The organism is Prevotella sp. TF12-30, assembly GCF_003436715.1.
Classification (GTDB): Bacteria; Bacteroidota; Bacteroidia; order Bacteroidales; family Bacteroidaceae; genus Prevotella; species Prevotella copri_A.
This window is the reverse complement of sequence record NZ_QSQJ01000006.1, coordinates 56653-114323: the sequence shown is the minus strand read 5'-3', so window position 1 is coordinate 114323 and position 57671 is coordinate 56653. Positions and strand designations below refer to the sequence as shown.

Sequence of the window (57671 nt, the reverse complement as noted above, 5' to 3'; positions counted from 1 at the left end):
GGCCGATGAACCGCCGCCATGCATGCCCAGCATCTGATCTACATCCGATGCTTCCAGACCCATATGGAGGGCTATTTCCTTCAGCGCCTGAATCTCCTCAGGAGAAACCACATTGTCTGCCTGGGCTATCATCACGAGGAAGTTGAGCAACTGCAGGCGCTGCTCGTACATCATGTTGGCACGTATCTGATGACAGCTGTCCTGTATTACCGTGCGATACTGCTGCATGCCCATACGCTTCTGCTGCTCGAAGAGCTTGAGGAGGATTTCCTCGCCCTGCTGCTTCGCTGCCATACCGAAGTTCTGGAGTAGGAACCGGCGCACCAGCTCCATCTCTGAATGCATGATCCTGCCATCTGCATTGATAATGTATGAGGCGAGAACCAGGAGCGAGAACATAAAACTATTTCGCTCTCCCTCGTAGGCGTGCTGCTGACCGTAGCCGCCGTAACTTCCGTTTCCATATCCTCCGCTGCCATATCCGCTGTAAGCTTCGTAGGCGTTGGAGTATTCTCTGTTGTTATGTCCCTCACTGCCAGGCTTGTTGACCTCGTCTAGCCCATGGTCGAAGAGCGATCCGAGGGCGAATCCTGCAAGGGCGCCAAGAGGTCCTGCGGTGATGAATCCCAGAAAACCTCCTATCCATTTTCCTGCTGCCATATATACTGATTTTTCTGAATGATAATCAAGTTGAAAAAAGCCCCCGACTTCTGCTGTATGCTAAGAAAAGAAGCATGCAACTTCGGAAGGGGGCAAGTGCTGACTATTTAGAGGTATCTTTTTTATTTCTCGAAATAGTAGAGGAACTGGGCAATACCAGAAAGTGCTGGCTTGCGCTGGCCTTCTATCTCGATGGTAAACTTGATGCTGGTCTTGCAGATACCACGGAGATTCTGAATATCATGGAGTGTTGCCACGAGGCGAACACGTGAACCGGTGATGACCGGCTGACCGAAACGCATCTCATCCATACCATAGTTTACGAGCATCTTGATGTTGTTTACCTCGATGATCTGCTGCCAGAGATAAGGCAGTACAGAGAGGGTGAGGTAGCCGTGAGCGATGGTGCTGTGGTAAGGGCTTTCTACCTTTGCGCGCTCTACATCTACGTGAATCCACTGTGGATCGAGGGTTGCGTCTGCAAACTTGTTGATACGGTCCTGGTCGATCTGCAACCAGTCTGATTCACCTAACTTCTCACCGAGGTGAGATGCAAAATCCTCATAGGAATTGATTACTAACTTTGCCATTTTTATCTTTTTTTTTAATTGTTATTTGCGATATTCTTAAAGCTTTTGCCCTTTTAAGGGCGTTAGTCTCTTCGGAAGATATCCCGGGTATAGACTTTTTCCTTCACATCGTCGAGGCATTTATCGTATCTGTTGGCGATGATCGCCTGACTCTGCTTCTTGAAATCCTCCAGGTCGTTTACCACGCGGCTGCCGAAGAAGGTGGTTCCGCTCTTCAGCGTAGGTTCGTAGATGATAACCTGGGCGCCCTTTGCCTTGATGCGCTTCATTACGCCCTGGATGCTGCTCTGGCGGAAATTGTCGCTGTTGCTCTTCATCGTGAGGCGATACACGCCGATGGTGCAAGGCTTCTCTTCCTCCTCGCGGTAGTTGTTCTGGTTGGCGTAATCGTAGTAGCCTGCCATGTGGAGTACCCGGTCGGCGATGAAATCCTTGCGGGTGCGGTTGCTCTCTACGATGGCCTGGATCAGATTCTCGGGCACGTCGGCATAGTTTGCCAGCAGCTGCTTAGTATCCTTCGGCAGACAGTAGCCGCCATATCCGAACGACGGATTATTGTAGAAGGTGCCAATGCGAGGGTCCAGTCCCACACCCGATATGATGGCCTGGGTGTCGAGTCCCTTCATTTCGGCGTATGTGTCCAGCTCGTTGAAGTAGCTTACCCGGAGCGCCAGGTAGGTGTTGGCGAAGAGTTTCACAGCCTCTGCCTCTGTGAGTCCCATGAAGAGGGTGTCGATGTTCTCCTTGATGGCTCCCTCCTGCAGGAGTTCTGCGAAGAGATGCGCCGCCTGGTCGAGTCGCTCATCTCCTGCCGGTCTGCCCACGATGATGCGGCTAGGGTAGAGATTGTCGTAGAGCGCCTTGCTCTCGCGCAGGAATTCCGGGGCGAAGATGATGTTTTCGCTGCCCATCTTCCGGCGTATGTTCTCGGTGTAGCCCACTGGGATGGTGCTCTTGATGACCATGATGGCATCGGGGTTCACCTCCTTGACCAGCTGGATGACCTCTTCTACATGCGATGTGTCGAAGTAGTTCTTCACGGGGTCGTAGTTGGTTGGCGTGGCGATTACCACGAAGTCGGCATCCCTGTAGGCTGCGGCTGCATCGGTAGTAGCCTTGAGGTTGAGCTTTTTCTCTGCCAGGTATTTCTCGATGTATTCGTCCTGGATAGGCGAGCGGCGGTGGTTGATGAGTTCCACCTTTTCGGGAACCACATCCACAGCCACCACCTCGTGATGCTGGCTCAGCAGCGTGGCGATGCTCAATCCTACATAGCCTGTTCCGGCTACGGCTATCTTTATATTTTCTTTTGCCATTACCTTTTTTATGTTTAAATTGCTGCAAAGGTAATAATAAATAGGTAGAATGCAAAATGTTGCGCCGATTTTTATTAAAAAATAACTGAAATGGCGGCTAAAAAAGCCCTTCAAAATTTGCGTATTTCTGAGCATCTGTACAATTGGCCGGAAATACGCAAATTTTGGAGGGGGATAAATGGGGCGTTTTGGGGGTGATGATGCAGTGATGGGAGAGAAGCTGGGTGTCTGCCTTTCTGTCTGATTTTCCTATATTGTCAATAAATCAGAATAGTCGGGAATCTCTTCGAGAAATAAATATTTTTTATCGTCGTAATCCATCCGGCAGATATAGTGCTCCAGTCCGTTGCTCACCACCAGATAATCTACGTGGAGCAGGAGATTATATACCGAAATCTGATCGAATACCTTCTGCGTGATGGGGATATGCGGTGCCTTGTATTCGATAATCATCCTGGGGCGGAGCTCGCGGCTGTAGAGCACGCTGTCGGCACGCAGCACCTTGTCGCCGCATTTCAGCTGAATCTCGTTGGCGAGCAGCGAGGCAGGGTAGCCCTTGTGTTCGATGAGATAGTGTACGAAGTGCTGGCGCACCCATTCTTCGGGCGTGATGGCTACGTATTTCCTGCGCAGCACATCCAGTATCTTGGGCTGCTGTTTCGTGCCCGAAACCTTCATTTCGAAGGTTGGTAAGTTCAAGCGAATCATTTTTTATACCTTATTATATATATAGTTCGATTTATTTTTGTACCTTTGCAAATGGATTGCAGGCTGTATTCTCTGTGCAGACAGATGAATGGCAGGCTGGAATCACAGTGCAAAGATACAAAAAATAAATCAATGGCAGAAAAGAAAAATGCAATAAGTTACGAGTCGATCATGAAAGATCTCAAGGCTCGGAAGTTTGCGCCCGTGTATGTTCTGATGGGCGACGAACCTTTCTATATAGACAAGATCTGCGATTATATCGCCGAAAACGTGCTCCAGCCGGAAGAGCGGGACTTCAACCAGACCGTGCTTTTCGGGGCGGATACCACGGCGGTGCAGGTGGTGGATCAGTGTAAGGGATATCCGATGATGGCGGAATTCAGGGTGGTGATTGTAAAAGAAGCACAGAATCTGAAGAGCCTGGATGCCCTGGAAAAGTATCTCGAGAAACCGGTGAAATCCACCGTTCTCGTCATCTGTAACAAAAACGGCAGTATCGACCGCAGAAAGAAGTTCATCCCGAGAGCCGAACAGGTGGGAGTGGTGTTCGAGAGCAAGAAGCTCTACGACCGTCAGCTTCCGGGTTTCATTGAAACCTATCTCAAGGCTCGCAAGGCAACCATCGAACCGAAGGCGGTGCAGATGGTGGCAGATCATATCGGTGCTGATCTTCATCGCCTCACCTCCGAACTCGACAAGCTGCTCATCTCTCTTCCTGACTCCGACCGACGGGTGACTCCGGATGTGGTGGAACGTGAAATAGGAGTGAGCAAGGACTTCAATGCTTTCGAACTTCGCAGCGCCATCATCCAGCGTGATGTTTTCAAGGCAAATCAGATAATAAACTATTTTGACAGCAACCCGAAGTCGGGTTCGCTCTATGCGCTCCTCCCGTTGCTCTTCAGTTATTTCCAGAATCTGATGATAGCCTATTATGCTCCGAATAAGCAGAACGAAAATGAGCTTGCAAAATTCCTGGATTTGCGCGGAACCTGGGCGGTGCGCGATTATACGATGGGAATGAGAAACTATTCCGGAGTGAAAGTGATGCAGATTATCGAGAAGCTGAAAGAGGTGGATGCGAAGAGCAAGGGCATCGATAATCCGTTTACTTCGGCAGGCGAATTGATGAGAGAACTCATCTTTTTCATCCTCCATTAGGCTGCTTTCCGGCTCCAAAAATCCGTCGATGGGCGAGGGTGGGAGAGAGGCTGATTTTTACTCCTCCTTCGTCTTGTCGGAGAAATGAAATGATCTGGAATCGGGGAGGGCGTTTAGCTTCCTGAAAGTGGTGAAAATAGCGTTCGTTATCGGGAAAACGGGCGCTATTTTTTTTGTTTTTCTCGTGGGGAATCTCTCGTTTGGATGGATTTCTCATCTAGATGGTCATTTTTCAGTTTTCGCTGAAATCGTAGTTAACTATAATGAATATCAGCTAGTTAACGAAAATAACCCCCTTCAATACTCGCATTTTTGAGCAAAACCCGACCAACAGGCTTGAAAACGCTCAAAATGGAAAAATTTGCCATCCTCAGCCCCTCTTTTTTTAGTGTTTGCATTTATTAAGGTTTACGTTTCTGTAATTTAGTGATGTAAATGTGTGTTTTGTAAATCGTTCTTTATATTTATGAATCTAAACTAAAGAAAACTAAATCGGAGAAAAAAGAGAGTGAATTTATAAATGTAAATGTAAATCGGGCGGTTTTGAAATATGAATGTATAAATATACAAACGAGTTATCGAAGTGAAAACATATTGAAACCCAGTGTTTTATAGATTTCTGTTGTTTTGAGTAAGGTTGCGATTTTGCATTTGTCACAAGAAAGATGCATAAAAGTGGCTGAAATGCCTATTTATAGGGAATAAAGGCTTTGAAACTCAGTGAAATAAGAGTTTTAAGTAAAGCATATCATTGTAAAAGCTTTAGATTACTAAAGTTAGATTTGTAAATCTAAACCATAAAACTAAGAAAGTAAAGATTGGAAGTTTAAATTTGTAAATACAAACCTAAAGTTTAAAAAACAAAATTTTTCCCGAAAAGTTTGGTAAAACCAAATTTTTGCTTTATCTTTGTAAAATCTAAGAAAAATGGGCCAAAAACGGCCCTGTTCGGAAATAAAACATCGTAAAAAATCAAATTCAAACATAGTGATGAAAGACAGAATCAGACAGATCATGGAGGACCAACACCTCAACCAACAGAACTTCGCGCAGCTCATCGGAAAGTCGACAGCGACCCTGAGCAGCATCTTCAATGATCGCACAAAACCATCGCTCGACATCGTGGATGCAATCAAGAAAAAGTTGCCTCAGGTGAACCTTGAGTGGTTGCTTTATGGTACTCCTCCTATGTATATTAATAAGGTGGAAGGTGCCCAGGCGGGTGCTTCAGCCAGAGGTGAAAACGGAGCGGATGAGGATTCGCTCGATATGTATGGAGACGCTGTAGGTGTGGCTGGTACAGGTGCTTCGGCAGCAGGCATGGGCGGAAGCCATGGGGGCATAGGTGGCGTTGGCGGCGTGGTGGAGCCTACCCTGGATTTCGGGGGCAGCGAGGGATCCGACTCCCCTACTTCTCCATCGCTCTTTGACCAGCCTCAAACACACGGTGTAAAAAGGACACCTAAAAATATCGCCAATGCTGCGGTTAAATATGTGGACAAACCGCAGCGTAAGATTACCGAGATCCGCATCTTCTACGATGACCAGACCTGGGAGACTTTCGTTCCGAAGAAATAGGCCGGTGCTCTGCTGTCGGGAATAAAGTAGGAATAAAGAAGGAGGGGGAGCTGAAAAAATCGCTCTTTCTCTTTGTGAAGTTCGAATTTTGTTGTACCTTTGCACTGCCTATATATAAATAGGTATAACAACAAGCATTAACAACAAGCATTAAAATAGCAATAAGATGAAAAAATATGTTCTAGACCTTAAGGTGGTTTCTGTAGAAGCACTCAGCGATAAGCACGTCTTGATTAAGCTTACCGACGAGAAACCTCTGCCGGAAATCCTGCCTGGACAATTCGTAGAAGTAAAGGTAGATCATTCGCCTGCCACCATGCTTCGCCGTCCTATCTCCATCAATTTCGTGGATAGAGAAACCAACCAGCTCTGGCTGCTCGTTGCCATGGTGGGCGACGGAACCCGCCAGCTCGGAAAGCTTCAGGCTGGCGATACGCTCAACTGTATGCTGCCTCTGGGCAATGGTTTCACCATGCCTGCAGAGAAGAGTCAGAAGTATCTCCTCGTGGGTGGTGGCGTAGGTGTGGCTCCTCTGCTCTACTTCGGAAAACTCATCAAGGAGTTTGGTGCTGATGTAACCTTCCTGCTGGGTGCCCGCAAGGCTTCCGACCTGCTGGAGCTGGATGAGTTTGCCAAGATAGGAAAGGTATGCATCACTACCGAGGATGGCTCTGCCGGCGAGGTGGGTTTCGTAACCAATCACTCTGTGCTGGAGAACGAGCAGTTTGACATGATCTCTACCTGCGGTCCGAAGCCGATGATGGTGAGCGTGGCTCGCTTTGCCAAGAAGGCTGGTGTGGAGTGCGAGGTTTCCCTGGAGAACAAGATGGCGTGCGGCGTAGGTGCCTGCCTCTGCTGCGTGGAGAAGACCACCGAGGGTCATAAGTGCGTTTGCAAGGATGGTCCGGTCATCAACATCAAGCAGCTCACCTGGGATATCTAAACCAGATGCTTCTGGTAGATAATTGTAATAGAATATTATTTGATTAAGAAAGATTATGGCTGATTTAAGTGTAAATATAAAGGATTTGAAGCTGAAGAATCCAGTGATGACTGCATCGGGAACTTTCGGCTACGGATTGGAGTTTGCTGATTTCGTTCCGCTGGAGGAAATCGGAGGTATCATTGTAAAGGGTACTACCCTGGAACCACGCGAGGGAAATGACTATCCACGCATGGCTGAAACTCCACAGGGAATGCTCAACTGCGTGGGTCTCCAGAACAAGGGTGTGGAGTACTTCTGCGAGCACATCTATCCTCAGATCAAGGACATCGATACCAATATGATCGTAAACGTGAGCGGACACTCGCCTGAAAGTTATGCGGAGTGTGCTGCACGCGTGAATGAGCTGGATAAGATTCCTGCCATCGAACTGAATATTTCCTGCCCTAACGTAAAGGATGGCGGTATGGCTTTCGGCGTTACCTGCGAGGGTGCTGCAAGCGTGGTAAAGGCGGTGCGCAAGGTGTATGACAAGACCTTGATCGTGAAGCTTTCGCCTAACGTAACCAGCATTGCCGACATCGCCCGTGCGGTAGAGGCTGAGGGGGCCGACTCTGTTTCGCTCATTAACACATTGATGGGTATGGCGGTGGATATCGAGAAGCGCCAGCCGCTGCTGAGCATCCGTACTGGCGGTTTGAGTGGCCCTTGCGTCAAGCCTGTGGCATTGCGCATGGTTTACGATGTGGCTCATGCCGTGAAGATTCCGGTAGTAGGACTGGGCGGTATCCAGAATGCCAAGGATGCCATCGAGTTTATGATGTGCGGTGCTACAGCCATCGAAATCGGTACTGCCAACTTCATTGATCCTGCCGTAACCAAGAAGGTGAAGGATGGTATGAACGAGTGGCTTGATGCTCACGGCTGCAAGTCGGTGACTGAAATTATCGGTGCCATCAAGTAAATGCTGGTCGCCAACAGAAAAATTACACATTATTATATATAAGCGACCCCAGAACAATCTGTTTTGGGGTCACTATAAAGGTTCAGGTTAATATATAAATTAATATATAAAAGAGGTATGATGGATTTGAATGATATGAATCCCGTTCTGCTCGTAGCAGCTCTTACGCAGCAGATAGCGGAACAGGAGAAGCGGGCGGAAGTTTGCAGCGAGGATGCTGAGAACAAGGCTGCGCTGAGCAAGAACCTGCTGAAACGAGGCAATCTGCTGATGCAGATGGGCGATAAGGAGGGAGCCGGAAAGGATATGCAGAGATATCTGCAGCTGAATCCCGAGAAAATAGAGGAGCTTACCGGAGAGTTTAAGGCTGAAGGAAGAGAACATTGCCGATAATTGCCTGAAAATGCCGGTAAATGTTCTTTCGAAATGATACGAATGCTGATAAAAATCTGCCAGTTTAGGGCTTTTTCTGATAAAAATCTGCTGAAAATCTGCTGAAAAGCAGAAAATATAAGGAAAATAAAGAAAAAACTGACAATTTGTTTGGTGGTATCAAAGAAAAGTGTTACTTTTGCAAACGAGTTGAGACTTTCATCGGTTGATGCTCCATCTGAGCTACTTCTTCCAAGGATAATGGCTCAGCAGAGCAGAGTCTTTCTGAAGACTGATGGCTCAGCAATAAGTGAATAACAAATAAAAGAATAAGAAAATGGAAAAGTTGAACGCTTACTTTTTTAGCTATTACTTTTACTTTGCAAGCAATTGTAAAGCGGGAAGTTGCGTATATATTTCAACTTAGGATATAAGATTCTTGAAATCATCGAAACGGTCCCGCTCTATTGTGAGCAGGACCGTTTTTCGTAAAACTCGAATCCGTTTTCCATAAGCGTTTTCGAAATAATCTGTTTCAAAAAACGTTTTCCGAAAATCCGTTTTCCAAAATCAGGAGATAATGTAAAAAAGAGAGTGAAACAATGAAGAGAATTGCAATACAAGGAGAGTTGGGATCCTTCCACGACATTACCGCCCACGAGTATTTCCAGGGCGAGCAGATAGAGTTAATCTGTTGCGCTACCTTCGAGGAGGTGTTTGAGAACATCAAGCGAGATCCTACCATCATCGGCATCTGCGCCATCGAGAACACCATCGCCGGCAGTCTGCTCCACAACTACGAGCTGCTCCGGGAGAGCGGAACCACCGTGGTGGGAGAGCACAAGCTCCACATCGAGCACAGCATCTGCTGCCTGCCTTCCGACGACTGGAGCACCCTGCAGGAGGTTCACTCTCATCCTGTAGCGCTGATGCAGTGTGGCAAGTTCCTCGCCAATCATCCCGATCTCAAGGCGGTGGAGGCTGAGGATACCGCAGGTTCTGCCGCATTCATCGCCCAGCACCAGGTTCACGGATGGGCAGCCATCTGTTCTGCCTACGCTGCCAGGATGTATGGCATGAAGGTATTGCAGGAGGGAATCCACGACAATCCGCACAACTACACCCGATTCCTCGTGGTCTGCAATCCGCAGAAGGCCGCTCTTCTCCGACCTATCGAAAAGGCCAACAAGGCGAGCATCGTCTTCAGCCTTTCACACGACAAGGGTTCGCTCTCCAAGGTTCTCACCATCCTGAGCTTCTACGACATCAATCTCACCAAGATCCAGTCGCTGCCAAGCATCGGTCATGAATGGGAATATCTCTTCTACGTGGATCTCACCTTCGATAATCTGACCCGCTATCGCCAGAGCATCGATGCCATCACACCACTCGTGAAGAAACTCACGGTGCTGGGAGAATATGAGGAAAAAGAATAGTAACATTTCATAATAAAAGAGAATAAAAAATGATACAACCAGCCAATAGAGTAACAGAAATACAGGAATACTACTTCAGCCGAAAGCTGAAGGAAGTGGCTAAGCTTAATGCCGAGGGACAGGACATCATCAGCCTCGCCATCGGAAGTCCAGACATGCCGCCTTCTAAGCAGACCATCGATACGCTCTGCGAGGTAGCCCATAACCCTGCTGCACACGGATATCAGCCTACGGTGGGCATCCCGGAGTTGCGCAAGGCGATGGCTGGTTATTACAAGAGATGGTATGACGTGGATCTTGACTGGGCTACGGAAATCCAGCCCCTCATTGGTAGCAAGGAGGGAATCCTGCACGTTACGCTCGCCTTCTGTAACCCTGGCGACGAGGTGCTCATCCCAAACCCGGGCTATCCTACCTATACTGCCATCAACAAGATTCTCGGCACCAAGATTACCTATTACGACCTGCGCGAGGACAATGAATGGCAGCCAGACTTCGAGGCGCTGGAGAAGATGGATCTCAGCCACGTGAAGCTGATGTGGACCAACTATCCGAACATGCCGACCGGAGGCGTGGCAAAGATGGAGACCTACGAGCGACTCGTGAAGTTTGCCAAGGACCACAACATCGTGGTGGTGAACGACAACCCTTATTCGCTCATCCTCAACGAGCATCCGCTGAGCATCATGCAGGTGCCGGGCGCCAAGGACTGCTGCATCGAATTCAATTCGCTCAGCAAGAGCCACAACATGCCGGGATGGCGTGTGGCTATGATTTCGAGCAACAAGCAGTTTATCTCCTGGATCCTGAAGGTGAAGAGCAACATCGACAACGGATGCTTCCGCGGAATCCAGCTCGCTGCTGCCGAGGCCATGCTCAACAATACCGACGAGTGGCACCGTGAGAACAACATCACCAACTATCGCCGCCGCCGCGACATAGCCGAGCAGATCATGCAGGTATTGGACTGCAAGTTTGATCCTAACCAGGTGGGCATGTTCCTCTGGGGCAAGATTCCGGAGAAATACGCCGATGTTGAAGACCTCACAGAGAAGATTCTCCACGAGGCGCGCGTATTCATCACCCCTGGATTCATCTTCGGAAGCAACGGCAAGCGATACATCCGCATCAGCCTCTGTGCCAAGGATGAGAAAATGAAGGAGGCACTGGAAAGAATCAGAAAAGTCTTTGGAAAGTAAAAAATAAAAAATTAAAATATACGACTATGGAATTAGAATTAGAACCATTGAATCTCCCTAGTGATCAGGAACGCCCTATCGTCATTGCAGGCCCATGCTCTGCAGAGACTGAAGAGCAAGTTATGACTACCGCCAAGCAGCTGGCTGCTAAAGGCTGCCACATGTTCCGCGCTGGTGTATGGAAGCCACGTACCAAACCTGGAGGCTTCGAGGGAAATGGCGAGATTGCCTTGCCTTGGATGAAGCAGGTGAAGGAGGAGACCGGTATGCTCACTGCTACCGAGGTGGCTACTCCTGAGCATGTGGAGCTCGCCTTGAAATATGGAATCGATGTTCTGTGGGTGGGAGCCCGTACTTCTGCCAATCCATTCGCTATGCAGGCACTGGCAGACAGCCTTCAGGGCGTGGATGTTCCGGTGCTGGTGAAGAATCCGGTGAATCCGGATCTTGAGCTCTGGATCGGTGCGCTCCAGCGTATCAACCAGGCTGGTATCAAGCGACTCGGTGCCATCCATCGCGGTTTCTCCAGCTTCGACAAGAAGATCTACCGCAATCTTCCTATGTGGCAGATTCCTATCGAGCTGCACCGCCGCATTCCTCAGTTGCCTATCATCTGCGACCCTAGCCACATCGGCGGTCGCCGCGACCTCATCGCTCCTCTCTGCCAGCAGGCTATGGACCTGGGTTTCGACGGTCTGATCGTAGAGAGCCACTGCTCTCCTGATGATGCATGGAGCGATGCCAAGCAGCAGGTTACTCCAGATATCCTGGATTACATCCTGAGCCTCCTCGTAGTTCGTGATGAGCATTATTCTACAGAGGGTCTGCATCAGCTGCGCGGTCAGATTGATGAGTGTGACAACCAGCTGATGGATCTCCTTGCCAAGCGTATGCGTGTATGCCGCGAAATCGGTACCTACAAGAAGGAGCACAATATGACAATCGTACAGACCAACCGCTACAACGAGATTCTCGAGAAGCGTGGTGCCCAGGCTTCACTCTGCGGAATGAGCCCAGAGTTTGCTGCCCAGATCTTTGAGCATATCCACGAGGAGAGTGTTCGCCAGCAGTTGGAAATTCTGAATCAGAAATAAATTAAGTGAAGAGTAGAGGACGAAAGACTTCGGCCTTCACTCTTCATTCTTCACATTATAAAGAAATGAGAATTTTGATAATGGGAGCAGGAAAGATGGGAAGCTTTTTCATCGACCTGCTCAGCTTCGACCACGAGGTGGCTGTGTATGAAAAGGATGCCAAGCGACTGCGCTTCACCTATAACTGCTACCGTTTCACCAAGATGGAGGAGGTGGAGATGTTCCGCCCGGAACTCGTCATCAATGCTGTGACCGTGAAATACACCATCCCGGCATTCGAGGAGTTGCTGCCACATCTCTCTAAAGACTGTATCATCAGCGACATTGCGTCGGTGAAGACAGGATTGCAGGAGTTTTACGACAAGAGCGGCTTCCGCTACGTGAGCACCCACCCGATGTTCGGTCCTACATTCGCCAACCTGAACCAGCTCTCCGAGGAGAATGCGGTCATCATCAAGGAGGGCGACTATATGGGTAAGATTTTCTTTAAGGATCTCTATCAGAAGCTCGGACTGAGCCTGCATGAGTACACCTTTGATGAGCACGACCAGACGGTGGCTTACTCGCTGAGTATTCCGTTTGTCAGCACTTTTGCCTTTGCGGCGGTGATGAAGCATCAGGATGCTCCTGGTACCACCTTCAAGCGCCACATGCAGATAGCCAAGGGCGTATTGAACGAAGATGACTATCTCTTGCAGGAAATCCTCTTCAACCCATATACATCTGGACAGGTGGCCCAGATTCGCGAAGAGCTGGCTGAACTCATCGATATCATCGATCACAAGGATGCCAAGCGCATGAAACTCTTCCTCACCAAAATCAGAAATCATGTGAAGGAAGACATCGAAATCAAGCAGCAGAAATAGGAAAAAACAGAAGACAAAGAAGAGTAGTAGATTATGAGTGAACAGATTGATCAACAGAATAACACAGCTGAACAGCCTAGCATGTTTCAGGTGGTAAACGAGGGATTCACTACCCGAGAGGCGATTGAGGAAGCCAAGAGATGTCTGCATTGCAAGATTCCGCAGTGTAAGAAGGGATGCCCTATTGAAAACGATATACCGGATTTCGTACACGAACTGTCGATGGGTAACATGGGTGCTGCGATGAGCATCATCAATGCCAAGAGCAATCTGCCGGCTATCTGTGGACGCGTGTGTCCTCACGAGAAGCAGTGCCAGGGACATTGTGTGCTCGGCAAGAAGGGAAAACCTGTACAGATTGGAAAATTGGAGCAGTTTATCGCTGATTTCGATACCAAGATGAATCTCTCCCGTGAGCTCCTGCCACAGAAAACCCGTGGTAGAGTGGCTGTAATCGGTTCGGGTCCTGCAGGACTTACCGTAGCCGGTGATTTGGCAAGACAGGGATTCAATGTAACGATTTTTGAAGGACAGGCTGAACCGGGTGGCGTACTGATGTACGGTATTCCGGAGTATCGCTTGCCAAAGACTGTGGTGCGCGATGAGGTGAGCAAGATTGCTGCCTTGGGCGTGCAGTTTATCACCAACTGTATGGTGGGCGAGAACAATGTCACCATCGACAGCCTCTTCCGTGCCGGTTATGATGCCATCTTCATGGGTACCGGTACCAACGTGCCTCAGAATATGGACTCTACACCGGGCAGTAAGCTCCATGGTGTAAGTCAGAGTACCTACTTCCTGCACAATGTAAATGCCTATAACGAAGGTGCCTTGACCCGCGATATGGTTCCTTTGCGCGATGGCGAGAAGGTAGGCGTAATCGGTGGTGGAAATGTGGCGATGGATGCTGCCCGTACTGCCATCCGTCTGGGTGCTGACGTTACCGTATTGTACAGAAAGACCCAGGAGGAGATGCCTGCCATCAAGAGCGAATACGAGGATGCTGTAAAGGAAGGTGTGAAGTTTGAATGGAAAACTACCGTAGAAGCCTTTCTGAAGGGACAGAACGGCAGATTGGGAAGCTGCGTGCTGAATACGCCTGAAGGCGAAAGGGTAGAGAAATTTGATAGAATCTATCTGGCTATCGGTTCGCGACCTGCCAACCGTATCGTTTCTACTACTGCCGGAATCGAGGTGGATGAGAAGGGATATGTAAAGGTGGTAGATCGTCCTTTCGGAATGACTACCCGTCGTGGCGTATTCGCCGGAGGTGATGTGGTGCATCGCCCTCAGACCGTAGTGCTGGCGATGAAGGCTGCCAAGGAGGTGGCTCAGGGTATCGCACAGTATGTGGATGCCATCAAGCTCCTGGAAGAAGCCAAGCGTATCGAAAAAGAAGGTACCTGTTCGTAGAGGTTAATATCTGCTTAATCTGGTTAATATCTATTGCAATATTTTGCGGAATGAAGGATTCTTGTTATTTTTGCCTACAAAAAAAGCAAAGATTATGAAGAAAATTATATTTTTGATGATAACCCTGCTGTCAATGGCTTCCATGGTCTATGCGCAGAAAACATGCGTCATCGCATCTGCCGAGGATCATGTGCCTATCAGGGAAGCCCTCATTCATACGAACAATAACCATTGGGCGCGTACCGACTATCGGGGTTACTGGAATATGCGCTACCAGTTTGATTCTGCTACCGTATCCAAACCGGGCTATATCAAGGCAACCATCCGCTACCAGGAGTTGCCTGATACCGTTTTTCTCCTTCCCGAAGCCAAACAGATTGGTGAAGTGACCGTTTGGGGAAAGAACCAGGAGCATATCGACAATATGGAAGAGCAGATACAAGAGAAGGTGAATTCTGTGCCAACATCACCGGGAGGAATCGGCTTCGATGCCTTCGGCTGGATGGACAAGCAGGGCAGCCGCGACCGGAAGCACAAGAAGCAGGCTCAGGAAATCTTCAAGAAGATGGACAGAAAGGATCCTATCGTCTCTGCCTACGAAAAGGCTACGGGAAAGAAGTATGAACTGAAAAATCCTATCAATCTGAGCGCTAACAAGAAAGAAACTTTGGAAAAGCAGGATGAGACCAGGCAGGAATCATCAGAGAAAACGCTTCCAAATGTTCAAAATGAAGCAAAAGAGCAAGAAAATGAAAAATAATCGAGATTGAGTTGGCTTTCTCGGAAAAAGTTCGTAACTTTGTGCCCGAAATAAAAAAGTACAATTAAGAACATGTTTGAAAATTTAAGTGATAGACTAGAAAGATCTTTCAAGATACTGAAAGGTGAGGGTAAAATTACCGAAATCAACGTGGCTGAGACCATGAAGGATGTGCGCCGTGCACTCCTCGATGCCGATGTTAACTATAAAGTTGCCAAGGAATTCACCAACAAGGTGAAGGAAAAAGCACTCGGCATGAATGTTTTGACAGCCGTGAAGCCAGGCCAGCTGATGGTGAAGTTGGTTCACGACGAGCTCGCTGAGCTGATGGGAGGCGAGGAAGCTCCATTGCGTTTGGAAAGTCGCCCTGCTGTAATCCTGATGAGTGGTTTGCAGGGTTCTGGTAAGACTACCTTCAGCGGTAAGCTTGCCAATATGCTCAAGAACAAGAAAGGCAAGAAGCCTTTGCTCGTGGCTTGCGACGTATATCGTCCTGCTGCTATCCAGCAGCTCCATGTAGTAGGCGAACAGGTGGGTGTACCTGTATATAGTGAGCCTGATAACAAGGATGTGCTCAGCATCGCTGACCACGCTTTGCAGCAGGCTAAGACCAACGGCAACGATGTGGTCATCGTCGATACTGCCGGTCGATTGGCTGTTGATGAGCAGATGATGCAGGAAATCAGCAACCTCAAGAATCATCTCAACCCGGATGAGACACTCTTCGTAGTTGATTCAATGACGGGTCAGGATGCTGTAAATACAGCCAAGGAGTTCAACGACCGCCTTGACTTCAATGGTGTAGTTCTCACCAAGCTCGATGGTGATACTCGTGGTGGTGCTGCCCTCAGTATCCGCACCGTGGTTACCAAGCCTATCAAGTTTATCGGTACCGGCGAGAAGATGGAGGCTATCGATGTGTTCCATCCTGCTCGAATGGCAGACCGTATCCTCGGAATGGGTGACGTGGTTTCGCTGGTAGAGCGCGCACAGGAGCAGTTCGACCTGGAGGAGGCTAAGAAGTTGGAGAAGAAGATTCGCAAGAACCAGTTCGATTTCAATGACTTCTACAATCAGATCCAGCAGATCAAGAAGATGGGTAACATCAAGGATCTGGCTGCGATGATTCCGGGTGTAGGCAAGGCTATCCGTGATGTTGATATCCCAGAGGATGCCTTCAAGGGTATCGAGGCTATTATCCAGAGTATGACTCCTAAGGAGCGTACCAATCCATCTATCCTCAATACATCTCGCCGCCAGCGTATTGCCAAGGGTTCTGGTACTAATATCCAGGAGGTAAATAAGCTCATCAAGCAGTTTGAACAGACACGCAAGATGATGCAGATGATGACTGGCAACAAGATGGCGCAGATGATGGGCCGTATGAAGGGTATGCCAGGTATGCCTAAGATGCCAGGTATGTAATTCTGAAGCAGAGAGCCAAGACTCGAAGCTTATCAATGTAAAAATCTTAAAACAGAAAAGTAAGATGCAGCTAATAGACGGAAAGGCGACAGCAGCCGCCATAAAGGAACAGATTGCCCAGGAGGTGGCTCAGATTGTAGCCGCAGGAGGCAAACAGCCACATCTGGTGGCTGTGCTGGTGGGCCACGATGGTGGCAGCGAAACCTATGTGAAGAACAAGGTTCTGGCATGCGAAAAGTGCGGATTCAAATCTACGCTGATCCGTTTTGAGGAGGATGTTACTGAGGAGGAGCTTCTGCAGTGTGTAGATAAGCTCAACAAGGATGCTGACGTGGATGGTTTCATTGTGCAGCTGCCTTTGCCGAAGCACATCGACGAGCAGAAGATTACCATGGCGATAGACTATCGCAAGGATGTGGATGGCTTCCATCCCGTGAATGTGGGTAGAATGTCGCTGGGTATGCCTAGTTTCATCTCGGCTACTCCGCTTGGAATCCTCACCCTGCTGCAGCATTATCAGATAGAAACCAGCGGTAAGAAGTGTGTTATCCTGGGCAGAAGCAACATCGTGGGCAAACCTATGGCCCAGCTGATGATGCAGAAGCAGTATGGAGATGCCACGGTTACCGTGTGCCACTCGCACTCCAAAAATCTGAAGGAGGAGTGCCGGGAGGCGGATATTATCATTGCGGCTATCGGTAAGCCTGATTTCGTAACAGCCGATATGGTTAAACCGGGAGCTGTTGTCATCGACGTGGGTACGACTCGTGTACCTGACGCCACCAGAAAAAGCGGATTCCGCCTGAATGGTGACGTGAAGTTCGATGAAGTGGCTGAAAAGTGTTCTTTCATCACTCCAGTACCGGGCGGAGTGGGTCCGATGACCATCTGCTCGCTGATGAAGAATACGCTTGCCGCAGGAAAAAAAGAAATATATTATTAGGTCTCTCTAACCCATTAGGGAGTTTATTAGGTTTAGTTGTTAGGTTGGGGGGCAGGTTGCTGTGAAGCATTCTACCCCTTTTTTATTAACTTTATACGATTTTTAAGTCGTATCATCGTATATGTAATGTAATACAATTGAGAATCTAAAAACAAACAAAAAATAAATAAGAAGTAATATGATGAAACCAAAGTATCTACTCTTCTCGGCTGCCCTGTTGGCTATGACCCAAGCTGTGGCGCTGACTCCTGTCAGAAAGCAGGCTCAAATGCCAGCTGCCAAGAAACAAGTTAATAAGACGACTTTGTCTGTTGCAGATAAGGATGCACCTGCCTATACCATTGTGGGCAAGGATTCTACCTGTCAGATTTTCGTGTATTCTCCAGCTCCCAACCAGGGACTGCATCTCGCTTATCTTACAGACGATGAAAGATGGGTGGATGTAGGTCAGCTCTGTTCCTCAGACTTCGGACCTTGGGGCAGTGAGAAAAAAATGTATCGCCCATTCGTTCTCAAGGCAAATGATGGTACCTGGCGGGCTCTTTGGAGTGTAAATAAGACCTCACCACAGTTTGCTGTGGCTTATTCTGAAGATCTTGTAACCTGGCGACCACAGGATTATCCTATCATGAAGGAAAAGAATATCAGTGATGTGGCTGCCTATCAGATGGAAGATGGAACCTTCGACCTTTATCTGAAGACGGAGAAAGGTAAAAGATACGTTCATGCCGACAAGGATTTCCGTACCTTCCAGGAGGATTCGCTGGAAGCTTCTGCCGATGAAATCCTCTGGCAGAGAGATACGGCTACCATCAATGGTAAACTGGTAGAGGGTAATGACTTCGAGATTCCGGCCATTCATCTGAACTATATCCGTGCCTGGCATAAGGCTCTGGCTGAGGAAGCAAAGGAAAACAGCCGGAAGCTGCCTAAGAATGAGGCTGATCTGAAGGCTTATATCGCTGACGTAGAGGAGAAAATCAAGAAAGAGCAAGGTGAGGAGGCTGTCCTTCAGCACGCTAAAATGGTAAAGGAGGCGGATGCAGCAGATGCTTTCACGGCTAAGCTCACGGTGAATCCGAAGCAGAGCCATCGCATCAGCGACAAGCTTATCGGCATCTTCTTCGAGGATATCAGCAGAGCTGCCGATGGCGGACTCTGTGCAGAACTCCTGCAGAATGGCGACTTCGAATACAATGGTGAGCGAAAAGGCTGGAATGCTGCTACTGCCTGGATGGGAATTGAGGCTTCTTCTTCAGCATCTTCTTCTGTATCGTTATCCTCTTCTGCCATCATTTCTACAGAAAATGGGGTAAGCGTGAATAATCCGCATTATGCCATCCTCTCATCTACACCTATTTATAATATAGGATGGGAGGGAATCGTCATCAAGCGTGGTGCCGCTTACGAAGTGAGTCTGTATGCCCGTTGTATCGACGGCAAGAAAAAGCAGCTCACCGTAGCACTCGTAGATCAGGAAGGACTTCCGATAGCCCAGGCTAAGCTGAAGGTGCAGGGACCTGATTGGGCTGAATACAAGGCGCAGCTTGTCATCACAGACAAATATAAAGGTGAACTGGGCAAGGATACCCGTTTTGCCCTCTTGCCTAAGGGAGAGGAAAAGGTTGCCGTAGATATGGTAAGCCTGATGCCGCAGGACACCTACAAAGGTCATGGTCTGAGAAAGGATCTTGCTGAGACCATCGCGGAGCTGAAGCCTCGCTTCGTGCGTTTCCCTGGTGGATGTATGCTCCACGGACAGGGACTCGGCAACATCTATCATTGGAAGGAGAGTATCGGTGAACTGAAAGACCGAAAACCGGCTCTCAATATCTGGAACTATCACCAGACCCGTAAGCTGGGATTCTTCGAGTATTTCCAGTGGTGTGAGGATATGGGCGCTGAGCCTCTGCCAGTATTGGCTGCTGGTGTACCTTGTCAGAATTCCCGGCCTAATGCACAGGGCATCTGCGGACAGCAGGGCGGAATCCCAATGGCAGAAATGCCAAAGTATGTGCAGGATGTTCTCGACCTGGTAGAGTGGGCGAATGGTGATCCTGCCACATCGAAGTGGGCAAAGATGAGAGCGGATGCCGGACATCCGGCTCCTTTCAATCTCAAGATGGTAGGTATCGGAAATGAAGATCTGATTTCCACCGATTTCGAACAGCGCTATCTGATGATCTGCAAGGCTCTCAAGGAGAAGCATCCGGAAATTGAAGTAGTGGGCACAGTAGGTCCATTCCATTATCCATCTTCCGACTATATCGAGGGCTGGAAGATTGCAAAGGAGAATAAAAAATGGATTGATGCGGTAGATGAGCACTATTATGAGCAGCCAGGATGGTTTATAAATCATCAGGATTACTACGATCATTACGACCGTAAGGCTCCGAAGGTGTATCTGGGCGAGTATGCTGCAAATGGCAATAATGAATTAGACCGCGCTTTGGCAGAGGGTATTCATCTCTGTAATGTGGAACGTAACGGAGATGTCGTGGAAATGACCTCTTATGCTCCTCTGCTCTGCAAGGATGGCTATCATAACTGGAACCCGGATATGATCTACTTCGATAATTCGGAGAAAATCCGACTCACCGAGAGTTACAAGATGCAGAAGATGTTTGGTCAGCATTCCGGTGATACTTATATTGTATCTAGCCTGAACCTTCCTGCAGCTCTCAAGAAGTACGTGGGCACCAGCGTGGTAAAGGATTCCAAGACCGGTAAAACCTGGCTCAAGGTGGTGAATGCCTTGCCTCGTACGTTGAAACTCCAGGTGGAAGCACAAGGAGCTGGTGCTGGTAGCAAGCAGGTTGAGGTGAAGGCTCGTTCTGCCGAGGTCTTTGAACTCTAATCTGTTTGTATAAGACATATATGGACCCTTATATTTTGCACAATTGGGCTGCTTTTGTGTAAGGGTTCTGATAAATTGTAAGCAATTTAGCTTATTTTCTAACAAAAATCCGCAAAAATTGAAAGTTTTTGCGGATTTTGTTGTTTGTTTCATAAATTCTCACTATCTTTGCAGTCAAAATTGTAAGAAGAAGGCTTGAGAGAGACCTTCTGGCAATAAAGAACAAGATAATATAAAGAGATAATAACGATATGAAACATCCATTAAGAAGTAGCGTCTGTACTGAAGGCAGAAGAATGGCAGGTGCCAGAGCACTCTGGGTAGCTGCAGGTATGAAACATGAGCAGTTTGGCAAACCTATTATCGCCATCGTGAACAGTTTCACACAGTTTGTTCCGGGTCATACTCATCTTCACGAAATCGGTCAGATTGTCAAGAAGGAAATTGAAGCTATGGGTTGCTATGCAGCTGAGTTCAATACCATCGCTGTTGACGACGGTATCGCTATGGGTCACGATGGAATGCTCTATTCACTCCCAAGTCGCGATATTATTGCTGATTCTGTGGAATATATGGTGAATGCGCACAAGGCTGATGCTATGATCTGCATTTCCAACTGTGATAAGGTTACCCCAGGTATGTTGATGGCGTCTATGCGTCTGAATATTCCTACAGTGTTCTGTTCTGGTGGTCCGATGGAAGCTGGTCGCTGGAAAGGCGAGAATGCTGACTTGATTACCGCTATGATCAAGGGTGCTGATACCAGTGTCAGTGATGAGGAAATGAAGCAGATTGAACAGTGTGCTTGCCCGGGATGTGGTAGCTGCTCTGGTATGTTTACCGCCAACTCTATGAATTCTCTCACAGAGGCTATCGGTTTGAGTCTTCCTGGCAATGGTACTATTCTCGCTACTCACAAGAACCGCATCGAACTCTTCAAGGCTGCGGCTCGTCAGGTTGTGAAGAATGCCTACGCTTATTATGAGGATGGCGATGAGAGCGTATTGCCACGTAGCATTGCTACCCGTGATGCCTTCCTCAATGCCATGACTCTCGATATCGCAATGGGTGGTAGTACAAATACAGTGCTCCATCTCTTGGCTGTAGCTCAGGAAGCAGGTGCCGATTTCAAGATGGAAGATATCGATCAGCTCAGTCGCAAGGTTCCTTGCCTCTGCAAGTTGAGTCCTAATACTCAGAAGTATAGCGTTCAGGAATGCAACCGTGCCGGTGGTATCCTGGGTATCCTGAATGAACTTAATAAGGGTGGACTTATCAATGGTGCTGTGAAGCGCGTGGATGGCAAGACTCTCGATGAGCAGATGAAGAAATACGATATCACAGGTGCCGAGATTGATCCTGAGGCTGACCGCATCTATCATTCTGCTCCTGGCAGAAAATTCTCTACTCAGATGGGTAGTCAGGATGCACAGTGGGAGAGTCTTGATACAGATAGAGAGAATGGCTGTATCCGTGATCTCGAACATGCATATACCAAGGATGGTGGTCTTGCTGTGCTCTTCGGTAACATCGCACAGAATGGTTGCGTAGTGAAGACCGCAGGTGTTGATCCTGTACTCTGGCATTTCGAGGGTCCTGCTGTATGCTTCGATTCTCAGGAAGATGCCTGCGAGGGTATCCTTGGTGGTAAGGTGAACTCTGGTGATTGTGTTGTCATCACACACGAGGGTCCTAAGGGTGGTCCTGGTATGCAGGAGATGCTGTATCCAACTTCTTACATCAAGAGCCGTCACCTCGGTAAGGAGTGTGCCCTCATCACAGATGGTCGATTCTCAGGAGGTACATCTGGCTTGAGTATCGGTCACATCAGCCCAGAGGCCGCTGCTGGTGGTAACATCGGCAAAATCAAGGATGGCGATATCATCGTTATCGATATTCCTAGCCGCTCTATCAATGTGAAGCTTTCCGACGAGGAACTTGCTGCTCGTCCACAGCAGCCACTGAAGCGTAATCGCCAGGTTAGTAAGGCTTTGCGTGCATACGCACAGAGCGTAAGCTCTGCTGATAAGGGTGGTGTAAGAATCATTGACTAATCCTTTTCTGGTTTCCCAGGCAAGAAGGTTTGTCTTTGACAACAAAGAAAATAAAGTTTTTGAATTATTCAGAATAAGATATAGATAAATGGCAAAAGAAGTAATAACAGGAGCTGAAGCATTGATGCGCTCCCTGCATAACGAAGGGGTTAAGACCATCTTCGGTTACCCAGGTGGTAGCATCATGCCAGTGTTTGATGCGCTGTATGGTTACACGAGAGGAGAGAAGAAGATGTTTGATCACATCTTGGTTCGTCACGAGCAGGCTGCTGCTCACGCTGCACAGGGCTACGCCCGAGTCAGCGGCGAAGTGGGTGTTACTCTCGTTACGAGTGGTCCTGGAGCAACTAATACGCTCACCGGTATTGCGGATGCCATGATGGATTCTACACCTATCGTGGTCATCGCCGGACAGGTGGGTGTGGGCGCTTTGGGTACTGATGCCTTCCAGGAGGTTGATCTGGTGGGCGTTACTCAGCCTATCTCTAAGTGGTCTTATCAGATTCGCCGTCCTGAGGATGTGGCATGGGCTGTAAGCCGTGCCTTCTTTATCGCTCGTAGCGGTCGTCCGGGACCTGTAGTACTCGACTTCACCAAGAATGCTCAGATTGCTACTTGTGAGTGGGAACCGGTGAAATGTGAAAAGGTTACATCTTATAATCCATATCCGAAGATTGATGAAAAGGCTGTAGCTGAAGCTGCTGAACTCATCAATCAGGCAAAGCGCCCTTTCGCTCTCGTCGGTCATGGCGTAGAACTCGGTGGTGCTCATAATGAACTGGTTGAATTCCTGGAGAAGGCTGATATCCCGGCTGGTCGTACCCTGCTCGGTCTCTCAGCTCTTCCTAGCAACCATCCGCTTAATATGGGTATGCTCGGTATGCATGGTTCTTATGCTACCAATATGAAGACTCAGGAGTGTGATGTGCTCATAGCCATCGGTATGCGATTCAGCGACCGTATCACGGGCGTTCCTTCCAAATATGCCAAGCAGGCTAAGATTATCCATCTTGATATTGATAAGTCGGAAATCGATAAAGTCATCAAGACTGATGTGGCTGTGATTGGCGATTGCAAGCAGACGTTGCCTGCCATCACTCGTCTCTTGAACAAGAATGTTCATCGCGAGTGGAGAGATTCCTTCGAGGAATATCGCAAGCAGGAGCAGGAGAAGGTTATCGAGAAGGATATTCATCCTACTGAAGGCCCTCTGCTGATGGGTGAGGTGACCAATGTGGTGACTGAAGCTACCAATAATGAGGCTGTTCTCGTGAACGACGTAGGTCAGAACCAGATGATCAGTAGCCGCTATTTCAAGTTTACCAAGAAACTGAGTATTGTTACCAGTGGTGGTTTCGGAACCATGGGCTTCGGTCTTCCTGCTGCTATCGGTGCAACATTCGGCGCACCAGACCGTACCATCTGCTGTTTCTTCGGTGATGGCGGTTTCCAAATGAACATCCAGGAATTGGGTACCATCATGGAGCAGCAGGCACCAGTGAAGATGATTCTCTTGAACAATAACTATCTGGGCAATGTACGCCAGTGGCAGGATTTGATGTTTGAGGGACGTCGCTCTTTCACCCACATGCTGAACCCTCGTTATGAGGAAATTGCCAAGGCTTATGGCATTCCTTACGATGTGGTAATCGACCGCAAGGATCTGAAGGCGAAGGTTGAGAAGATGATCAGCACCAAGGGACCTTACCTTTTGGAATGCGCCATCAAGGAAGATGAGGATATTGTTCCTATGACTCTGCCGGGAAAGAGTGTGGACGAAATGCTGCTTGAGCTCCACTATTAATGGCTTTCGGCTATATATATAATAAGGTGTAACTATACATTTTAAATAATAGAAATAAAATGGAGAATAACAACGATAAGAAATTATATACATTGCTTGTCTATTCTGAGAATATTGCAGGTATCCTGAATCAGATTACCGCTGTATTTACAAGAAGACAGGTGAATATCGAGAGCTTGAATGTGTCGGCTAGCAGTATCAAGAACATCCACAAATATACTATCACGGTATGGAGTGATGCTGAGCAGATTGAGAAAATCAACAAGGCAATAGAGAAGAAAATTGATGTGGTGAAGAGTGATTATTATGCAGATGATCAGATTTTCATCCACGAGGTAGCACTCTACAAGATTTCTACTCCTATTCTCTTGGAGAATCCTGAGGTTTCCCGTACTATCCGCAAGCACGATGCCCGTATGATGGAGGTGAATCCTACCTACAGTACTGTGCTCTTGGCGGGTCTTACTGAGGATATCGCTGATCTTTTCCATCAGCTCAATAGTTTCGATTGTCTTTTGCAGTACAGTAGAAGTGGTAGAATTGCCGTTACAAGAAGCTTCGATGAGCCTATCTCTGATTATCTGAAAAAGAATTCAGAAGAATAGTCTCGGACAGGAATTCTGAAAGAATATATTGATTCTGGAACAAACAGATTTAAACGAGGAAAATCCCTTTGCTTACCTGGTTGGAAGACCAAGAGCAGAGGGATTTTTAGTTTCTTGTATGTAATAAAGATATAGGTGGCTTCGTTATATATATAATAAGGTATAAAACAATAAATCAAAAACCGAAGAATATGAAACAGGAATTATTAGATAAGGTAGGTTGCTACGAGTTTCTGGCAGAACCTTTCCATTGCGATTTTGCAAGTCGTCTGTTTATGGGGCATTTGGGAAATCATCTTCTGAATGCTGCCGATTTCCATAGTAACGATCGTGGTTATGGAATGAATTATCTGATGCCCCGACACAAAACCTGGGTCTTGAGTCGTCTCGCTATCGAGATGCAGGAAATGCCAAAGTCTTATGATAAGTTTTATGTAGAGACCTGGGTAGAGAGTGCGATGAAGTACTTCACTAGCCGAAACTTTAAGATCTGTGCATCTGTTTCGGATGGTTCTGAAGCTGAGAAGGTATATGGCTATGGTAAAAGTGTCTGGGCGATGATTGATACAGAGACCCGTCAGCCCGTGGATATTTTCAGTATCCATGATGGACTTATCAAGGAATATATAGAAACAGAGAAACCTTGTCCTATTGCAGCCAGCTCTCGTGTCAAGATGGGTAAAGATGCAGAATTGGTACGTACTATTCATACCTATTATAATGATGTGGATGTAAATGGCCATATTAATTCTGTGAAATATATCGAGCATGTACTCGATCTTTTTGACCTGGATTATTACAAGACTCATTTTTTACAGCGCTTCGAAATCGCATACGTAGCAGAGAGTCATCAGGGCGATCAGCTGAATTTCTATGTAGAGAAGGTGGGTGATGGGGGAAAAACAGAAAAAGAAGCTTCTGTTAACGAACCTCAAAAAATGGAAGAATTTTGCATAAAAATAACAAAAATAAGCCAAAATAGCGATATTGAGGTGGAAGTTGTAAGAAGTAAGGTGAAATTTATAAAAAAATGAAAGAAAAATTTGGTGGTTTCATAGAAAATCATTACCTTTGCACTCGAAATAAAAAATAAACCCAGTGCCGCTTCCTCGTGTAGGTGGTGGACGGATCAAACAGGCTCTCTTTGGATAAGAATACAGCTCGCATCCGTATGGACAAGTATAACCCGCGGCTCCACAATAGGCAAGCCGCACAAAAATTAAGTTACAATTATGGCAGAAATGAATTTCGGTGGCGTAATGGAAACTGTTGTCACTAGTCATGAATTTTCATTGGAGAAAGCACGTGAAGTATTGAAGAACGAAACTATCGCAGTTATCGGTTACGGTATCCAGGGTCCTGGTCAGGCTTGCAACCTTCGCGATAATGGTTTCAACGTCATCGTCGGACAACGTCAGGGTAAGACCTACGAGAAGTGTTTGAAGGATGGCTGGGTACCAGGCAAGACTTTGTTCTCTATCGAGGAAGCTGCTGAGAAGGGTACTATCATCTGTATGTTGCTTTCTGATGCCGGTCAGATTGCTTGCTGGCCAAAAATTAAGCCACACCTCACAGCAGGTAAGACTTTGTATTATTCACATGGTTTCGCTATCAACTGGAGCGATCGCACAGGCGTTGTTCCACCTAAGGATATTGATGTTATTATGGTTGCACCTAAGGGTTCTGGTACTTCTCTCCGCACTATGTTCTGCGAGGGTCGTGGTTTGAACTGTTCTTACGCTGTTTACCAGGATGCATCTGGCAAGGCAGAGGAAAAGACTATTGCATTCGGTATCGGTATCGGTGCAGGATATTTGTTCAAGACTACATTCCAGCGTGAGGCTACTTCTGACCTTACTGGTGAGCGTGGTTCTTTGATGGGTGCTATCGAGGGTCTCTTGGAGGCTCAGTACGATGTACTCCGTGAGAATGGTCACTCTCCATCTGAGGCATTCAACGAGACTGTTGAGGAGTTGACTCAGAGCCTTGGCCCTCTCTTCGGTGCTAAGGGTATGGATTGGATGTATGCTAACTGTTCTACAACAGCTCAGCGTGGTGCTCTTGATTGGGCTCCTCGTTTCCGTGAGGCTATCAAGCCTGTTATGGAATGGTTGTATTACTCTGTTAAGACTGGTAATGAGGCTCAGATTTCTATCGACAAGAACTCTCAGGCTGATTACCGTGAGAAGTTGAACGCAGAACTCGAGGCTATGCGCAACAAGGAGATGTGGCAGGCTGGTGTTACTGTACGTAAGCTTCGTCCTGAGAATAACTAATTTTTTTCTCGTACATAATGTTATAAAGGGAGCGGTCCGCGATGGGTCGCTCCCTTTTACGTATATGATAAAGCCGAAAGGAGGTTGCTTTTCCTATCATCCTTTCGGCTTCCAATCATCCTTTTATCTTTTCAATCATCCTTTCGTTTTTCTATGACTTTGAGGTCTTCTATGATGATTTCTTCTTCTGCAATCTTTCTGCGGAATTCCTTTTCTTTCTCTTCCGTTTCCTTCGCCAGGCAAACATCACACTGCTGGCATTTCGTTTCATTATGTTCACCAAAATAGGCGAGCAACTGGCGTGAGCGGCATATCTCATCATTTTTGGCATATTGCAGTATGCTTTGAATACGCTTCATATATTGCTCTCTTCGGCCTTCCCATACCTCTTGCGGAATCTGTACCTTGTTGCCATCTACTCGGTCGCGTGTATAGCTGATGAAAGGTATCTTGCGGCGGGGGATAAATTTGATGATGTGGCGGGCTGCCAGGTTCTTTAATGCAAAATATACCTGCTGGATGTCTAATTCCGCCTGGCGGGCAATAAGATGCTCGTCTATGAAGGTAAGATCCACAAACAGACTGCCGTAGCTGCGCAGTAATGCTGTGATGACCGCCTCCTGTGTAGGAGGAAGCTGATCGAGTATATAAAGTTCGTTTCTGCCCAGGAGAAACATAACGCGGGCTTTACCATCTGGATCGTCCTCGTAGTGCAGATAGCCGCTTCGTTCAAGAATCCTGAGGGCAGAATCTACTTTGGTGGGGAAAAACTTGTAGGTGATGCAGAATTTATCGATGTCAAACTCGAAGGTCTTGCCACATCCGCTACCTACACCTATCTGGTAGAAGTAGGCAAGATGTTCGTAAACGTCCTGTATCATTTCTTTAGGTGGAAAGGTATCATCTATTCGTTTCTTGAGTTTCGACTCGTCGCTTCTGTCAAAAAGCAGTACTGCATAGGATTTCTCCCCATCTCTTCCGGCACGTCCAGCCTCCTGGAAGTAAGCCTCAAGTGAATCGGGACAGTCTATGTGAATCACCATCCTCACATCGGGTTTGTCTATTCCCATTCCAAAGGCGTTTGTGGCGCACATCACCCTTACTTCGTCTGCCTGCCAGGCTTTTTGTCGCACATCCTTCTCATCAGGAGCGAGTCCGGCATGGTAAAAGGTGGCGGAAATACCTTTCTTAGACAATAGTTCAGCCATTTCCTTGGTGCGTTTTCTACTTCGGGCATAGACTATGGCTGAGCCTTTCACGCTTTGCAGGATATGCACCATTTCACCCTGCTTATTGGAAGTGTTGCGTACAACATAAGCGAGGTTCTTGCGTTCGAAGCTCATCTTAAACACATTCTTTTCTGCAAAATGTAGTCTTTCCTGTATATCATCCACAACTTCTGGAGTCGCAGTCGCTGTAAGAGCAAGGATAGGTACCTGGGGAATCATTTCCCTGATTTTGGCTATCTGCAGGTAAGATGGGCGGAAATCGTAGCCCCATTGGCTGATACAATGGGCTTCATCTACTGTGATGAAACTTACATGGATGTGTTTGAGCTTGGTCTGAAAGAGTTCTGATGCGAGTCGTTCTGGTGAAACGTAGAGAATCTTTACGCCCCCGAAGATACAGTTGTCGAGCGTCTGGAGAATTTCGTTTCTCGATTTGTCTGCATAGATGGCATCAGCCAGTATACCTCGTTCTCTAAGATGCTGTACCTGGTCTTTCATCAGGGCGATGAGAGGGGTGATAACGATACATACACCTTCCTTGAACAAGGCAGGCACCTGGAATGTGATGGATTTGCCGCCACCTGTAGGCATAAGACCGAGGGTATCCCGTCCGCAGGCAATGCTTTCGATGATATTGCGTTGAATGCCTCGGAAATCAGGATACCCCCAATACTTTTGCAGAATAAGTTGAAATTGATCTGCCATTTTTTCTTAGTCATTTGGCCTGATAGCCTCTATTTGAAGTTGGACTTGATTCTTCTTGAAAATATTGTCCTCAATGGTGTATGCAATGTCGAAACTGCGGCGGCTTTTGATGTATCGGGCAGCCGCGCTTTGCCCGAAGGCAATTCCGTTCATTACGGTACTTGACTTAGAATCTACCAATTCCAGTTTGATATGCTCTTGTTCTCTGCCCACCACCTTGCTGGTGCCGTAATCATATACGTTCTGCGTGCAGAATACGGGTTTGCTATTGCATGGACCAAAAGGTGAGAACTTCTTTAAATCTGAGTGCAGCTGCTTCGTTATGTCCTTGAAGTCTATCATCGCATCTATGTTGAGCATCGCTTCCGTCTGTTCGGGAGCGATATGTTCTGCCACGTACTGGTGGAATCTGTCTCTAAACTCCTTCACGTTTTCCCATTTCATCGTAAGTCCGCAGGCATAGGTGTGACCTCCGAAGTTGATAAGCAGGTCGCGGCAACTCTTGATGGCAGAATATACATCGAATCCTGTTACACTGCGAGCCGAACCTGTTGCAAGGTCTCCGTCACGGGTCAATACCACGGTAGGACGGAAGTAGATTTCCGTAAGTCGGGATGCAACGATGCCGATGACTCCCTTTTTCCAACCTTCATCATAGAGTACGATGCTGGAGTTGTGTTTCTGTGTCTCCAGTCGTGACACGATTAGATTGGCTTCTTCTGTCATCTGCTTGTCTATATCCTTGCGCTGCTCATTGTACTCATTGATGTGCTTTGCCATTTTCAGAGCCTGACCGAAGTCTCGCTCTACCAGCAGATCCACGCTTTCCTTGCCGTTCTCCATACGTCCTGATGCATTGATGCGTGGTCCTAGCTTGAAGACGATGTCACTCATAGACAGCTCTCTTCCGTTGAGTCCGCAGATATCGATAATCGCCTTGAGTCCGATACTTGGATTGGTATTGAGAAGTTTGAGTCCGTGGAAGGCAAGGATTCGGTTTTCATCCACTACAGGCACTATGTCGGCAGCAATGCTCACGGCACAGAAGTCGAGTAATGGGATGAGGCGTGAGAAAGGAATGTTGTTGTTCTTGGCAAAAGCCTGCATAAACTTGAATCCTACGCCACAACCGCAGAGATGTTTGAATGGGAACGGATCATCCGGGCGTTTGGGGTTAAGTATGGCCACAGCTGGTGGCATCACGTCGTCAGGGACATGATGGTCGCAGATGATGAAATCTATGCCAAGACTCTTGGCATATTCTATCTCCTGGATAGCTTTGATGCCGCAATCCAGGATAATGATGAGTTTTACACCTGTTTCGTGCGCAAAGTCTATTCCCTTTTTGCTTACTCCATAGCCTTCGTCGTATCGGTCTGGTATGTAGTAATCAATGTTGGAATAAAACTGTTGCAGAAACTTGTACACCAATGCTACAGCCGTGCATCCATCCACGTCATAGTCTCCATAGACCATGATGCGCTCCTTTCTTCCCATTGCATCGTTGAGGCGATCTACAGCGATATCCATATCCTTCATCAGGAATGGATTGATGAGATCAGACAGCTGGGGGCGGAAAAACCGCTTGGCTGCAGATTCTGTCGTAATGCCTCTATGGATGAGAAGCTTGGCTAGGATAGGGCTGATACTGAGTTTGTCGGCTAGTTCTTTAGCCGATTTCTCCAGCTCTGGTGTCGGTTCTTCGTAATTCCATTTAAAATGCATTTTAATTATTTTTTATTTCTGCCCCCAAAGTTACGAAAATAAAGTGACAATCGAAAATGTTTATGAAGTATTTTATTTAAAAATACCTAGATTTAAGTAAAAATAATACTTGCAGGTAAACAAAAAGGCAGCAAACTCTACTGTTTGCTGCCTTTGGTTATGTTTATTTTGAATAAATTAGATGCCGAGCTTCTTGCGGATATCCTTAGGAATGGCATTCTTGTTTACCATAAAGTCCATTGTCTTGTAAGCTACGAAAGCCTTGGTCATATACCATGTTCCCTTGTAGTCACCATACTCACCCCAAGAGTTCTTTACCATATAGTACTCCTTGCCGTTCTGGTCCTTAGCGATACCATAGATGTGCATACCATGGTCATCGGTAGTCTCCCAGTTGTCGAAAGCTTCCTGGCGCATAGCCTGGGTAGGAACAACTTCTGGTGCGTTTACACCAAGTGAATCGAACTTCTCCTTCTTCTCGTCCTTAGAGAGTTTGAACCAGTGGTCTGCGTCTGTACCTGCCATAGAACGAACCTTCTTGACGTCGTATGCGATACCGAGACCCTTACGAGTGAAACCGTCCTCTGTTACGTCGCCACCCCAAGCTACTGTGTAGCCGTTGTTGATAGCGTTGTCGATGATTTTGCAAAGGTCATCCATTGGTACGTTGTAGCTCAAAGGCCAACGCCAGTTATCCTGTACCTCAACAGCAAACTTGCTCCACATTGGGTGGTGAGTGTAGCTGGTGATGGTAACATAATCATCGAGGTTCAAGCCGAGGCTCTGGCAGAATGACTGTGGAGTGTACTGCTTGCCCTGATATGTGAACTTCTCAGGAGTCTTACCGATATATGAGTCGATGATACCCTGAAGACCGCTCTTCCAGGCAGAAGAAATCTTCTTAGCGTTGCTCTTAGCTACAGCCTCTACGTATGGAGTCATTACATCGAAGAACTCACCGAAGTTAGCGAGTGAGTCGCCTGTCAAAGTACCAGGAGCTGGCATTGCGCCCTCTGGTACGATTCCGTAGTGCTGCAAAGCATAAAGTACATCGTATGCGCTACCGCCCTGAGAGAAGCTTACGTCGCCATGCATTCTCACTGCCATAGTGGCACGGTCCATATAAGTCTTGTTAGCTACGAACATCTCGCTGAGGTCGTAGGTCTTACCTGTATGCTTCAGAATCTCGCTTTCGAAGTAGCTGAGTGTAGAGTAAGCCCAGCACGTACCGCTGCGGTTCTGGTCCTTGATGCTTGTAATAGGATTCTGTTTCACTACAGTGAATACAGGCTTGTTCTTTGCGATGGTAGCAGAATCTGTTGCTGATTTCGCATTTGCGCCAGTGGCAACCATAGCCAACATAGCTGCAACGATCATTGATTTCTTCATGAAATTTTTCTCTTAAATTAATAATGTTATTCTATACTTATATCTCTCTATGAAGAATCCTCAAGTTTTATAGGCTTGAGGGTTCTTTGTTCGTTTGCTTGAATGGATTTTCTATTTAAAGAATCTCTCCTCTGTGGGCAGCCATATACTCCTCTACATCCTTTGGATGGTAAGGTATGCGGTCGGTTCCGAGGAATCGGCAACCATCCTTGGTGATGAGTACATCATCCTCGATACGGATGCCTCCGAAGTCTTTGTAGGTCTCAATCTTATCGAAGTTGAGGAACTCTGCACAATGACCTGAAGCTTTCCATTCGTCGATGAGAGCTGGAATGAAGTAAACACCTGGCTCATCTGTTACTACGAAGCCTTCTTCAAGGCGACGGCCCATACGCAGGCAGTTTGTACCAAACTGTTCCAGGTTAGGGCGAACTTCATCATCAAAGCCAACGTTTATCTGGTCGAGGTTCTCCATATCGTGAACATCCATACCCATCATGTGTCCCAATCCGTGAGGCAGGAACATAGCGTGGGCACCAGCACGTACAGCCTCTTCTGTATCACCTTTGGCAAGACCTAACTCTTTCATACGGTCGAAGAGCAAGCGGCATACGGCAAAGTGGACATCAGCCCACTTCATACCTGGCTTTGCAACTTCCAGAGCGTAGTCGTGACAAGCCTCTACGATAGAGTAGATTTCCAACTGGCGTTGGCTGAACTTACCGCTGACAGGCATTGTACGGGTATGGTCTGAACAGTAATTGTTCATAGTCTCTGCACCTGCATCACAAAGTGCCAGTCTTCCTTCCTCGAGCAGATTCATAGATGGATAACCATGCTGAATCTCTCCATGCTGGCTGAAGATAGTAGGGAAACTAACCATTGCTCCATAAGAGTGAGCAATTCCGCTTACCTGTCCTGCTACATATTTTTCTGTGATTCCTGGGCGGACGAGCTTCATAGCAGTGGTGTGCATCTTATATCCGATAACAGAAGCACGCTCCAATTCCTCAATTTCCTCAGGAGTCTTGGTAGAACGCATCTTGACAACTGCCTTGATGAGATCCATGCTGGCTTCCTCTTTCTGCTGGTTTGGATGAATTCCGAGAAGGTCAAATACCTGAAGCTTGATATCATAGCGGTAAGGTGGCAAGAAGTGAATCTTGCGTTTCTTCGCCATAGCATCATTGCAGATGGTCTTCAGACTCTTCATTGGTGCAGAATTATGTACGCCCACCTGCTCTGCGAGATTGTGGACGCTATCTACGCTTCCGTACCATACGATATCTACCAAGTCGATATCATCACCGATTAAAGTTTCGATGTCGTTATCTATGTCAATTACACCAACCAAACCGTCTCGCTGCAAACCGAAATAGTACAGGAATGTTGAGTCCTGGCGGAATGGGTAATATCCGTTATTAGGGAAATTACAAGGTGAATTGTTGTTTCCGAAAAGAATGATGACGCCGCTTTTGACGAGCTTCTTAAGCTCTTGTCTGCGGCTGATATAAGTGTCCTTGCTAAACATATTTTTAGAATTTTACTTTATTTTGCTGCAAAGTTAGCAATTATTTCGCAAAAATGTATTATCTTTGCAATCAAAAATAGAAAAAACTAGCGAATTTATAAATAATTAATATAAAAATGCTCTTTTTGAGGGACAATATGTAAGAAAATGAGTTTTCTCAGAGTGCAAATCGTTAGTAATGCAGAGAGTGATAATCTGTAAGAGTATGAATCTTGATTAGTGTAATGCAATCAAAAAACAGTGGAAGAATAAAGGTTATGAAGTTGAATTTGGAAAAAACTGGTTTGGTCTTGGAAGGTGGAGGTATGCGTGGCGTCTTTACCAGTGGCGTACTTGATGCTTTTATGAAGCATGATGTTTATTTCCCATATACGGTGGCGGTGTCGGCAGGTGCATGTAATGGTATGTCGTACATCAGTCGCCAGCCGCGTCGTGCCCGTATTTCAAATATCGATTATTTGGCGAGGTATCAGTATATCGGCATCCGACATCTGGTAACGCAAGGGTGTATTTTCGACCGTGAGTTGCTTTACGATAAGTTTCCGAATCTGTTGCTTCCTTACGATTTTGATACCTATTTTAAATATGCCGACCGATTCGAGATGGTTACCACGAATTGTCTTACGGGCAAGCCTATGTATCTTTCGGAAAATCATGATCGGCAGCGTGCCCTCGATATTGTACGTGCTTCCAGCAGTTTGCCATACGTGAGTAAAATCGTGGATGTGGATGGTATCCCAATGCTCGATGGTGGAATATCAGACAGTATTCCCGTGATGAGAGCTATAGACAAAGGTTATGAGCACAATGTGGTTGTCTTGACCCGCAACAAAGGTTGGAGAGATACTGGCAAAGATAGAAAGCTACCTTATTTATATAAGAACTATCCGCGCCTGCGAGTGATCTTGAGTCATCGGCATAAGATTTATAATGAGCAGATTCAACTGATTGATGATTTGGAGGCTGCTGGCAAAATCACTTGTATCCGTCCGATTCGTCCAATGGAAGTAGGGCGCATAGAAAAGGATACGGATAGGTTAGAGCGTCTCTATGAAGAAGGATTTATGCTGGGAGAAAAGTTTTGTGAGAAATTCCTATAATGAAGTTCTCATTATGGATTTCTGATATGGAATACTCTTTATGAAGCAGCCTGTTCTCTAAACAGAAACTCGTGTTTTGAGAACAGGCTATTCTTATTATATATGTTCACCTTAATATATGTTCACCTTATATGTACTCCCCTTAATATATGTGCTTATCTTTTATGTATGCCCATTCTGCAGATTGGCTTCAGCCTATTATTCTTTAAGCAAGTCGGGTCTTAATCGCTTGGTTCGTTCCATTGCCTGGTCAAACTCCCACTGGCGGATTTTTGCTTCGTTGCCGCTAAGTAGGATTTCAGGAACCTTCCAACCCTTGTAGTCTGAAGGGCGGGTGTAGATAGGAGCTGATAGAATGTCGTCTTGGAAGCAGTCGGAGAGGGCACTCTGTTCATCGCTGATGACTCCTGGTACGAGGCGGATTACCGCATCTGAAATAATAGCTGCTGCCAGTTCGCCGCCCGTGAGCACATAATCACCTACGCTGATTTCTCTGGTAATAAGATGATCGCGCACGCGCTGGTCGATTCCCTTGTAGTGACCGCAGAGGATGATGAGGTTTCCACCCAGCGACATTTCGTTGGCTATCTTCTGGTTGAAGGTCTCGCCATCCGGAGATACATAGATGACGTCATCGTAGTCACGCTCTGCCTTCAGGGCAGTGATGCATCGGTCTATTGGTTCGCATTGCATCACCATTCCGGCGCTTCCTCCGTATGGATAGTCGTCCACTCGTTTCCATTTATCTAATGTATAGTCGCGCAAGTTGTGGAGATGGATCTCTGCGAGGCCCTTCTTCTGCGCACGTGCCAGGATAGATTCATTGAAGAATCCCTCCAGCATCTCTGGTAATACTGTAATAATGTCTATTCTCATAACATCTGCAAAGATAATAAATAATGTGTATAGCGCCAAATGTTTTATCGTTTTTCTTTTTCTTCTGCGATTGTTTTCTGATTTTCTTCTGCTTTTACTATTGTTTTCTTGCTTTTCTGATGTTTTTACTTTGAATTCTTTATTTATAGTGGAAAAACAGCAATCTTTCGTATAAATATGCAACAAATTCATCAAGAATCAAGAAAAATGCTAGCAAAATGATAAATTTTCAATAAAATGTGCTACTATTTGCAGAAAAAGTCGTATATTTGCAAACAAAAAAGTTCGGTAGTGCGTATTATGCTGTTGTATGGTGTGCGCACACGAATGTATAGTTAATCAAATAATTAGTGAATAAGATGATACTGGACATTGAAATGCTGAGAAGCTTTTATGCTTCGTATTCGGAAAGTGTAAAACAGGCTAAGGCTACTGTGAAACGACCTCTCACTTATGCCGAGAAGGTGCTCTTTGCGCATCTTTTCGACCCTGCTGAGTTGCGCCCATATAAAAGAGGTATAGAATATGTGGATTTCCGACCTAACCGCGTGGCGATGCAGGATGCTACCGCTCAGATGGCGCTCTTGCAGTTTATGAACGCAGGTAAGGATAAAGTGGCTGTTCCTGCTTCAGTACATTGCGATCACTTGATTCGTGCAGACGTGGGTGCTACTCAAGACCTTCCTGAAGCATGTAAGACCAACAAGGAGGTATATGATTTCTTGAAGTCGGTATCTCAGAAATATCACATCGGATTCTGGGGACCAGGAGCTGGTATCATCCACCAGGTGGTACTCGAGAACTATGCCTTCCCAGGCGGTATGATGGTGGGTACAGATTCCCATACTCCAAATGCCGGCGGTCTCGGAATGGTAGCCGTGGGCGTTGGTGGTGCCGATGCCGTGGATGTGCTCACTGGTCAGCCTTGGGAACTCAAGATGCCTCGCCTCATCGGTGTGCATCTCACGGGTAAGCTCTCTGGCTGGGCTACTCCAAAGGATGTGATTCTCGAAATCCTGGGCATTCTCACAGTGAAGGGTGGTACCAATGCCATCCTCGAATACTTTGGCGATGGCCTCGACGGCATCTCTACCACGGGTAAGGCTACCATCTGTAACATGGGTGCAGAGCTGGGTGCTACCTGCTCTATCTTCCCATTCGACCAGAATGCCAGCGAATATCTCCGCAAGACGGGGCGTGAGGAGATTGCTTCTCTTGCCCAGAAGAACGCTGCCGAACTTCGTGCTGATGACGAGGTGCTTGCCAATCCATCTGCCTTCTACGACCAGATTGTAGAAATCGACCTCTCTAAGGTCGAGCCACATCTCAATGGTCCGTTTACTCCAGATGCGGCAACTCCTATCTCTCACATGAAGGCGAAGGGGCCTGCTAATGATTATCCTATGGTGGTAGAAGTTGGATTGGTAGGAAGCTGTACCAACTCTTCCTATCAGGATTTGGCCCGTGCGGCAAGTGTGGCACGCCAGGCTTACGAGAAGGGCATCCAGGTAAAGGGGCAGCTCATCATCAACCCTGGTTCTGAGCAGATTCGCTATACTGCCGAGCGTGATGGTATCCTCGATGACTTCAAGAAGATTGGTGCCTTGATCATGACCAATGCCTGCGGCCCTTGCATCGGACAGTGGAAGCGTCACACTGATGACAACACCCGCAAGAATGCCATCGTCACCTCTTTCAATAGAAACTTCCGCCGTCGTGCTGATGGCAACCCTAATACATTTGCCTTCATCGGTAGCCCTGAGCTCACCGTGGCACTCACCATTGCCGGCCGCCTGGATTTCAATCCTGCCACCGATACCTTATCAGATAAGGATGGCAACAGCGTGAAGCTCGATGCGCCTGCAGGTTTCACCTTCCCTCCTAAGGGATTTGCCGTAGAAGACAAGGGCTTCATCGCTCCTAGCGAAGCAAATGCTAACATTGAGGTGGTAATTGCTCCAGATAGCAACCGCCTGCAGAAATTGGCTCCATTCGCTCCTTGGGATGGAAAGGACCTGGTAGATATGCCTCTCCTCATCAAGACCGAGGGCAAGTGTACCACCGACCATATCTCAATGGCTGGTCCATGGTTGAAGTTCCGCGGACATCTTCAGAATATCTCTGATAACCTGCTGATGGGTGCCGTCAACGCCTTCAATGGCGAGAGCAACAAGGTGAAGAACCAGTTGGATGGCAAGTATGTGGAGGTTTCTACCGCAGCCAAGGCTTACAAGGCGCAGGGCATCAGCAGCATCGTGGTGGCTGAGGATAACTACGGTGAAGGCTCATCTCGTGAGCATGCAGCCATGGAGCCTCGTTTCCTGAACGTGAAGGTGATTCTTGCCAAGAGTTTCGCCCGTATCCACGAAACCAACCTTAAGAAGCAGGGTATGCTCGCCCTTACATTCTGCAATAAGGATGATTATAATAAGGTACAGGAAGACGACCGCATCTCACTCACCGGTTTGAAGGAGTTTGCTCCAGGTTCTAAACTCACCGTCACCTTGAAGCACAAGGATGGTTCTGAGGATAGTTTCGAAGTAGAGCATACTTATAATGATACACAGATTGCATGGTTCAAGGCTGGTTCTGCATTGAACTTTGCAGCTAAAAAGTAACAGTTATGAATAAAGAATATTTAATATATAAACTAAGTGATGAGGTAAAGAACTCATGTAAGATTGATAAGGATGCATTCACCAAGTTCAATGTAAAGCGTGGACTTCGTAATGAGGATGGCTCTGGTGTGCTGGTAGGATTGACCAACATCGGTAACGTTGTGGGTTACGAGCGCGATGAGAATGGCAAGCTGAAGCCTACCGAGGGTAAGCTCTATTATCGTGGCTACGAGCTTGACGACCTCGTTACTCCTCTCTTGAAGGAGAAACGATTCGGATTTGAGGAGGTTGCCTTCCTGCTCCTTTCCGGTCAGCTGCCGGATAAGGAGGAGTTGGAGGCTTTCAAGGAACTCCTGAACGACAACATGCCGCTCGACCACCGTACCATTACTCACATCATCGAGCTGGAGGGTTCTAACATCATGAACATCCTGGCTCGTTGCGTGCTCGAAATGTACACCTTCGATCCGAACCCTGACGATATCAGCCGCGACAACCTGATGCGTCAGAGTGTGGAGCTGATTGCGAAGTTCCCAACCATCATCGCCTATGCATACAACATCTATCGTCACTCTGTACAGGGCAGAAGCTTGCACATTCGCCATCCACGCGAGAATCTCTCTATCGCAGAGAACTTCCTCTATATGATGAAGCACGAGAACTACTCAGAGTTGGATGCGCGTATGCTCGATCTGCTCCTCATCATCCAGGCAGAGCATGGTGGTGGTAACAACTCTACCTTTACGGTGCGTGTTACTTCTTCTACCCGCACGGATACCTACAGCTCCATCGCTGCCGGTATCGGTAGCTTGAAGGGTCCTCTTCATGGTGGTGCCAACATCAAGGTTATCAATATGTTCCATCATCTGAAGGAGGCTATCAAGGATTGGACCAATGTCAACGAACTCGATATCTACCTGAAGCGCATGCTCAACAAGGAGGCTTATGATAAGACGGGTCTTATCTATGGTATCGGCCATGCGGTTTATACCTTGAGCGATCCTCGTGCCGTAGAGTTGAAGCGACTGGCTGGCGAGCTTGCCAAGGAGAAGGGTAGGGAGGATGAGTACAACTTCCTGAAGCTTATCGAGCAGGAGGGTATCAAGTGCCTGCAGGAACATCGTGGCGGCAGCAAGCCTGCCTGTGCTAACCTCGATTTCTATAGCGGTTTCATCTATGAGATGATTGGTCTTCCTCAGGAGATTTATACTCCTATCTTTGCTATGGCCCGTATCGTGGGTTGGACTGCCCATCGCATCGAAGAACTCAACTTCGAGGGTCGCCGCATTATTCGTCCTGCTTACAAGAATATTCTGGGTGAGTTGGATTATACTCCATTGGGTGAGAGATAAAAAATACATCAAATAATAAATACAAGTATTTAAAAAGGGCAATGCTTCTATGAGTATTGCCCTTTTATTTGGTGTGTACAGGGGGATATGCTTTTCTTTTTGGCTGTAGTCTTTTTTTCGATACTAAATAGCGTATCTTGTTTTAAAAACCGCTTAAAAAAAATATTTTAGTGAAATATAGTTAAGAAACTGATGTTTGGAGATAAATATTTGCGGATTACAGATAAATGTAGTATCTTTGTCGAAGAATTGCATGAAATGCAAGACTACAATAGTAAATTGTTATAATAAATAAAAGTATAAGAGAATAGGTGATGTCTGTAGATTGCCTATTAGATTGGTACCTAAATAAGAGGAGTAATAAAAGTTAATGGAAAAAGAATTTGAAGAGTATTGGAGCGCACACAGCAAGAGAATGCTTTTGAATGCTCCTGGCAACCTGCGGCAGGAATACCTGGAATCAACGAAATTAGATACGCCTATGGATTGGGTGTGTTATATCCTTCCCGTGGCTGCAGGTATTCTCATTCAGCCTCATGTCAATCTGAAGAGTGAGGTGCTGTCTTGGGCCATTATTTTATTGATAGTGGTGGTACTGTTTGTTCTTTTGCAGATGGTAAAGCCTTTTTTTCAGAAAAAGAAGTCAACCATTCAGGCAATTGATCAAATTAAACAGTATTACTACGAAAGATATAAGAAATATGGTCTGGATAAAATGGAGCCTTGGAATTAAGGCTCCATTTTTTATGTGATGATGTATTTTATACGATCATAAAGTCGCTCATGATGTCATCTGATATATAGAGACCTTCATGGGTAAGTGATAGCTTCCCGTTGCTTATCTTCATGAGTCCTCTATGAATATGCTTCTCAGCTTCCTGCATCATCTGTGAAGCTAATTGGTCACCAAACTCCTTTTCCATCTTTTCTATATCAATACCATCGCTTGTCCGTAATGCCGTGGTGATAAGGTCATTGTATCTTGTAGAAAGATCCAGGGATTCGGTTTCACTAGGCAATTCTCCCTTTTGGATGGAAGCGATGTATTCCCTGATATTGTCCACATTCCAGCTTCTGGTGGCTTCAATCTTGTTTTCTTCACCTCTTTTAGTCTCTCGTCTGTAGGAGTGGGCGGCTGCACCTATTCCGATATAGGGCACTTCATGCCAATAGCTGCTGTTGTGGCGTGATCGGTAGCCTGGCTTGGCAAAGTTGCTTATTTCGTAGTGCTCGTATCCGGCAGAGACGAGTTGGGTGATGAGTAGCTCATACATCTGTCGGCTGGTTTCCTCATCGATTTCCTCTATCTTTCCCTGTTCCAGCATTCTGTAGAGAGTTGTTCCTTCTTCGTACATCAAGCTGTAGGCAGAGATGTGTTCTACCCCCAGTTTGATGGCTTCATCAATGTCTTTTTTCCAGTCTTCCTGAGTTTCGCCAGGAAATCCGAACATCAGGTCGATGCTGATGTTATGGATGTCGATGCCACGCAACCTTTTGATGGCAGCCTTGACATCTGCAGCCTTGTGGCGGCGGTGAAGGAAGCCCAGGCGATGGTCTGAAAAAATCTGTGCTCCCATGCTTACCCTGTTTACGGGCAGCTGCAGGAGAGTCTTGCAGAATTCTTCTGAGACATCATCGGGGTTGCATTCCATCGTAATTTCCATTTTTGAGAATTCTTCTTCCGGATGATCTGGAGGAAAATAAGCCTCCTTGATACCTTCGAAAAGGCGGATGAGCTGATCGTGGGTAAGCTGGCTGGGAGTTCCACCCCCCAGGTAGATGGTTCTTAAACAGTAATCGTAATCAGTTGCCGTTTTGAAGGGGCGCATCTTCATTTCCTTGCACAGAGCATCAACGTAATCATCCCGCATGCTGAGGGATGTGGTGCTGTAGAAACCGCAGTAGATGCAGCGGCTCTCACAGAATGGGATATGTATGTATAGTCCTGCCATGTTTTTTTAAGTCTGAATTCCTAATCGGCATTTCTGGCTTTAGTCTTATCTTTTTCTATATATAATAAGGTATAAGCCTAGAAATATGTCTTAACAAGATGCAAAATTACTAATATAATTTAATTTAGAGCAAGTTTTTTGTGAAAAAATTTGCAGGATTGCCGAAAAATGTGTAATTTAGTAGCACGAAACAGAAAAATCGTATGATTGGACTGTCGAATAACTAGCAATTTTAAGTATAACCCTTAAAAATCTATAAGCGTCATGAGAGTATATCAGACTAATGAGATTAAAAACATTGCATTGCTGGGCAGTGCGGGTAGCGGCAAGACTACACTTGCCGAGAGTATGTTATTTGAAGCAGGCGTTATCAAGCGTAGAGGCTCTGTAGAAGCGAAGAATACGGTGAGCGACTACTTCCCAGTAGAGTTGGAGTATGGCTACTCAGTGTTCCCTACCGTTTTTCATGTGGAGTGGAACAATAAGAAGCTTAACATTATAGATTGCCCTGGTAGCGATGATTTCGTAGGTGGTGCCATTACATCACTCAATGTTACCGATCAGGCAGTCATCCTTATCAATGGTCAGTATGGTCCAGAGGTAGGCACCCAGAACAACTTCCGTTATACAGAGAAGTTGAACAAGCCTGTTATTTTCCTCGTAAACCAGCTTGACTCAGACAAGTGCGATTTCGACAACCTCATTGCCACCATGAAGGACATTTATGGTTCCAAGTGTGTGCAGATACAATATCCTATCGAGACAGGTCCTGGCTTCAATGCTCTCATTGACGTGTTATTGATGAAAAAATATTCCTGGAAACCAGAAGGCGGTGCTCCTATCATCGAGGATATTCCTGAGGAGGAAATGGACAAGGCGATGGAACTTCATACTGCACTCGTTGAGGCTGCTGCCGAAAACGACGAAGGCTTGATGGAGAAATTCTTCGAGAGTGAAAGCTTGACAGAGGATGAACTTCGTGAGGGTATCCGCAAGGGATTGGTAACTCGCAGCATCTTCCCTGTATTCTGCGTTTGCGCAGGCAAGTCTATGGGCGTTCATCGCCTGATGGAGTTCTTGGGCAACGTTGTTCCTTTCGTAAGCGAGATGCCTAAGGTGCATAATACCCGTGGTGAGGAAATTACTCCTGATACCAATGGTCCTGAGAGTGTTTACTTCTTCAAGACAGGCTTGGAACCACATATCGGTGAGGTAAGTTACTTCAAGGTGATGAGTGGTTCTATCAAGAGTGGTGACGACCTGACCAATTCTGACCGTGGTTCCAAGGAGCGTATCGGACAGATTTATGCCTGTGCGGGTGCTAACCGTGTGCCTGTAGATCAGTTGAATGCCGGTGATATCGGTTGTACCGTGAAGATGAAGGACGTGAAGACGGGCAATACCTTGAATGGAAAGGGTGCTGAGTGGCGCTTCGATTTCATCAAGTATCCTAATCCTAAGTACTCTCGTGCCATCAAGGCTGTCAATGCCCAGGATACAGAGAAGCTGATGGCTGCTCTTCTCAAGATGCGTCAGGAAGACCCAACATGGGTTGTGGATCAGAGCAAGGAGTTGCGCCAGGTGATCGTACGCGGTCAGGGTGAGTTCCACCTCCGTACATTGAAGTGGCGTCTGGAGAACAACGAAAAGCTCAATGTAGTCTTCGAGGAGCCTCGCATCCCATATCGTGAGACCATTACCAAGAAGGCTCGTGCCGACTATCGTCATAAGAAGCAGAGTGGTGGTGCTGGTCAGTTTGGTGAGGTTCACCTCATCGTTGAGCCATACGCAGAGGGTATGCCAGATTCGACATCATTCACCTTCAACGGTCAGGAGTTCAAGATGAACATCAAGAGCCGTGAAGAAGTTTCCCTGGAGTGGGGTGGCAAGTTGGTATTCCTCAACTCTGTGGTTGGTGGAGCTATCGATGCCCGTTTCATGCCGGCTATCCTGAAGGGTATCATGGATTGTATGGAGCATGGACCTCTTACAGGTTCTTACGCCCGTGATGTCCGAGTTATCGTATATGATGGCAAGATGCACCCGGTAGATAGCAATGAGTTGTCATTCATGCTGGCTGCCCGTCGTGCTTTCAGCGATGCCTTCAAGCAGGCAGGTCCAAAGATTCTGGAGCCTATCTATGATTTGGAGGTTTACGTGCCAGCCGACTATATGGGTGATGTGATGAGTGATCTTCAGGGACGCCGTGCCCTTATCATGGGTATGGATTCTGAGGCAGGTTACCAGAAGTTGAGTGCCAAGATTCCACTCAAGGAGCTTGCCAACTATTCTATCTCCCTCAGCTCGCTTACCGGTGGTCGTGCTTCGTTCACCACCAAGTTTGCCAGCTACGAGTTGGTTCCTACCGATATCCAGAGCAAGCTGATTGCCGATCATGAGGCTGAACTGGCTAAGGAGGCTGAATAGAGTAGAAAAGATATTTCATCTTTATGATAAAAATGTTGTTTGAAATATAACTTCGAATTATCTCTCTTATATAAATTAAAATTTTATGTTGATATGACCAATGGGGAGCCTGCATGTGATATGTCGGCTCTCTCTTTTATTTTTATATATGCAATTATAACCGTTTGTTTTTGTTAATTTGAGCAAATTGAAGTGAAATAATTAACTGTTTTGTGTTAACCAATTAAGAAATTTCCTATCTTTGCCCCTATGAAAAAGAAAACGATTTGGACCATAGCCGTTATTATGGGCTTTTCGTTCCTTGCGCTGCTATTCCTGCAGCTCAGTTACATCCAGGAAATGGTGAACATGAAGAAGGAACAGTTTGACGAGTCGGTCAACAGAGCCCTATATCAAGCTTCAAGAAACTTGGAGCTGAATGAAACTTTGCGCTATCTTGAAAAGGATGTCAATGAGACTGAACGCAAGGCTAGTAAGAAGGATTCTGTGGGAACCCGCAGCGGTCAGCTGGATGGAACCATCCAGCACTCTCATCAGTATTCTGTGGTAGGTAAGGATGGTACGGTCTATTCATCCTTCGAGTTGAAGACCATTGCAACCAATCCTGCCAACAAGCCGAAGGCGATGATTCTGCGCAGCGACAAGAACTCGCTTAATGAGACTCAGAAGTCCTTGCAGGAGATTGTGAAGAATCGCTATGTGTATCAGAAAGCGTTGCTCGACGAAGTGGTTTATTCCATTCTCTACTCGGCATCCGATAAACCATTGAAGGAACGAATCAACTTCAAGCAGTTGGATCAGGATCTCAAGGCAGAGATGATGAACAATGGAATCAATATCCCTTATCACTTTACGGTAACAACCCAGGATGGCAGGGAGGTGTACCGTTGCCCGGATTATACCGACGAGGGTGAGGAATACAGCTATTCTCAGGTACTCTTCCGCAACGACCCGCAGTCGAAGATGGGAGTTGTAAAGGTTCATTTCCCAGATATGAACAGCTACATCTTCTCCAGTGTGCGCTTCATGATTCCTAGTGTCATCTTTACGCTGGTATTGCTCATTACCTTTATCTTCACCATCGTGGTCATCTTCCGGCAGAAGCGATATACGGAGATCAAGAATGACTTCATCAACAATATGACCCATGAGTTGAAGACGCCTATTGCCAGCATCAGTCTGGCGGCACAGATGCTCAACGACCCATCGGTTTCCAAGAGCGAGCAGATGCAGAAGCATCTGGGTGGTGTGATAGATGATGAATCGAAGCGACTCCGCTTTCTGGTAGAAAAGGTATTGCAGATGAGTATGTTTGACCGCAAGAAGGCGGTGTTCAAGAAGAAGGAACTCGATCTGAATGAAATCGTTGAGAATGCGGCTCACTCTTTCGCCCTCCGCGTAGAGCATACGGGAGGAAAGATTTACGTGGATATCGAGGCGATAGACTCTACGCTCTATGTGGATGAGGTGCATTTCCAGAATGTGATTTTCAATCTGATGGACAATGCCGTGAAGTATCGTAAACCCGAAGAGCCTCTGTTTGTCACGATGAAGACATGGAATGATGAGCATCATCTGTATCTCTCTATCAATGATACGGGTTTGGGTATGAAGAAGGAGAACCTGAAGAAGATCTTCGACAAGTTCTACCGCGTACATACGGGCAATGTGCATGATGTGAAGGGCTTCGGACTCGGTCTCGCCTATGTGAGGAAAATCGTGGAATTGCATGGTGGAGAAATCAAGGTTGACAGCGAATTGGGCAAGGGTACTACCTTTACCATCAAGCTGCCGGTGATACATGATTAAAAGACAATGATAAATAGAATATTAACAAGTAAAAATAATAAGAATATGGAAGAGACAGTAAAAATCCTGCTTTGCGAGGATGATGAGAATTTGGGTATGTTGCTTCGTGAGTATCTGCAGACCAAGGGCTTTGCTACAACATTGTGCCCTGACGGTGAGGCAGGCTTCAAGGAGTTCACCAAGAACAAGTATGATATTGCCGTACTCGATGTGATGATGCCTAAGAAGGATGGCTTTACCCTGGCTCAGGAGATTCGCCAGCAGACGGCAGATCTGCCAATCGTATTCCTTACTGCCAAGACTTTGAAGGAGGATATTCTGGAAGGCTTCAAGATAGGTGCTGACGATTATATCACCAAGCCTTTCTCTATGGAGGAGCTGGTGTTCCGTGTAGAGGCTATCCTTCGCCGTGTACGTGGCAAGAAGACCAAGGAATCTACCATGTACCACATCGGTAAGTTTACCTTCGATACACAGAAGCAGCTGCTTACCATCGGTGATGAGCAGACCAAGCTGACAACCAAGGAGAATGAGCTTCTTGCTCTTCTCTGTGCTCATGCCAACGAGATTCTTCAGCGTGATTTCGCATTGAAGACCATCTGGATTGACGACAACTACTTCAATGCGCGCTCTATGGATGTGTATATCACCAAACTCCGCAAGCATCTGAAGGAAGATCCGCAGATTGAGATTATCAATATCCATGGTAAGGGCTACAAGCTCATCGTTCCGGATATGGATTAGGAATATGGATTGACAGAAAAGCAGTAAACTGTATAAAGCAGTAGAAAGCTATCTATGGAAAAAGAGAAAAGGGATAAGTTTGCAGAAAACCTATCCCTTTTTCTTTCATTTCTGAATCGTCTTATCTGAAACATCATGTCCAGGTTCCGTTTCTTATCCCTTCTTCAGCGAATAGACAAATCCGGCAATGCCAGCCAGAATGAAGAACAGACCTGCAAACAGCATGATGTTGTTCTTGATGGCAAAGGCGAAGCTTGCCGCAAGCAGCAGAACGCCCAAAACGATGAAGGTCATACCCATGGAAGGGAGGGTATGGAGCGATTTTTTGAGTCTTTTATCCATATTTTCTTGCAATTAACAATTATTTTCTGCAAAAGTACAAAAAATATTTGGTTAATTCAAGAAAAAGTTGTAATTTTGCACCGCAATTCGTGAAATGGTGTGTGTTTACGCACACATTTCTATGTTTTGCAAGAGAATTTTAATATTAATTTTTTAATTATTTACAAAAGTAGTATGAATCAATACGAAACCGTTTTCATTTTGACTCCCGTTTTGTCTGATGAACAGATGAAGGAAACGGTCGCTAAGTTCGAGAAGGTACTCACCGATAATGGTGCTGAGATTCTGAACAAAGAGGCTTGGGGTTTGAAGAAGTTGGCTTACAACATCGAGAAGAAGACATCAGGCTTCTACAGCTTGGTTGAGTTCAAGGCTGAGCCAACTGTTATCGCTAAGCTCGAAACAGCTTATCGCCGCGACGAGAAAGTAATTCGTTACATGACTGTTAAACTTGACAAGTATGCTGCCGCTTACGCAGAGAAGCGTCGTGCAAAGCTTGGTAAAAAAGAGGAGGCTTAATCATGGCAGATCAGAAATCAGAAATCCGTTATTTGACCGCTCCTTCTATCGACACAAAGAAGAAGAAGTATTGCCGTTTCAAGAAGAGCGGTATTAAGTACATCGACTATAAGGACCCAGAGTTCTTGAAGAAGTTCTTGAACGAGCAGGGTAAGATCCTTCCACGTCGTATCACAGGTACATCTTTGAAGTATCAGCGCCGCGTGGCACAGGCTGTTAAGCGTGCTCGCCAGATCGCTTTGCTTCCTTACGTAACCGATTTGATGAAGTAATTTAAGGAGGAGAAGAAGAATGGAAATTATTTTGAAGCAAGATATTATCGGTCTTGGATACAAGAACGATATCGTAAATGTAAAGAGTGGTTATGGTCGTAACTTCCTTATCCCTACAGGTAAGGCTGTTATCGCTTCTCCATCTGCTAAGAAGCAGTTGGCTGAGGATTTGAAGCAGCAGGCTCACAAGCTTGAGGCTATCAAGGCTGAGGCTGTTAAGAAGGGCGAGGCTCTCAATGGCATCGTTCTTACTATCGCTGCTAAGGTTAGTGCTACTGGTCAGCTCTACGGTTCAGTTAATGCTGCAACTGTTGCTGAGGAGCTCGCTAAGAAGGGCATCGAGGTTGATCGCAAGATCATCACTATGAAGGATGCTAAGAAGGTAGGCGAGTACGAGGCTACTGTACACTATCACAAGGAGGTTGAGGTTAAGGTTCCAGTTAACGTTGTTGCTGAGAACGCTCCTGTTGCAGCTCCTGCTGCTGAGGAGGTTGCAGCTGAGGCTGTAGCTGAGGAAGAGGCTCCAGCAGCTGAGTAATCCTCAAAAAAATAATCTCAAATCGACACAAGTACGAAAATTTTCGCACTGTAAAGCAAATTAATATAAAGATCCCTTTTGCCGAAAGGCATTAGGGATTTTTTGTTTCTGTATTCCGATATCAGGGTAAAATCGTATAATAGAGTGGTAATTTAGTACATATATAACTTTATTTTAGCTTATTCTCTCCCGATTCTCAGAAAAATATTGTATCTTTGCAGCCGAATTCATGGAATTCGCTTATAAAGAAGAAATAATTAATAATAAATTTTTAAAATAGATAAAAATGAAAGCATTTGTTTTCCCTGGTCAGGGTTCTCAGTTCGTAGGTATGGGTAAGGACCTCTACGACAACAACGCATTGGCAAAAGAACTTTTCGATAAGGCTGATGAAATTCTCGGCTTTAAGATTACTGATATCATGTTCGCTGGTACAGACGAGCAGTTGAAGGAAACCAAGGTTACCCAGCCTGCTGTATTCCTCCACTCTGTTATCTCTGCTCTTTGCCTGGGCGATGAGTTCCAGCCTGCTATGGTAGCTGGTCACTCTCTCGGTGAGTTCTCAGCCTTGGTAGCTGCAGGTGCTATGGCCTTCGAGGATGGTTTGAAGCTGGTGGCTGCACGTGCCAACGCTATGCAGAAGGCCTGCGAGGCTAATCCTGGAACTATGGCTGCCATCATCGGTTTGCTTGATGAGAAGGTTGAGGAAATCTGCGCTCAGGTTAGCACAGAGGGCAACGTTGTAGTTGCTGCCAACTACAACTGCCCTGGTCAGCTCGTTATCTCTGGTAATGTTGATGCTATCAATGCTGCCTGCGAGCAGTTGAAGGCTGCCGGTGCCAAGCGTGCCCTGCCATTGAAGGTAGGTGGTGCTTTCCACTCTCCATTGATGCAGCCAGCAAAGGACGAACTTCAGGCAGCTATCGAGAAGACTGCTTTCTCAGCTCCTAAGTGCCCTGTTTATCAGAATGTAGATGGCAAGCCTCATACAGATCCAGCTGAGATTCAGCAGAACCTCATTGCTCAGCTCACAAGTTCAGTACGCTGGACAGCTTCTGTTCAGGCTATGATTGCTGATGGTGCTGACGATTTCACAGAGTGTGGTCCTGGCAAGGCTTTGCAGGGTATGATTGGCCGCATCGACAAGACTGTAGGTAATCACGGTATTGCATAATCATCTATCAGAATAATCATGCGTTTTATCTTTCCGGCAAAGGCGTTGCCGGGAGGATAAAACGTTTTATCATTTAAGTAACGACCGCTAAATGAAGGAAAAAATAGTTATTTACCAGGTTCTCCCCCGATTGTTTGGTAACAGGAATACCACTCGTAAGGAGAATGGCAGTATTGAAGAAAACGGTTGCGGAAAGCTTAATAACTTTAGTGATGAGGTGTTGGCCCGTATTCATGACATGGGTTTCACTCATATCTGGTTCACAGGTGTGATCCGTCACGCTACACAGACAAACTACTCATCTTATGGTATTCCTACTCAGCATGCTGAGGTGGTAAAGGGCAAGGCTGGATCGCCATACGCCATTACCGACTATTATGACATTGACCCTGATTTGGCCGTGAATGTCAGCCTGAGAATGAAGGAGTGGGAGACTCTTATCGAGCGTACGCACAAGGCTGGTATGAAGGTCATCATGGACTTTGTGCCGAACCATGTGGCTCGTGAGTATCATTCCATCTGCAAACCGGCAGGTGTGCGGGATCTGGGAGAAGATGATGATACCAATATGCACTTCTCTACGAAGAATAATTTCTATTATACATGGGGCGATCTCGACCTGAATGAAGTTCGCTACTCTAAACCGGAGTTCAAGGCTTATAATGCCAAGGATGCCAAAATCTATGAGCCATACGAGGAGAGTCCGGCAAGAGCTACGGGAAATGACCGTTTCGACAACCGCCCGGGTTGCAACGACTGGTATGAGACCGTGAAGCTCAACTATGGTGTGGATTACTGTGATGCAGGTGGCAGAAGCTATCACTACGAGCCGGTGCCAAGCACCTGGGGTAAGATGACGGATATCCTGCTCTACTGGGCAAGCAAGGGTGTAGATGGATTCCGCTGCGACATGGCAGAGATGGTGCCTACGGCATTCTGGTCATACGCTACGGCGATTCTGAAGTCCAAGTTTCCTCATATCATTGTTATCGGTGAGGTGTATGATCCTAACCAGTATCGCAACTATGTGAAGGCGGGATTCGATTATCTCTACGATAAGGTGGGCATGTATGATTGTCTTCGCGGTGTGATTCGTGGTGAGCGTCCGGCAGCCAGTATCACTCACGAGTGGCAGGTGGTGGATGACATCCGCGATCACATGCTCTACTTCCTGGAGAACCATGATGAGCAGCGCATAGCCAGCGACTTCTTCTGCGGCAGCGCCATGAAGGCGATTCCTGCAGCAGCCATGAGTCTCTTCTTCCAGAAGAATCCTTTCATGCTCTACAGCGGACAGGAGTTTGGCGAGAAGGGTATGGACAAGGAAGGATTCAGCGGCAGAGATGGCCGTACTACGATATTCGACTACTGGAGTCCGGAGACCCTGACCCATGCTTATCAGGAAGGTGAGGAGGAAGCATATACTGCAGAGCAGAAATATCTGGCTGCTACCTATCGCCAGCTTCTCCGTCTTGCCAATGAGGAGAAGGCGCTTCGCGAAGGTGATACCTTCGACCTGATGTATGTGAATCCGGGTTCAGAGGGCTTTGATCCACGTACCAATTTTGCCTTCCTTCGCAAGAAGGATAATGAGGTGATGCTCATCGTGCTCAACTTTGCCCAGGAGGCTCGCCAGCTGCAGGTATGCATCCCCGGTCATGCTTTCGATTTCTTCCAGATTACGGAAGAGGAGGTTCTGGTAACTGAATTGTTCTCGGGAGGCAAGAAGAAGGTAGAGTTGAAGAGGGGTGGAGTATTCCCGATATTAATGGATGCTAACGGAGTAAGAATCTATAAATTCAATGTCAAGATGGAGGAAAGTGATATCATATTGAATGAGCATCATAAGGAGGAATTCCCTCCTGCTCATACGGCTGAGCATCTGCTCAATCAGTTGATGGTTCGCCTGTTTGGCTGTGAGCGCAGCCGCAATGCACATATTGAGCGCAAGAAGAGTAAGATGACCTTCGTAGTCGATCACAAGCCTACCCGCCAGGAGGAGAAGGAGATTGAGACGGAGATGAATCGCCTGATAGAGCTTGATATGCCTGTGACTTACGAGTTTGTGGATCGCGACCACATTCCAGCAGAGGTGAAACTCGATCGTTTGCCTGATGATGCTAGTGAAACCTTGCGTCTGGTTCGTATCGGCGATTATGATGTTTGTCCATGTATTGGCAAGCATGTCCGCTCAACAGCTCAGATTGGCAAGTTTGTATTGCTTGGTACCAATTGGGATGAGCATGCGCATTCTTTGCGTATCCGCTTCAAGATTGTGCAATAATATAAAAAACAGCAATGGAGTAGTAGCCATTGCTGTTTTTTTTTCTTTATATCATCACCGTTTTCTTTCTTTCCTTTTCTTTCGTGCACATAAAAGTTTTTCTCGAAAAAAGTCTCAAAGTCTCATTATTTGTGGCTAAAACCGATGTATATGATTGATATATAATGGCTTATGAAAATGAGGCTTTTCTGTTTATTTTACAAAGAAGTATCATAGTAGTATCATAAATTCAATAGAAGTATCATAAAATTCAGGTAAGTCGCTTACAAGAAAGCCTTTTTTGAGGATTTATGTCTAGAAAAATAGGAGCAAAAACCAAGAAATGTCTACTATTTCAGTTCTATAGAATTGATAATGTCTACTATTTCAGTTTTTAAAACTGATAGTGTCTACTTTTCTAGTTTATTTAGTATGTCAATATTAACCAGGAATAAGTTGGAAGACTGACAATTGTAGTTAGGAATAAGCACATTGGCTGGTCTCTGAGTGCCCGTCACACGGGCACTCAGAGACCATGTGATGGGCATCGACAGAACAAGTGATGGGCACTTATTGCCCGTACTGTGGGCATCGAGTGCCCATTTTGTGGGGTGACTTTTGGGCACTATTTTGAGTAAGCGAATTCGTATTTTTTCTATATGTAGTTGACTACAATTTTGTGTTTTTGTACAATGCTTTATGGTGATTTGATGATACTTCTATCGAAATTATGATACTTCTATGATGCTTCTTTGTAAATATATTTGGAAGTGTCATTTTGCAAATCGTTATGTATCAGTAATTTATCTGCAAACAATGATACTTTGAGACTTTTTTCAAGAAAAAACATTTATGTGCGAGGATAAAGAATGGGTGAATCTGCGTCATTTGTAAGCGGCTCCTCACATCATTTTCATGAAAAATACAGAAAGTTAGAAAAAAACTCTTGAAAGTTTGTCAGTCTCATTTCTTTTTGTTATATTTGCATCCGTAAATATCAGTATATTGAAGATAACGGCTGATATAATGGATAAATATCATTATAATGATAGATAAATAAATGAAAGATTATGGCAGATTTATATGAATATTCTACTCCAGAGTTGGTACGCTTGCTGGGAGTGAGATTCAAGGAATATAGAATGAGATGCAATCTCACCCAGAAAGAGGTAGCCAAGCTTACGGGGCTTGGTTTGACCACCATCCACAAGTTTGAGAATGGAACAGCGGGCAATCTTTCGCTTGCCACTTTTCTTCTCTTGCTGAAGGTGGTGGGGCAGATTGATGCTATAAATGATGTGCTTCCAGAACTTCCTCCATCACCTTATTTGATGAGAAAGGATGAGAAGAAGGCACAGAGAATACGTCATACTAAATAATAACTGGTTATGGTAAATACGTTAAGAGTAATACTTTGGGACGAGGAAATCGGTCGCTTGGCATGGGACGAACACCGTAGGCTATCGTACTTTACATATAATCCAGAGTTTTTGAAGAAGGGAATTGATGTTTCTCCTCTTCAAGCCCCTGTGCGTGGTATTCGTGCAATGACACCCGTGTGGGGAGAGGATGCCAAAATGTACCAAAAACTTCCTGCTTTTTTGGCTGATTCGTTGCCGGATGCCTGGGGTAATCAGCTTTTCGAGCTTTGGCGAATTCAAAATCATATTCCTAATGCTGATATAACTCCGTTGGATAAACTATCCTTTATCGGTAAGCGAGGTATGGGTGCATTGGAATTCTTACCAGAGGTGGCAAAGACGGATAAGGCAGAAATGATAGATGTCAAGTCGTTGGCAGATTTGGCAGAGCGCATTTTCATCGAGCGTGAAAATGCCCACATTATGCCAGAGGAATCTATCACGATGCAGTCCTTGCTTACGGTGGGAACATCGGCTGGTGGACGCCAACCTAAGGCTATCATTGCCATCAATAAAGCTACGGGGGAGATACGAAGCGGTCAAGTGGCTGGGATGCAGGATTATGATTACTATATATTGAAATTTGGCGATACGAAATATAGTTCTGCCGAGATAGAGATGACCTATTACGAGATGGCCATCAAGTCGGGAATAGATATGATGCCATCCAGACTATATGAGATTGATGGAAACAGGAATTTTATAACGAAGCGTTTCGACCGTGATGGTGAGAGGAAGTTGCATACACAGACCCTTGCTGCGATTTCTCCGGAAACCGATAGCTATGAAGGACTTGTGGCAGTCTGCAGAAAATTACATTTGCCGGAGACTGATTGCCAGGAAGTATTTCGAAGACTTGTGTTCAATGTACTTTCCAACAATACGGATGACCATACAAAGAATTTCTCTTTTGTGATGGACGAGGCGGGTCTTTGGCGTTTGTCGCCAGCCTATGACCTTACTTATATTATAGATACAGGAGGCTATTTACCCAATACGGGTCATTGTATGTATGTAAGGTCTAAGCTGCATCATATTTCTTACGATGATGCCATTCAGTTTGCCAAGGACAATGGCATTCGGCGTGCTGATGCAATCATCAGGGAAGTAGCTGATTCTCTGCGGCAATTCCGTGATATAGCCAAGCGGTATGCCGTTCAAGACAGATGGATCAGTTCCATAGAGTCAGCGATAAATGCTCATCTCGTATCATGGGGGTTGGAGGATAAAGACAACAGTTCTTCTTCTTTTGAGATAGATGGCAAAAGTTGTACTGATGTTCGCATAGAGCAGGCCTACAAAGGAAACTTCCATTTGTATGCAAGCATAGATGGGCGAGACTGTAAGTTTATTATCGGAAAGAACAAGCCCGAATATGCTACGATTCAAGAGACGGGATTATCGAATCTTCCGGAGACGATGCTCAGAGATTTGGTTGCGAAATATCTGGTGAGATAGAAGATATTTGATTTAAAATAGAAAAAGCAAAGAAATCCACTTTGCTTTTTCTATTTTCTTTCTAAAAAGTTTGTATAATCAAAGATTATTCGTATTTTTGCACCGTCAGTCCCCCACCAAGCCTCTCAACGATGCTCAAATGTGCGGGTCGTTTTTGTATATATACGTTTCTTCTCAAAATACGCTAATGGAAAGATACATCTCTCCGGCTATAGAGTCTGAAGAATATGTTCCAATTCTTCGAGTTCTTCCTCTTTTGTTGCCCAACTCGTTACAAATCGGCAGATGATTTCGGTATCGCTCTTTCTTTCCCATATTTCGAATGCAACTTTCTTGGAAAGAGCATCGTAGAGGGAAGGTGAAAGTACGACAAACTGCTGATTGGTAGGAGAATCGTAGGCGATAGCTATGCCATGCTTCTGGAAGATGCTGCGGATACGGGTAGCCATGGCGATGGCGTGGCGCGATATCTTGAAATAGAGGTTATCCGTAAACAGCGTGTCAAACTGGATGCCTAGCATTCTGCCCTTGGCAAGCAAGGCTCCATGACGCTTTATGTTAGTGAAGAAATACTTTGGTGCCTTCATGCCAGAAAATACCACAGCTTCGCCCATCATGGCACCCACCTTGGTTCCGCCTATATAGAATACATCACAATGATTGGCAAGGAATGGCAAGTCATAGTCGCATGCCTCTGAAACCAGACCGTATCCCAGTCGTGCACCATCGATGAAGAGGCGGAGGTTATATTTCTGGCAGGTTGTATATAGTGCAGTCAACTCTTCCATGGTGTAGACCATTCCGAACTCTGTCGGCATCGAGATATAAACCATGCCTGGCTGCACCATGTGAGGATGCGTTTCATCGGCAAGGAAAGTATCCATATATGCAGACAGGGTGCTGGATGTTAGCTTGCTGTTCTCTCCTGGCAGCGTAATGACCTTATGACCAAATGCTTCTACTGCTCCAGATTCATGTACTTCGATATGACCGGTCTCCACACAGATAACTCCTTCGCATCCCCTGAGCACGGAGTCGATAACGGTGGTGTTGGTCTGTGTACCGCCTATCAGGAAGAACACTTCAGCATTCTCATTGTCCACGGCTTTACGGATTTTCTCTTTTGCAGATTCTGAGTATGAATCAAAACCATAACCGGATGTTTTCTCTCTGTTTGTCTTGCCAAGAGCCTCTAGAATCTCTGGCAGCATACCATTGTTGTAATCACTTTCGAATGAAATCATATGATATAATATAATGATAATATTAGATAATCACCGCCGTTCCGCTGCATGTTACCATCAGCATGGAACCGCTGTTGCCTACGGTTTCGTAATCCAGGTCGATGCCTACGATGGCGTTGCAGCCCAGGGATGCGGCACGGTCGGCCATCTCTCTGAGGGCAGTATCCTTAGCCTGACGGAGGGTGCTTTCGTAAGAACCGCTTCTTCCGCCGATTACATCACGAACACTGGCAAAGAAATCCTTCACAAAGTTGGTACCGATGATGGTCTCGCCAGTCACTACGCCACGATATTCACGGATAGGGTGGCCTTCTATAGTTGGAGTTGTACTCAAAATCATAACGTATGCTTTAAATGGTTAAAAATTAGATACTTAATACTGCTGCTATTTTTCCGTGCAGTTTTTATTCAGGTTTTTCACGATTTCGGACGTGAAGCCGGATGCGTAGAAGTCACCCGAACCAAGGAGCAGCCAGTATGGGTTGACGTGGTAATCACGGACGAGGAACTGCACCCAGGACGGACGGAAGCGACCGTAGCACTCGGCAGGCTTGTCTCGAAGGGATATTGTGTTCCAGCGGTTGAGACCGTACCGGTCCGTTATCGTCTTGAGACCTCCTATGCAGCCGTCAGCCTTCAAGCGTTCTAGGGCATCAAAGAAGCGCACGGCTATATCAACATCTGCGGACATCAGTTTTTTATCTTCCATATTATTCATTTAACTTTTGGTAGGCACGACTGAAAACGCTTTCCAGCCTTGCCCGATGATTATTCAATCTTTGCGACCAGTCCTGCAACTGAGCCAGCGAGGGGCGAGAAGCCAGCAGCCCATCCACCTCGGAAGGGGTGAGCACTGGCAGATATTCCTCGTAGGCGAGAAGGTAATCAATACGAAAATTTGTACGCATCATCTATACTGTCGTTTCTAGCGTTCTTTTCTCGTTGGGTGTACGCCTCTATACCGATGGCACGAAGCGTTTTTGCAGCTGTAGCCTTACTTATTGCGAATGTTCGGTTAACCCAAAATGCTGTCTTACTTTTGTATGAAACGACATCTTTTGCAGGGTTTGTGAGCTGAAACGATTCTCCCTTTTTCAATTTGGTATTGAGTATCTTTTGCATATTCTCGACCAAGGAGTTTCTTCCGATGAACGACAATGAATTATGATACTGCAAGAGCGTAACGTAATAGACAGTGTCTTTTCCCTGCACATCATACCCCAACTTTGAGAAGAGCATTGTCTTTATATTTTTGCTTTGCGCCTGCACACCCACGCACACAAGTACAAGCGCAAACAGCATTATTATCTTTTTCATATTACTTTTCGTTTAGATGATTAATATTTCTTTCGTAGAACTCATTCCAAGCCTTTTTCTTGATGAAGACGAAGAAGAGCAGCAGCCCTAGGGCGACCATCAGCAGATGGAGCGGATGGCACAAGACACCGAACCCGAAGGAACGCTGGAAGTCGATGCAGAACGAAATCAGCACTCTGTAGGTAGAGAACGCCCGATGCACCCAGCAGAAGCCATAGGCTAGGCTGACGATGATCCAGGCAATGAAGCCGAAGAGCGAGCAGTCGAATATCCACTCCGTGAGTTTTACCCGAATGCCGAATGAGAGCAGGGTGCAGTGCACCAGCATCACAAACGCACCCACTGGAGGGATGATGCCTATTATCAACCTGCTGGCTTTCCATAGCCAGCTTTTACCGAGAGCGGCAAGAAGAATCTTCTCCTTCCGCTCAATGAAATCCTCATCTTTCATCGTTACTTAGAATTTTAGTTGATATTATACCTGGCTGCGAGAACTAAAGTTCACGCAACCACTTCTGACCTCTTTTTGATTTCAAGAAGAGAACAAACGCAACACTCATCACGAACACGAATACATTAAAAAACAAATATGTTACCATAATCTCTAACTTTTAAATTTCATTATATAATTGGCAGCATTGG

At 46.3% G+C, this 57671-nt stretch carries 51 protein-coding genes (2 of these 51 only partly in view); 33 read left to right on the top strand and 18 right to left on the bottom strand.

Annotated features, from left to right (window positions below; all coding sequences use genetic code 11):
- The 4 genes from DXD25_RS04285 to DXD25_RS04270 form a co-directional block, all read right to left on the bottom strand.
- On the bottom strand, positions 1-660 hold the 5' portion of the coding sequence (locus DXD25_RS04285) for a DnaJ domain-containing protein (protein WP_117661936.1). 216 nt of this gene lie to the left of the window's left edge; the window shows 660 of its 876 coding nt (coding positions 1-660); its start codon is at positions 658-660; its stop codon lies beyond the left edge, outside the window.
- 122 nt (positions 661-782) lie between these two features.
- Entirely contained in the window at positions 783-1250 is a 468-nt protein-coding gene (locus DXD25_RS04280; protein ID WP_089543544.1) for a MaoC family dehydratase, read from the bottom strand.
- A gap of 62 nt (positions 1251-1312) precedes the next feature.
- On the bottom strand, positions 1313-2566 hold the full coding sequence (locus tag DXD25_RS04275; protein WP_117661935.1) for a nucleotide sugar dehydrogenase: 1254 nt from the start codon (positions 2564-2566) through the stop codon (positions 1313-1315).
- A 249-nt stretch (positions 2567-2815) separates the two neighbouring features.
- Positions 2816-3274 (bottom strand): type I restriction enzyme HsdR N-terminal domain-containing protein, encoded by a 459-nt coding sequence (locus DXD25_RS04270; protein WP_089543546.1) that lies wholly within the window; start codon positions 3272-3274, stop codon positions 2816-2818.
- A 132-nt stretch (positions 3275-3406) separates the two neighbouring features.
- Between DXD25_RS04270 and holA the strand changes: the two genes are divergently transcribed.
- From holA to ilvC, 19 genes are all read left to right on the top strand, one after another.
- Positions 3407-4435 (top strand): DNA polymerase III subunit delta, encoded by a 1029-nt coding sequence (holA, locus tag DXD25_RS04265; RefSeq protein WP_089543592.1) that lies wholly within the window; start codon positions 3407-3409, stop codon positions 4433-4435.
- A gap of 990 nt (positions 4436-5425) precedes the next feature.
- Entirely contained in the window at positions 5426-6013 is a 588-nt protein-coding gene (locus DXD25_RS04255) for a helix-turn-helix transcriptional regulator (protein WP_117661933.1), read from the top strand.
- A 166-nt stretch (positions 6014-6179) separates the two neighbouring features.
- Positions 6180-6956, top strand: coding sequence for a dihydroorotate dehydrogenase electron transfer subunit (locus DXD25_RS04250; RefSeq protein ID WP_117661932.1), 777 nt, complete (start codon positions 6180-6182; stop codon positions 6954-6956).
- 55 nt (positions 6957-7011) lie between these two features.
- On the top strand, positions 7012-7920 hold the full coding sequence (locus tag DXD25_RS04245) for a dihydroorotate dehydrogenase (RefSeq protein ID WP_089543549.1): 909 nt from the start codon (positions 7012-7014) through the stop codon (positions 7918-7920).
- Between the two features lie 117 nt (positions 7921-8037).
- Positions 8038-8313 (top strand): hypothetical protein, encoded by a 276-nt coding sequence (locus DXD25_RS04240; RefSeq protein ID WP_117661931.1) that lies wholly within the window; start codon positions 8038-8040, stop codon positions 8311-8313.
- A gap of 581 nt (positions 8314-8894) precedes the next feature.
- A complete protein-coding gene (locus tag DXD25_RS04235; protein ID WP_089543551.1) occupies positions 8895-9728 on the top strand; it encodes a prephenate dehydratase in 834 nt (277 codons plus the stop codon).
- A gap of 29 nt (positions 9729-9757) precedes the next feature.
- Positions 9758-10927 (top strand): pyridoxal phosphate-dependent aminotransferase, encoded by a 1170-nt coding sequence (locus tag DXD25_RS04230; RefSeq protein WP_089543552.1) that lies wholly within the window; start codon positions 9758-9760, stop codon positions 10925-10927.
- A 26-nt stretch (positions 10928-10953) separates the two neighbouring features.
- Positions 10954-12021 (top strand): bifunctional 3-deoxy-7-phosphoheptulonate synthase/chorismate mutase type II, encoded by a 1068-nt coding sequence (locus DXD25_RS04225; RefSeq protein ID WP_117661930.1) that lies wholly within the window; start codon positions 10954-10956, stop codon positions 12019-12021.
- A 65-nt stretch (positions 12022-12086) separates the two neighbouring features.
- Complete coding sequence (locus tag DXD25_RS04220) at positions 12087-12887, top strand: prephenate dehydrogenase/arogenate dehydrogenase family protein (protein ID WP_117661929.1); 801 nt, start codon at positions 12087-12089, stop codon at positions 12885-12887.
- Positions 12888-12920: 33 nt separating this feature from the next.
- Positions 12921-14300, top strand: coding sequence for an NAD(P)-dependent oxidoreductase (locus tag DXD25_RS04215; RefSeq protein ID WP_117661928.1), 1380 nt, complete (start codon positions 12921-12923; stop codon positions 14298-14300).
- A 94-nt stretch (positions 14301-14394) separates the two neighbouring features.
- On the top strand, positions 14395-15060 hold the full coding sequence (locus DXD25_RS04210; protein WP_142990570.1) for a hypothetical protein: 666 nt from the start codon (positions 14395-14397) through the stop codon (positions 15058-15060).
- 72 nt (positions 15061-15132) lie between these two features.
- Positions 15133-16485, top strand: coding sequence for a signal recognition particle protein (gene ffh, locus DXD25_RS04205; RefSeq protein WP_117661927.1), 1353 nt, complete (start codon positions 15133-15135; stop codon positions 16483-16485).
- Between the two features lie 64 nt (positions 16486-16549).
- On the top strand, positions 16550-17428 hold the full coding sequence (folD, locus tag DXD25_RS04200) for a bifunctional methylenetetrahydrofolate dehydrogenase/methenyltetrahydrofolate cyclohydrolase FolD (protein ID WP_117661926.1): 879 nt from the start codon (positions 16550-16552) through the stop codon (positions 17426-17428).
- 268 nt (positions 17429-17696) lie between these two features.
- Entirely contained in the window at positions 17697-20285 is a 2589-nt protein-coding gene (locus DXD25_RS04195) for an alpha-L-arabinofuranosidase C-terminal domain-containing protein (RefSeq protein ID WP_370453399.1), read from the top strand.
- Positions 20286-20536: 251 nt separating this feature from the next.
- Entirely contained in the window at positions 20537-22339 is a 1803-nt protein-coding gene (gene ilvD, locus DXD25_RS04190) for a dihydroxy-acid dehydratase (protein WP_089543560.1), read from the top strand.
- A gap of 88 nt (positions 22340-22427) precedes the next feature.
- The gene (ilvB, locus tag DXD25_RS04185; protein ID WP_089543561.1) at positions 22428-24143 is read left to right on the top strand and encodes a biosynthetic-type acetolactate synthase large subunit; all 1716 of its coding nucleotides are present in this window, start codon (positions 22428-22430) and stop codon (positions 24141-24143) included.
- A gap of 59 nt (positions 24144-24202) precedes the next feature.
- Entirely contained in the window at positions 24203-24748 is a 546-nt protein-coding gene (ilvN, locus tag DXD25_RS04180; RefSeq protein ID WP_089543562.1) for an acetolactate synthase small subunit, read from the top strand.
- Between the two features lie 191 nt (positions 24749-24939).
- Entirely contained in the window at positions 24940-25782 is an 843-nt protein-coding gene (locus DXD25_RS04175) for an acyl-[acyl-carrier-protein] thioesterase (RefSeq protein WP_117661924.1), read from the top strand.
- Positions 25783-25980: 198 nt separating this feature from the next.
- Positions 25981-27024, top strand: a complete 1044-nt coding sequence (gene ilvC / locus DXD25_RS04170) for a ketol-acid reductoisomerase (RefSeq protein ID WP_089543564.1) — start codon at positions 25981-25983, stop codon at positions 27022-27024.
- Between the two features lie 131 nt (positions 27025-27155).
- Here the strand turns inward: ilvC and DXD25_RS04165 are convergent, their stop codons facing one another.
- The 4 genes from DXD25_RS04165 to DXD25_RS04150 form a co-directional block, all read right to left on the bottom strand.
- Positions 27156-28958 (bottom strand): ATP-dependent DNA helicase RecQ, encoded by a 1803-nt coding sequence (locus tag DXD25_RS04165; RefSeq protein ID WP_117661923.1) that lies wholly within the window; start codon positions 28956-28958, stop codon positions 27156-27158.
- Positions 28959-28964: 6 nt separating this feature from the next.
- A complete protein-coding gene (gene recJ, locus DXD25_RS04160; protein ID WP_117661922.1) occupies positions 28965-30683 on the bottom strand; it encodes a single-stranded-DNA-specific exonuclease RecJ in 1719 nt (572 codons plus the stop codon).
- 177 nt (positions 30684-30860) lie between these two features.
- On the bottom strand, positions 30861-32072 hold the full coding sequence (locus DXD25_RS04155; RefSeq protein ID WP_089543567.1) for an aminopeptidase C: 1212 nt from the start codon (positions 32070-32072) through the stop codon (positions 30861-30863).
- 115 nt (positions 32073-32187) lie between these two features.
- Complete coding sequence (locus tag DXD25_RS04150) at positions 32188-33603, bottom strand: aminopeptidase P family protein (RefSeq protein WP_117661921.1); 1416 nt, start codon at positions 33601-33603, stop codon at positions 32188-32190.
- Positions 33604-33860: 257 nt separating this feature from the next.
- Here DXD25_RS04150 and DXD25_RS04145 point away from each other — a divergent pair, with 257 nt between their 5' ends.
- The gene (locus DXD25_RS04145) at positions 33861-34703 is read left to right on the top strand and encodes a patatin family protein (RefSeq protein WP_117661920.1); all 843 of its coding nucleotides are present in this window, start codon (positions 33861-33863) and stop codon (positions 34701-34703) included.
- Positions 34704-34901: 198 nt separating this feature from the next.
- Here DXD25_RS04145 and trmD read toward each other — a convergent pair whose 3' ends face one another.
- The gene (trmD, locus tag DXD25_RS04140) at positions 34902-35579 is read right to left on the bottom strand and encodes a tRNA (guanosine(37)-N1)-methyltransferase TrmD (protein WP_089543570.1); all 678 of its coding nucleotides are present in this window, start codon (positions 35577-35579) and stop codon (positions 34902-34904) included.
- A 359-nt stretch (positions 35580-35938) separates the two neighbouring features.
- Between trmD and DXD25_RS04135 the strand changes: the two genes are divergently transcribed.
- The 3 genes from DXD25_RS04135 to DXD25_RS04125 all read left to right on the top strand — a co-directional run bounded on the left by DXD25_RS04135 (position 35939) and on the right by DXD25_RS04125 (position 40282).
- Positions 35939-38197, top strand: coding sequence for an aconitate hydratase (locus tag DXD25_RS04135; protein ID WP_117661919.1), 2259 nt, complete (start codon positions 35939-35941; stop codon positions 38195-38197).
- 5 nt (positions 38198-38202) lie between these two features.
- Positions 38203-39549 carry a citrate/2-methylcitrate synthase gene (locus tag DXD25_RS04130; RefSeq protein ID WP_089543572.1) on the top strand — a complete coding sequence of 449 codons (1347 nt, stop codon included), beginning with the start codon at positions 38203-38205 and terminating at the stop codon, positions 39547-39549.
- 370 nt (positions 39550-39919) lie between these two features.
- Complete coding sequence (locus DXD25_RS04125) at positions 39920-40282, top strand: hypothetical protein (protein WP_089543573.1); 363 nt, start codon at positions 39920-39922, stop codon at positions 40280-40282.
- A gap of 28 nt (positions 40283-40310) precedes the next feature.
- Here the strand turns inward: DXD25_RS04125 and hemW are convergent, their stop codons facing one another.
- Positions 40311-41501: a radical SAM family heme chaperone HemW gene (gene hemW, locus DXD25_RS04120; protein ID WP_117661918.1), complete on the bottom strand. Its 1191-nt coding sequence runs from the start codon at positions 41499-41501 to the stop codon at positions 40311-40313.
- Positions 41502-41765: 264 nt separating this feature from the next.
- Between hemW and DXD25_RS04115 the strand changes: the two genes are divergently transcribed.
- The 3 genes from DXD25_RS04115 (at position 41766) to DXD25_RS04105 (ending at position 46481) form a co-directional block, all read left to right on the top strand.
- Positions 41766-43928, top strand: coding sequence for a translation factor GTPase family protein (locus DXD25_RS04115; protein WP_117661917.1), 2163 nt, complete (start codon positions 41766-41768; stop codon positions 43926-43928).
- A 249-nt stretch (positions 43929-44177) separates the two neighbouring features.
- The gene (locus tag DXD25_RS04110; RefSeq protein ID WP_089543576.1) at positions 44178-45737 is read left to right on the top strand and encodes a sensor histidine kinase KdpD; all 1560 of its coding nucleotides are present in this window, start codon (positions 44178-44180) and stop codon (positions 45735-45737) included.
- Between the two features lie 45 nt (positions 45738-45782).
- Positions 45783-46481, top strand: coding sequence for a response regulator transcription factor (locus tag DXD25_RS04105; protein WP_089543577.1), 699 nt, complete (start codon positions 45783-45785; stop codon positions 46479-46481).
- A 153-nt stretch (positions 46482-46634) separates the two neighbouring features.
- Here the strand turns inward: DXD25_RS04105 and DXD25_RS04100 are convergent, their stop codons facing one another.
- Positions 46635-46823 (bottom strand): hypothetical protein, encoded by a 189-nt coding sequence (locus DXD25_RS04100; protein ID WP_089543578.1) that lies wholly within the window; start codon positions 46821-46823, stop codon positions 46635-46637.
- Between the two features lie 174 nt (positions 46824-46997).
- Here DXD25_RS04100 and rpsF point away from each other — a divergent pair, with 174 nt between their 5' ends.
- The 7 genes from rpsF (at position 46998) to DXD25_RS04065 (ending at position 54468) form a co-directional block, all read left to right on the top strand.
- Positions 46998-47342 (top strand): 30S ribosomal protein S6, encoded by a 345-nt coding sequence (rpsF, locus tag DXD25_RS04095; RefSeq protein WP_006847398.1) that lies wholly within the window; start codon positions 46998-47000, stop codon positions 47340-47342.
- A 2-nt stretch (positions 47343-47344) separates the two neighbouring features.
- Entirely contained in the window at positions 47345-47614 is a 270-nt protein-coding gene (gene rpsR, locus DXD25_RS04090) for a 30S ribosomal protein S18 (protein WP_006847399.1), read from the top strand.
- Positions 47615-47633: 19 nt separating this feature from the next.
- The gene (gene rplI, locus DXD25_RS04085) at positions 47634-48152 is read left to right on the top strand and encodes a 50S ribosomal protein L9 (protein WP_089543579.1); all 519 of its coding nucleotides are present in this window, start codon (positions 47634-47636) and stop codon (positions 48150-48152) included.
- A 286-nt stretch (positions 48153-48438) separates the two neighbouring features.
- Positions 48439-49326, top strand: coding sequence for an ACP S-malonyltransferase (gene fabD, locus DXD25_RS04080; protein WP_117661916.1), 888 nt, complete (start codon positions 48439-48441; stop codon positions 49324-49326).
- A gap of 91 nt (positions 49327-49417) precedes the next feature.
- Positions 49418-51610, top strand: a complete 2193-nt coding sequence (locus DXD25_RS04075; protein WP_117661915.1) for an alpha-amylase family glycosyl hydrolase — start codon at positions 49418-49420, stop codon at positions 51608-51610.
- 1049 nt (positions 51611-52659) lie between these two features.
- Positions 52660-52968 carry a helix-turn-helix transcriptional regulator gene (locus DXD25_RS04070; RefSeq protein ID WP_089545258.1) on the top strand — a complete coding sequence of 103 codons (309 nt, stop codon included), beginning with the start codon at positions 52660-52662 and terminating at the stop codon, positions 52966-52968.
- Positions 52969-52977: 9 nt separating this feature from the next.
- On the top strand, positions 52978-54468 hold the full coding sequence (locus tag DXD25_RS04065; protein ID WP_117661914.1) for a type II toxin-antitoxin system HipA family toxin: 1491 nt from the start codon (positions 52978-52980) through the stop codon (positions 54466-54468).
- 209 nt (positions 54469-54677) lie between these two features.
- Here the strand turns inward: DXD25_RS04065 and DXD25_RS04060 are convergent, their stop codons facing one another.
- The 7 genes from DXD25_RS04060 to DXD25_RS04030 form a co-directional block, all read right to left on the bottom strand.
- Positions 54678-55712 carry a low specificity L-threonine aldolase gene (locus tag DXD25_RS04060; RefSeq protein WP_117661913.1) on the bottom strand — a complete coding sequence of 345 codons (1035 nt, stop codon included), beginning with the start codon at positions 55710-55712 and terminating at the stop codon, positions 54678-54680.
- A gap of 22 nt (positions 55713-55734) precedes the next feature.
- The gene (locus DXD25_RS04055; protein ID WP_117661912.1) at positions 55735-56052 is read right to left on the bottom strand and encodes a heavy metal-binding domain-containing protein; all 318 of its coding nucleotides are present in this window, start codon (positions 56050-56052) and stop codon (positions 55735-55737) included.
- Between the two features lie 45 nt (positions 56053-56097).
- A complete protein-coding gene (locus DXD25_RS04050; protein WP_147327845.1) occupies positions 56098-56421 on the bottom strand; it encodes a hypothetical protein in 324 nt (107 codons plus the stop codon).
- Position 56422: 1 nt separating this feature from the next.
- Entirely contained in the window at positions 56423-56623 is a 201-nt protein-coding gene (locus DXD25_RS04045) for a hypothetical protein (RefSeq protein ID WP_117661910.1), read from the bottom strand.
- Positions 56598-57029: a hypothetical protein gene (locus tag DXD25_RS04040; RefSeq protein ID WP_117661909.1), complete on the bottom strand. Its 432-nt coding sequence runs from the start codon at positions 57027-57029 to the stop codon at positions 56598-56600. The genes DXD25_RS04045 and DXD25_RS04040 overlap by 26 nt, the downstream gene beginning before the upstream one ends.
- Position 57030: 1 nt before the next feature.
- Positions 57031-57480 carry a hypothetical protein gene (locus DXD25_RS04035; protein WP_117661908.1) on the bottom strand — a complete coding sequence of 150 codons (450 nt, stop codon included), beginning with the start codon at positions 57478-57480 and terminating at the stop codon, positions 57031-57033.
- A 153-nt stretch (positions 57481-57633) separates the two neighbouring features.
- A protein-coding gene (locus tag DXD25_RS04030) for a hypothetical protein (protein WP_117661907.1) crosses the window boundary here: on the bottom strand, positions 57634-57671 show its final stretch. Its footprint extends 196 nt past the window's final position; 38 of the gene's 234 nt are visible here — the last part of the coding sequence; the start codon falls outside the window, past its right edge — the gene reads right to left on this strand; its stop codon occupies positions 57634-57636.

Bases quoted from the DNA above. Each gene is read 5' to 3' on its own strand.
- DXD25_RS04220 (WP_117661929.1), top strand. From the start codon at position 12,087: ATGAGAATTTTGATAATGGGAGCAGGAAAGATGGGAAGCTTTTTCATC.
- DXD25_RS04100 (WP_089543578.1), bottom strand. From the start codon at position 46,823: ATGGATAAAAGACTCAAAAAATCGCTCCATACCCTCCCTTCCATGGGT.
- DXD25_RS04045 (WP_117661910.1), bottom strand. From the start codon at position 56,623: ATGATGCGTACAAATTTTCGTATTGATTACCTTCTCGCCTACGAGGAA.
- ffh (WP_117661927.1), top strand. From the start codon at position 15,133: ATGTTTGAAAATTTAAGTGATAGACTAGAAAGATCTTTCAAGATACTG.
- DXD25_RS04105 (WP_089543577.1), top strand. From the start codon at position 45,783: ATGGAAGAGACAGTAAAAATCCTGCTTTGCGAGGATGATGAGAATTTG.
- DXD25_RS04165 (WP_117661923.1), bottom strand. From the start codon at position 28,958: ATGGCAGATCAATTTCAACTTATTCTGCAAAAGTATTGGGGGTATCCT.
- DXD25_RS04235 (WP_089543551.1), top strand. From the start codon at position 8,895: ATGAAGAGAATTGCAATACAAGGAGAGTTGGGATCCTTCCACGACATT.
- DXD25_RS04240 (WP_117661931.1), top strand. From the start codon at position 8,038: ATGATGGATTTGAATGATATGAATCCCGTTCTGCTCGTAGCAGCTCTT.
- DXD25_RS04175 (WP_117661924.1), top strand. From the start codon at position 24,940: ATGAAACAGGAATTATTAGATAAGGTAGGTTGCTACGAGTTTCTGGCA.
- trmD (WP_089543570.1), bottom strand. From the start codon at position 35,579: ATGAGAATAGACATTATTACAGTATTACCAGAGATGCTGGAGGGATTC.
- DXD25_RS04055 (WP_117661912.1), bottom strand. From the start codon at position 56,052: ATGATTTTGAGTACAACTCCAACTATAGAAGGCCACCCTATCCGTGAA.
- rpsF (WP_006847398.1), top strand. From the start codon at position 46,998: ATGAATCAATACGAAACCGTTTTCATTTTGACTCCCGTTTTGTCTGAT.
- DXD25_RS04035 (WP_117661908.1), bottom strand. From the start codon at position 57,480: ATGAAAGATGAGGATTTCATTGAGCGGAAGGAGAAGATTCTTCTTGCC.
- fabD (WP_117661916.1), top strand. From the start codon at position 48,439: ATGAAAGCATTTGTTTTCCCTGGTCAGGGTTCTCAGTTCGTAGGTATG.
- DXD25_RS04215 (WP_117661928.1), top strand. From the start codon at position 12,921: ATGAGTGAACAGATTGATCAACAGAATAACACAGCTGAACAGCCTAGC.
- DXD25_RS04280 (WP_089543544.1), bottom strand. From the start codon at position 1,250: ATGGCAAAGTTAGTAATCAATTCCTATGAGGATTTTGCATCTCACCTC.
- DXD25_RS04270 (WP_089543546.1), bottom strand. From the start codon at position 3,274: ATGATTCGCTTGAACTTACCAACCTTCGAAATGAAGGTTTCGGGCACG.
- holA (WP_089543592.1), top strand. From the start codon at position 3,407: ATGGCAGAAAAGAAAAATGCAATAAGTTACGAGTCGATCATGAAAGAT.
- DXD25_RS04155 (WP_089543567.1), bottom strand. From the start codon at position 32,072: ATGAAGAAATCAATGATCGTTGCAGCTATGTTGGCTATGGTTGCCACT.
- DXD25_RS04225 (WP_117661930.1), top strand. From the start codon at position 10,954: ATGGAATTAGAATTAGAACCATTGAATCTCCCTAGTGATCAGGAACGC.
- DXD25_RS04135 (WP_117661919.1), top strand. From the start codon at position 35,939: ATGATACTGGACATTGAAATGCTGAGAAGCTTTTATGCTTCGTATTCG.
- DXD25_RS04210 (WP_142990570.1), top strand. From the start codon at position 14,395: ATGAAGAAAATTATATTTTTGATGATAACCCTGCTGTCAATGGCTTCC.
- DXD25_RS04050 (WP_147327845.1), bottom strand. From the start codon at position 56,421: ATGGAAGATAAAAAACTGATGTCCGCAGATGTTGATATAGCCGTGCGC.
- DXD25_RS04230 (WP_089543552.1), top strand. From the start codon at position 9,758: ATGATACAACCAGCCAATAGAGTAACAGAAATACAGGAATACTACTTC.
- ilvD (WP_089543560.1), top strand. From the start codon at position 20,537: ATGAAACATCCATTAAGAAGTAGCGTCTGTACTGAAGGCAGAAGAATG.
- DXD25_RS04130 (WP_089543572.1), top strand. From the start codon at position 38,203: ATGAATAAAGAATATTTAATATATAAACTAAGTGATGAGGTAAAGAAC.
- DXD25_RS04075 (WP_117661915.1), top strand. From the start codon at position 49,418: ATGAAGGAAAAAATAGTTATTTACCAGGTTCTCCCCCGATTGTTTGGT.
- folD (WP_117661926.1), top strand. From the start codon at position 16,550: ATGCAGCTAATAGACGGAAAGGCGACAGCAGCCGCCATAAAGGAACAG.
- hemW (WP_117661918.1), bottom strand. From the start codon at position 41,501: ATGGCAGGACTATACATACATATCCCATTCTGTGAGAGCCGCTGCATC.
- ilvB (WP_089543561.1), top strand. From the start codon at position 22,428: ATGGCAAAAGAAGTAATAACAGGAGCTGAAGCATTGATGCGCTCCCTG.
- DXD25_RS04245 (WP_089543549.1), top strand. From the start codon at position 7,012: ATGGCTGATTTAAGTGTAAATATAAAGGATTTGAAGCTGAAGAATCCA.
- DXD25_RS04110 (WP_089543576.1), top strand. From the start codon at position 44,178: ATGAAAAAGAAAACGATTTGGACCATAGCCGTTATTATGGGCTTTTCG.
- DXD25_RS04255 (WP_117661933.1), top strand. From the start codon at position 5,426: ATGAAAGACAGAATCAGACAGATCATGGAGGACCAACACCTCAACCAA.
- DXD25_RS04070 (WP_089545258.1), top strand. From the start codon at position 52,660: ATGGCAGATTTATATGAATATTCTACTCCAGAGTTGGTACGCTTGCTG.
- rpsR (WP_006847399.1), top strand. From the start codon at position 47,345: ATGGCAGATCAGAAATCAGAAATCCGTTATTTGACCGCTCCTTCTATC.
- DXD25_RS04060 (WP_117661913.1), bottom strand. From the start codon at position 55,712: ATGATTTCATTCGAAAGTGATTACAACAATGGTATGCTGCCAGAGATT.
- DXD25_RS04040 (WP_117661909.1), bottom strand. From the start codon at position 57,029: ATGAAAAAGATAATAATGCTGTTTGCGCTTGTACTTGTGTGCGTGGGT.
- rplI (WP_089543579.1), top strand. From the start codon at position 47,634: ATGGAAATTATTTTGAAGCAAGATATTATCGGTCTTGGATACAAGAAC.
- DXD25_RS04115 (WP_117661917.1), top strand. From the start codon at position 41,766: ATGAGAGTATATCAGACTAATGAGATTAAAAACATTGCATTGCTGGGC.
- ilvC (WP_089543564.1), top strand. From the start codon at position 25,981: ATGGCAGAAATGAATTTCGGTGGCGTAATGGAAACTGTTGTCACTAGT.
- DXD25_RS04150 (WP_117661921.1), bottom strand. From the start codon at position 33,603: ATGTTTAGCAAGGACACTTATATCAGCCGCAGACAAGAGCTTAAGAAG.
- DXD25_RS04195 (WP_370453399.1), top strand. From the start codon at position 17,697: ATGCCAGCTGCCAAGAAACAAGTTAATAAGACGACTTTGTCTGTTGCA.
- ilvN (WP_089543562.1), top strand. From the start codon at position 24,203: ATGGAGAATAACAACGATAAGAAATTATATACATTGCTTGTCTATTCT.
- DXD25_RS04125 (WP_089543573.1), top strand. From the start codon at position 39,920: ATGGAAAAAGAATTTGAAGAGTATTGGAGCGCACACAGCAAGAGAATG.
- DXD25_RS04145 (WP_117661920.1), top strand. From the start codon at position 33,861: ATGAAGTTGAATTTGGAAAAAACTGGTTTGGTCTTGGAAGGTGGAGGT.
- recJ (WP_117661922.1), bottom strand. From the start codon at position 30,683: ATGCATTTTAAATGGAATTACGAAGAACCGACACCAGAGCTGGAGAAA.
- DXD25_RS04250 (WP_117661932.1), top strand. From the start codon at position 6,180: ATGAAAAAATATGTTCTAGACCTTAAGGTGGTTTCTGTAGAAGCACTC.
- DXD25_RS04065 (WP_117661914.1), top strand. From the start codon at position 52,978: ATGGTAAATACGTTAAGAGTAATACTTTGGGACGAGGAAATCGGTCGC.
- DXD25_RS04275 (WP_117661935.1), bottom strand. From the start codon at position 2,566: ATGGCAAAAGAAAATATAAAGATAGCCGTAGCCGGAACAGGCTATGTA.